This window comes from Myxococcus eversor (genome assembly GCF_010894455.1).
GTDB lineage: Bacteria > Myxococcota > Myxococcia > Myxococcales > Myxococcaceae > Myxococcus > Myxococcus eversor.
Map to the genome: position 1 here is coordinate 53,175 of NZ_JAAIXY010000030.1, position 56,726 is coordinate 109,900.

Consider the following 56,726-nt stretch of genomic DNA (forward strand, 5'->3'; position numbering starts at 1 on the left):
AGGACGATTTGATTGATGGTGCCGAAGTCGTCCTGGAGCAGCAGCATGTCCAGGAGCTGCACGAAGATCTCCTCGAGCAGCGCGCCGTCCTCGACACCGCCTTCCACCACCTGGAACACGGCGCTCACCAGCTTGGGGAACAGCCGCGCGCCTTCCTCTTCCGAGACTTCGCGCTGGAGCTTCGCCTTCAGGTCATCCGACGCGTGCCGGCCGCCGATGACGAGGCCGCGAATCTGCTCCACGCCGTCCAGCTTCGCGTCCAGGTCCTCCGCGGACACGCGGGCGAAGCGCAGGTAGTCGTCCGAGTTCGTCTGGAGGCGCGCGTAGAGGTAGCCCACCACCTTGTCGACTTCGACCTGCACCTCCTCCTCGCTGGCGTTCTCCATGGAGAAGCCTTCCACCACGACGTACTCCACGTGCTCCATGCCCGCGCGCCACAGCTGGGCCAGCACGTCCTCGGCGCCGCGCTCCGGCTCCGACAGGGCAATCATCGTGAAGGTGACCAGCTCCTCCACCGCCAGCCCGGGACGGAAGATGAGCTGCCGGATGCCGTCGCGGAAGAACTTGTACGGAAGCGGCGTGTCCTCGGTGAAGAGCGAGTCGTTGTGCAGCGTCAGGTTCTGCTGCTCGACCTTGAGCGACAGCGGCCCGTACTTCTCCGTGTACTGGGTGATGGACTCCAGGGCCTTGGAGAGGAACTCCGGGAAGCGCGCATCATTGTGGCGGTACATGCCAATCTGCTTGATGCCCTTGAGCAGGTGGAACGCGAACGTGCGCGCCAGCTCCACCTTCTCGCGGATCTCCGGAGTCTGCTCGGGCTCCGTGCTCGCTTCCTGGGTCTTTTGGGGATGGGCCATGCGTTTGCAACTCTCCGCTCGGGCGGTAGCACCAGCCTACCGCGAAATCCTCTGGGGCCCCAGCCGGCGGCGGTTGGAAGTTCGCGGGCTTGGATGACATGGGTCTACCTCGACGCCGTCGGACGGGAATTCCCGGGTATCGTGCGCCCGCCGCCGTACCGTGAGGAGTGTCGAGCGCATGCTGCGAGTCATGGCCTGTGGGGTGTGCCTGTTGGGGCTGACGGGGTGCTTCCGGATGAGCGTGCGGACGGGCGCGCCGCGAGACGGGCTCCCGGAGGCGCGCACGGGGGTGAGCCTGGTGTACGGGCTGTCGACGGCCAACGTGTCGGCGGCGGAGTGTCGCCACGGGGTGTCGCGCGTGGACGTGTATTGGCCCTGGTGGGGCGCGCTCGTCTACGTGGGCACGGTGGGCTTCGTCACGCCGCTGCGCACGGAGTACGTCTGCGCGGAGGGCGCTCCGTCCACGCAGGCGGCGCCCGAGCGGGAGCAGGTGCCGGACTCCATCGCGCCGCTTTGAAGCGGTGTGTCAGAGGCGCTTCGTAGAGTTCTTTTCAAGGGGCCAGGAACACCTGGCCTCCCTTGAGCAAGGACTTCACATGCATGATGTCTTGAAGCACGGAGCCTCGGCTTTCTGTGTCGCGACGCTGTTGGCCGCACCCGCTGCCTTCGCTGGTTACCAGACCGAGTCCGCGAACTGCTACAAGAACGCGGATGGCTCCGGGCGGTGCCATGGCAGTCTCCTGGGCTTTCGCAATCACGCTGGCGCCAACACCCATGCGTCCTTCAACCGGGTGAGCAACGCCGCGCCGTACTTCTCCGCGGCCCTCACCTCGGGCGCGACGACGACGTACTTCAACTGCACGGCCGGTACGGCGACGGCGGCGCAGTGGAGCAAGGCCATGAACCACGGGGGCTTCTTCTCCATCTACTGGTCGGCCGCGGGTGAGTGCTATTCGCTGTTCCTGATCAACGGCAGCCAGTACTCGCATTTCTGATCCACTCCATGACAACCCAGGTGTTGCGTGGCTGGCTTCCAAGCCTGACCACAGCCGTGGGGTGCGCCGTGGGCTGCTGGCTCGCGGTGAGCCAGGCGCAGCAATCCCAGGCGCGGCGAATGGAGCAGCTCACCGACGAAGTGGGTTCGCTGCGCCGGGCGTTGGAGTCCAGCTCCCGCGCGACTGGCGCGAGCCCGGTGGGCACCGCCACCCTCCTGGCTCCGCGGGAGGGTCGTCTCTCCGTCGAGGACCAGGAGGCCATGGCCTTGCGAGTGGCCACCTTGCTCAAGGAGTCGGGAGGGCCCGTCGTGGGCTCCTACGAGCCGGAGGCTCCCGTTCCCACCGCGCCAGAGCCGTCCTCGGAGCAGCGCGAGGCCGTGGCGCGTGCGGGCACGATGGTGGACCGGGTGGTCTCAAGCGGGCGCATGACAGCCGAGGACGTTCTCGAGATTCGACGTGAACTCGTCCACCTCCGAGGTCGCCCCGAGGCGGACGCGCTCCGCAAGCAACTTGTCGTCGCCATCAATCAGGACCGGCTCATCCCCGCGCCGGGTTTCGATGGCTTGCCGTAGGTCTCGCTTCCCTTTGAGCAGTCGAACGTCGCACGGCTCAGGAGTCACGACATGAAACAACTCACTTTTTCCAGGCCCCTTCTCCGCGGGGTCCTGTTCCCTGGGGTCGCGCTCGCTGTCCTGGGGCTCGCTCCCGTCGCGTGGGGAGGACTCCAATCACAGACAGTCTTCTGCCAGAAGAACACGGATGGTTCGGGGCTCTGCTACGGCAACTTCGTCGCCTTCCGTGAGGACGCGACGTCGACCTCGTCCGCGTCCTTCCGTGAAGACCTGATGACCGGCACGCGCAGCTTCGACTCGTGGTCCACCCCGCCGGGCGGCACCAGCCCGGTTGTCTACACCTGCATCCCCAACGCCGCCGTCTCCGCGCTCTGGGAGCAGGCCCTGAGCAACCGGGGCTTCTTCCGGGTGAGCTGGGACGCGAGCGGCACCTGCGACTACCTCAGGCTCGTCAACAGCTCGCAGAGCACGAACTTCTAAGGTCGCGAGCCGCTTCGGATTTCAACGGTGACCGGAGGGACGGCGCTCCCAGCAGGGGAGCGCCGTCACCTCATGGGGCTACTTCCCGCTGGGCGGCGGTGACACCGCGGCGCTGGGGCCCTTGAGGGCGGAGCGCAGCAGGAACAACGTCAGGCCGCCGAAGAAGAGCAGGCCCCACAGGTTGGACCAGAGGGGGTGCGCCAGCTCGCTCTCGCCCACTGCGTTGAGGAAGCCACCGAAGGCGCCCTCGTGGCCGAACACGGCCGGCAGGTTGATGGCGCGCGAGCCCGCGCCGTCCGTGGCGATTTCGAGGAAGGCGATGAGCACGCCGGCAATCGAGCCACCGGCGATGTAGCCGGAGGAGAGCAGGGTACCCGGCGAGAAGTCGGACTCGCTGCCACCGCGCAGGCGGTCCACCAGGTAGCGCACCATGCCGCCGATGAAGAGCGGCGCGCTGCTGCTGATGGGCAGGTACACGCCCACCGCGAAGGGCAGCGAGGACACGCCGCACAACTCCAGCATCAGCGCGATGAAGACGCCCAGCAGCACCAGGTCCCACGGCAGCCGCTGCGTGAGGATGCCGTCGATGATGAGCGCGAAGAGCTGCGCCTTGGGCGCGGCGTAGCGGGTGAGGGCCTGCCCCTCGTAGGTGGTGATGCGGCCGCCGATGCCCGGGTCCACCACGTACTGGATGCTGCCGCTGTCATCGACCAGGTACTTGCCCGCGGGCACCGGGGTGTCCGCGCCGCGCACGTAGCCTTCCTTGAAGGTGCGCTGGGGGCCCTCGGTGATGGCGCCCAGCTCGGACACCTTCACCTGCGAGCCGCCCGTGGGGCTCAGCGTCACGCCGCTCACGTCCTGCGCGCTCACCTGCCGCCAGCTGTGCAGCGCCAGCGCGCCATCCTTGGAGGCCAGGTCATAGCCCTGCGCCCAGGCCGCCTTGCGCAGCGCGGCCTCGTCCAGTCCGCGCGACGTCATCGCCTGCGCGGACACGGCCCACGGGAAGGTGTACTGGGTGCGCGTCTCCTGGGTCATCTCGGTGACCTGCACGCCGGGGTGCGGCTCCGGAATCGTCACGGTGGCGCCCTTGTTCAGCGTCACCAGCACCAGGCCGATGAACATCGCGCTGGTGAGCACGCCGACGAAGAGGGCGATCTGCTGCTTCTTGGGCGTGCCGCCGACGAGGAAGGCTGTCTTCAAGTCCTGCGCGGTGGTGCCGCCGTTGGAAGCCGCGATGCCGACGATGGCCGCCGTGGTGAGGGCCATGAAGCGGTCCTGCGAGCTGGTCCACCCCGCCAGCAGATAGACGAGGCAGGTGACGAGCAGCGTGGCCACCACCATGCCGGAGATGGGGTTGGAGGAGCTGCCAATCTCACCCGTGATTCGCGCGCTCACCGTCACGAAGAAGAAGCCGAAGATGATGATGAGGACGGCGGAGATGAAGTTCACCTCCAGCGGCGGCGCCAGCCAGATGGCGAGCACCAGGGCCGCGCTGCCCACCAGCACCACGGTGATGGGGAGGTCCTGGTCCGTGCGAAGCAGCTGCGGCCCGCCACCGTGGCTGCGCGAGGCCTTGAGCGACTCCACGCCGCGCTTGAACGCGCCGATGATGGTGGGCAGCGAGCGGATGAGGCTGATGAGGCCGCCCGTCGCGACGGCGCCCGCGCCGATGTAGAGCACGTAGGCGTTGCGAATCTGGTCCGGGGACATGTCCCGGATGAGCTGCCCGTTGTGCACCAGGAGCGGCTGCTCCAACCCCGCGCCGAAGAAGGAGATGGCGGGGATGAGGATGAGGTAGCTCAGCACGCCACCGGCGAAGGTGATGGCCGCCACGCGCGGGCCGATGATGTAGCCCACGCCGAGCAGCTCCGGGCTGACCTCGGTGGACAGCGTGGCGCTCTTGAGGCCCTTGAGGGGCGTGCTGAGCACCTCGCGGAACAGCTTCATGCCGGAGTAGGCGAACTTGTAGATGCCGCCCACCAGGAAGCCGATGATGACCGTGCGCGCGTTGGTGCCGCCCTGCTCACCGACGATGAGCACGTCCGCGCTGGCCGTCCCCTCGGGGTAGGGCAGCTTGCCGTGCTCCTGGACGATGAGGCCCTGGCGCAGCGGAATCATCATCAGCACGCCGAGCACACCGCCCAGCGCCGCCACGAGGAAGGCGTGCGTCAGGCTGATGTCGTAGCCCAGGAGGAGCAGCGCGGGCAGCGCCGCGGCGACGCCGAAGGCCAGCGATTCACCCGCCGAGCCCGTCGTCTGGACGATGGTGTTCTCCAGGATGTTCGACTTGCCCACCGCCCGGAAGATGGCGATGGAGAGCACGGCCACCGGAATCGACGCGGACACCGTGAGGCCGACCTTGATGGCCAGGTACACGGACGAGGCGGCGAACACGATGCCCAGGAACGAGCCGAGCAACAGGGCTCGAATCGTCATCTCCGTGGGCGACTGGTCCGGTGGGACGTAGGGCGTGTGCTGGTGGAGCGACTGCATCTGAGCGATCGGGACGCGCTCGTCGACGACCGGCGGGGTACCGTGGGCCAAGCGAAAGGCTCCTTACGAGGGAATCGGGCCCCTTCTAGCAGGGCCCCGCCCGCGACGCGAAGGATGCCCCGCAAATGGCAAGCGCCCCCACCCCGAGTGGGTGGAGGCGCCTTTCGGGCCCGCGCTCCGGCGGGCCCGACCTGTCGCGTCAGGCAGGGGCTACTGCTGCATCGCCGCCGCGTCCGGATCCACCTCGGCCATCAGCGCCGCCAGCTCGGTCTTCAGCTTGTCCTTGGCGCGGATCTCCAGCTGACGGGCGCGCTCGCGGGAGAAGCCGAAGTGCTCGCCCAGCTCCTTGAGCGTCATCGGGCGCTCGTTCATCACGCGCTGTTCGATGATGAAGCGCTCGCGGGGGTCCAGCCGCATCAGCGCGGTGCGGACGCGGGCGTTGATGAGGCCCGCCTCTTCCTTGTCGGCGAACTCGTCATCCTGCGGCGCGGCGGCGCTGACCACGAAGTCCACGTGGCTGTTGCCACCGTCCTCGCCCATGGGCGCGTCCAGGGACAAGTCCCGGCCGCCCATGCGCTGCTCCATCTCCCGGACCTCGCCCGGCTTCACGTGCAGGCGGCGGGCAATCTCCTCCACGTTCACCACGGCCTCGCCGTTGCCAAACTTCTCCAGCTCGCGGCGCGTGCGCGCCAGGCTGAAGAACAGCTTCCGCTGCGCCTGCGTGGTGCCGAGCTTCACCAGCGACCAGCTCTTGAGGATGTAGTTCTGGATGTACGCGCGAATCCACCAGACCGCGTAGGAGATGAGGCGGATGCCCTTGTCCGGGTCGAACTTCTGCACGGCCTTCATCAGGCCGATGTTCCCCTCCTGGATGAGGTCCGACATCTTGATGCCGTAGGAGCGGTACTCGTAGGCGACCTTCACCACGAAGCGCAGGTTGGAGGTGACCAACCGGTGGCCCGCTGCCAGCTCACCGCGGATGAAGCTGCGCGCGAGTGCCTGCTCCTCCTCCACGGTGAGGAGGTTGTAGTGGTTGATCTCCGAGAGGTACATCGCCAGGGAGCCGGAGTTGGACGACTGCTCGGTGGACGCCTGCATGGATGGTTTCTCCCGACGTGGGGCCCCGCTGACGAGGCCGCTAGGTTTTCGGACCGCTTGACGACTGAACGAAGGCTGTCAGAGCAACCCCGGTGCCAGCGCGAGGTCCCACACCTTCCCCAATGTCTGCGGGGGGTTGGCGGACGCGGCGCTCATGTACAAAGAAGGAGGGCTGTAACGGTTACGGCCGACCTGGGAACTCGCCGCGACTTCACGGCTGTAGAATGTGCCCCTCTGTGCACGACATGCCTCCCGCGAGGAGCGTCCGGGTTCTTCACCCGGGACGCGGAGCGAGCATGGGGCCCCCGGCAACCAGGCAAGGGAGCCCCTGGCGACAAGGCCGCGTGGGCCGCTGTCGTCTTCCCGTGGAGAACGGCTAACGACGGCGCGGGATGCTGTCCGGGGGCATTTTCCGCGCGCGCAGGGACGCCCGGGGGGCATCCGGGCACGCGAGCTTCAGGACGCGCGAGCCCGGGGCTCCGACGCCGCGGCGCGCGCCCGCTGGGCCTCGAGCCGCACGTGCGCCGTGACGGCGCGCTGGAGCGCGCGAATCAACTGCTCCGCTTCGCCCTGGCGCAGGGGACGCCCACCGAAGCGGGCCTCCAGATAACGCCGGGTGACGGGAGCCAGCGCGGGTGCCAGGGGATGTCCCTCGCGCGCCAGCCGCGCGTCCAGGTCCTCGAGCGTCTCGCCCTCGGCTCGGAACAATCGCGCGGGGAGGAGTATCGCTTCCACCAGGTCGACGAAGCGCGTGGCCTCATGCGGGCGGGGGCGCCCCGCCAGCCGCGTCACCAGCCGCCACGCGGCGTAGACGACCATGCCCGCGAGCAGGGCGGCGCCCCAGGCGCGCGGCGGAGGCAGGCGGCTTCGCTCCGTGTTCTCGGAGCCCTTCGGTGGCCGCACCAGGGCGCGCGCCACGTCCACCTGGTCGCGGAAGGAGTAGTCGACGACGGAGTTGCGCCACCGCGACTCCAACGCTTCGTACAGACCCAGCAGCCGCTGGAGCAGCCGCGAGCCCTGGCTGGTGCGGTGGGCAGGAGGTGTGGCGTCCACGGTGACGAAGCCCCGCTCGGGCACCAGCACGTGCGTCCACGCGTGCGCGTCGCCAGCCCGCAGGATGTAGCCTTCATTGACGCGCTCGCCGCCGAAGAAGCCCGTGGCCAGCCGGGCGCGGATGCCCTGGGTGCGCAGCATCAGCGTGAGCGCGGTGGCGAAGTGCTCGCAGTGGCCGGCCTTCCGCTCGAAGAGGAAGTCCGCCAGCGGGTCCTCGCGTTCGCCACTCAGCTCCAGCGTGTACGCGTGCTCGCGCTGGAGCCACGCGGCCAGCTTCTGCGCCGCGGCCAGGGGCTCGCGCTCGCCGTTGAGCACGCGCGCCGCCGTCTGGGAGACGCGGGGGTCCAACGCCTCTGGCAGCGCGAGCAGCGCGTCCTGCTCCACCGAGGGCAGGCGCCGGAAGGTGTCGCCGCTGCCGCCCGGCGGGAGGCTGTAGGCCTCGTAGGCATAGGAGAGGCCTGCTTCGAGAAAGCGCGCCTCGCCGCCGGCCAGTTCCTGGAGGAAGGTGCGCCGGCTGCCGGTGCTGCCGTTGGCCACCGCGTTGCCCAGCCGCGACGGCGTCTCCAGGGCGATGAGCGTGCGGCCGCCATAGGCGGGCAACAGCTCCACACGCTGATGGATGAGGTTGTCGCCGCCCGGGCGCAGCGTGAGGAGCGGCTCGCGCTCGCGGCGCACGCCGCCCGCGTTCGTCCACTCAAGTCCGTCGAAGATGTCGTAGGTGCGGCCCACCCAGTAGGAGTTGAGTGCGTCCACCCCGGGGTCCGGGCTCAACGTCGCGCGCAGGACGATGCGAGGGTTGTCCTTGATGGTCCCCGCGCCGCCCAGCCGCACGGTGTTGGAGAAGCCCGTCGTCGCGGGGCCCAGTCCCGGCGCGGCGCGCGGGCCCGTCATGTTCCAATTCAGCCGGGGGAAGAGGATGAAGAAGGCCATGGCCCCGGCCACCGCGAAGGTGACGCCCGTCGCCAGGGGACGGAGCACCGCGCGCACCGGTACGGGCTCGCCCTCCGGCACGGCGGCCTCCACCACGCCCAGCGCCATGGCAACGCTGGCCAGCACGCCGAAGGCCACCAGGAACAGGCCGTAGACGAGCTCGCCCGACAGGGCCGCGCCACCCGCCACCATCAACAGGCCGGACAGGTGCACCTGTCCATCCGTGGCGGCGTCCGGCGCTGACAGGAGCCGGTGCGCGGAGATGAGGCCCGCGAAGGCACACGCGGCGACCACGAGGTTGAGGGCGCCGGAGGTGACATTCACCGCCAGCACCGCCGCCACGCCCAGCAGCAGCAGCGCCGTGAGCTTCGCGCGCCTGGCGAACAGGCGCTTGCCCGCGAGCGCCGCCACCAGCGCGACGCCATAGAGGCCCAGCGTCCACAGCGGGAGCTGACCGGACACGGCCATCGACGCGAAGGCGCAGCCGGAGGCCACGTCCCGCAGCACCAGTCGCAGCCGCGCGCCCTTCGTCATGCCGCCTCCTCTTCTTCCTCGCGAGCGCCCTCGAAGCCCAGCCACGCCAGGGCTCGGAGGATGCGCTTCTCCTGCGCGGAGCCCGCCCCCGAGCGAAGCCGTCGGTCGGAGGTGTTGAGCCCCACCTCATGGCCCTCGTCGAGCAGCCGGTGCGCCAGCGCGGCCACTTCCTCGCATCGCCGCTCCAACGCTTCGTCCGCGAGCCCCGCCTCCACGGTGAGCACCCACGTGCGGCGCTCCTCGCGCTCACGCTCCACGCGCAGGAGCTTCCCCGTCGACGCGCTCTTGAGCCAGTGGATGCGGCGCGCGTCCTCACCCTCGGCCAGCTCCCGGAGGCCCGTCACGTCGCCGCTGCCGTCGTTGCGGCGGGGGTTGCCCGAGTCACCCACGGGCCCGCGCTCCGCGTCCCCGGGTTCCTGACACGCATAGGTGCGCTTGGGATAGATGAGCAGCAGTCCCTCCAGTGGAAGCACGCGCGTCTTGGCGAACAGGCCCAGGGGCCACGTCGTGGTGACACTCACGCCTGTCAGCCGCAGGGGGCCCCGGCGCGGCGCGATGAGGTTGGCCCGCACCACGTGCTCCACGTTCGCCGGCAGGTAGCCCACGCCGCCCCCGCCCGTCAGAGGAGAGTCCGCCTCCGAGAAGGTGAGGGCGAAGGCATGGCCCTGCTTGCGGGACACGGCCCAGCGGAAGGCGAAGGGCTCCCCGGCGAAGGCCGCGTCCGTGCCCACGCGCCGCACGGAGATGTCCCGGATGCACCGCTCCGACAGCACGCCGGACACCACCACCATGCTCAAGAGCAGGCCCAGCAGCAGGTACAGCAGGTTGTTGCCGGTGTTGAGCGCGCCCAGGCCCACGCCAAACGTCACCACCAGATACGTGCGGCCAATGCGCGTCACCTTGAGGGTGCGCGGCGGCCGCAGCCAGGCGCGAAGGCGCGCCCAGCGTTGCTTCAGGCGGGGCTTCACCGCGGCGCCGGCACCTTTCGGGTCAACTCCTCCAGGAGGTGCGCCGCCTCGTCGCGCGCGGCCACGCCCTGCACGGCGCTGCGCAGAAGCACGCGGTGCGCCCAGCACGGCACCAGCACCGCCCGCACGTCCCCGGGCGTCACGAAGTCACGCGCCTCCCACAAGGCCTGCGTCCGGGCCGCCGCGCCCAGCGCCAGCACCGCGCGCGTGGAGGCGCCTCGCTCGATATCGCCGTGCTCTCGCGTCGCCCGAGCCAGCCGCACCACGTAGTCGGCCACCGTGCCGTCCAGCCGCAGCTCCGCGGCGAGCGTCCGCAGCGTGTCCACCTCCTCGGGGCTGGACACCGTCTGCACGGCATCCAGGGGCGGCGCGCGTCCCCGGGTGGCCAAGAGCTTCGCCTCCACGTCTGGAGCGGGGTGCCCCAGGGACAGGCGCAGCATGAAGCGGTCCAGCTGGGAGTCCGGCAGGGGATAGGTGCCGGAGAAGTCCACCGGGTTCTGGGTGGCCACCACGGTGAAGGGCGAGGGCAGCGCGTGCGTGCTCCCGTCCAGCGACACCTGGCCCTGCGCCATGGCCTCCAGCAGCGCGGACTGCGTGCGGGGCGGGGCGCGGTTCAGCTCGTCCGCGAGCACCAACTGGCGGAAGAGGGGCCCGGGACGGAACTGGAAGGTGGCCGTCTGGGCGTGGAATATCTGGGCGCCGAGGATGTCGGCCGGCATCAGGTCCGCGGTGAACTGGACCCGCGCGAAGCTCAGCCCGCACGCCCGGGCCAGGGCCTCCGCCAGCGTCGTCTTGCCGACACCTGGCACGTCCTCCAGCAACAGGTGTCCACCGGCGACCAGGCACGTCGCGACCAGGCGGGCCTGGGCTTCCTTGCCCTGGACGGCGCGGCCGAGCTCGGCGGCGATGCGCTCCATCGCCGTGCGCGCGGTTGCGGGGGAAGGTGCGGCGGTGGAGAGAACGCGGGCGGGCTGGTTCATCTGCCCGCCACTCTAGCCGACTCCCCCGGGGGCCAGCACGCCAGACTCCAGGGCACCCCGCCGAGGCGCCCGCTCCCTCGTCACCTCAGAGGGAGAGCACGTCCTCGGGCGTGTAGTAGGGGCGGTGGGCGACGACGCTGGCGCCCACCCCGAAGTAGCGGAACATCCGCTCGTGATGCGTGGCCAGCCCCTGCAGCTTCACCGAGTTCGCCATGTTCCGCGTCAATACGCCCACCGCGCTGTCCTTGAACTCGCGCAGATGGGTGAAGTCCAGCACCACCTCACAGCCCTTCAAGGCGTCCAGCGACAGCTGGACCTCGTGGGCCGTCTTCCCGTCCAGAACCCCTTCCAAACGCAGGGTGATGTGACCTGCGACGTCCTCGCGGTGGATCTGCAAACCCGCCATTGCTGTGCTCTCCCGTGGATGGTGTGTGCGCGCCGTGCCAAAGTCTTGGGCACGGCGGCAGGAGCACATTCCGGGCCACTGTCACACCCGGAAAACCCATGGAAAATCCATGGGGTGCACTGCCCGGCGCGAACACTGCCTCGGGTGGGGCAGGAATTTCAGCCCCGGATTCGTAACTTTGACGCGACTGTCCTGTGCCGGGCGCCCTGGGTGTCGTCTGGCGATCAACCCTGGCGATCAATCGTCTTCTGTTGGTCGACCAGGGTGAGCTGACGCTCCTGGTAGGCCTTCAGCTTGCGGAACTCCTTCACCACCTTGGTGGGGTAGCCCGCCATGAACTTCGTGCGCGACTCCTTCTTCGCGAGGATTCGCCGGGCCAGTCCGGGACCCGCGTTGTAGGCGACCAGGGCCTTCTCCACGGAGCCGAAGCGCTCGATGAGGTCCGCCAGGTACGCGGTGCCCAGCGCCACGTTCGTCTCCGCGTCGAACAGGTTGGTGCTGCGGCCCAGCCGGTAGCCGGCCTTGTCCGCCAGCCACGTCCCCGTGTCCGGCATCACCTGCATCAGCCCCATGGCGCCCACGTGGGACACCGCGTAGTTGTTGAAGGAGCTCTCGCACTTGATGACCGCCACCACCAGCAGCGGGTCCACGTTGTTGCGCTGGGCCTCGCGGACGATGGCCACCGACAGCCGGCGCTGCTGGTGCACCGGCAGGCCCGATGCCTTCACCAGCTCCACCACGCCCAGCCGCTCCGCCTCCGCGTGCAGCGCCTCGTCCTCGTACGCCTGGAGCTTCGCCAGCGCCGCCCGCAGCTCCAGCTCCCGCTGCTCCAGCCGGGTGCGCAGCTGCGTCACCTCCGCCGGCTCACCCTGGGGACCCGAGGGCACCTGCACCGGAAACGCCTGAGCACCCGCACCCACCAACATCGCAGCCGTCGTCACCGCCACCGTCCAACCCCTCATCCCACCCTCCCCAGTTCGTTCGACTCCGACGGGGAGACACCCAAGCAGGCGCCGTGCCAGCGCCCTCGGCGGGGGTTGCAGGCCTCTATCTCCTTTAGATCTCTTGGAACTCCGACTGACTCATGGGCCGCGCGGCTTCTCACGGGTCGGAAAAAATGCCCGGAGAGGGAACTTTGCTTCCTGTGAAAAGCACATGGGTTGCCTGGGGGCTTTCGCGTTCCTAGCTTGCGCCAGTCCGGCTAGGGGACGAGGGGAGGTGTCGCGTGTACTGGACGATAGGGATGATCCTGATGGTGCTGTGGGGGCTGGGCCTGACGGCGGGTTCCACCGAGGGGTACTGGGTGCACCTGTTCATGGTCTTCGCGCTGTTCGCCTTCGTGATGGGCGTGGTGTCGCGGGGCCGGCGGACGGCGCTGTCATGAGTGGCTCGGGCCTGGAGGCGGAGGGCGTGGAGCTGCCTCGGGACACCGCGGGCTTCACGCGCCGCGAGTGTCCCAGTTGCATGCGCCCCTTCAAGACGCGGCCAGGCCCGCATGACGCCCGCGCGCTGTTGCACAAGCTCCAGGCCTTCTTCGCGCTGGAGAACGCGCACGAAGGCGAGGAGGGGCTGCCCGTGTGGCGCTGCCCCTACTGCGGCCATCGCGCGGAGGCGGACGGCTTCCTCACCCCCGCGCAGCAGACGCATCTGGAGGCGGTGGCGCGCGCGTGGGCGAACCACGTCCGCTACGAGCAGCTCGCGCACGTCTCGCGCACGCTGTCGCTCAACCCCCGGCCGACCTTCGTCGCGGTGGCGCCGGAGTCGCTGCCGGGGCCCATGGAGCCGGAGCCGGACGAGCTGCTGCGCGTGATTCCCATGCTGTGCTGCGGTGAGGACGTGAAGCTGCTCTGGGAGTGGGATCAGCTCATCTTCTGTTCCCGCTGTGGCGCCCGGCATGGGGGCTTGAGCGGTCGGCAGCAGATCCAACTGGAGGTCATCCCGGAATAGCCCTGGGGGGCTGTGGACGCGAGCCGCCCGGGACGGCAGGCTCGCGCGCCATGACGAAGTTCCCCTGGAGAGGACTGCTCGCGGGCCTGTGGCTGCTGTCGAGCGCCGCCTCCGCCCACGACGCCGACATCCTCTACACGCAGGTGCGCCGCGCCGGGCCCGCCGAGGCCGAGGTGCGCCAGGTCGTCACGCTCACCGCCAGCACGCTGGGCCTGCTCGTCCCCGCGGACGCGGACGGGGATGGGACGGTGTCCCAGGCGGATCTCGACGCCCGCCGTCCCGCGCTCGAGGTCGGCGTGTGGGACGCGATGCCGCTCACCGCTGGCGGCCAGCCCTGCACACGCACCTCCCACACCGCGTTGCTCCGCCAGACGTTCGTGGAGCTGTCCGCCACCTTCACCTGTCCGAAGGGGGCGCTCCAGCAGCGCTACACCGTGCTGTCGGTGCTGCCCGCCGGCTATCGCGTCATCCTGGGCAGCGCGGTGGACGGGGAGCTGCCCGGGGCGCTCTTCGCGGACGCCACGCAGCCCTCGCTCGCCATTCCCGGAGCGGGGGAGGGGACGTCGTCGGCCGTGAGCGGCTTCGTCGGCTGGGTGGGGCTGGGCCTGCGCCACATCTTCGAGGGCGTGGATCATCTCGCCTTCCTGCTGGCGGTGCTGTTGGTGGGGGGCGGGCTCAAGCGGGTGCTGCTCCTGGTGACGTCCTTCACGGTGGCGCACTCGCTCACGCTGGGGGCCACCGCGCTTGGCTGGATAGTCCTCGACGAGGGCCGGGTGCGCTGGGTGGAGGCCGCCATCGCCGCGTCCATCATCTACGTGGCGGCGGAGAACCTGGTGCTGAAGGAGCACCGCCACCGCGCGCTCATCACCTTCCTCTTCGGGCTGGTGCACGGCTTCGGCTTCGCGAGCGTGCTGGCGGGCTATGGCCTGGGAGACTCGGTGGTGAAGGGGCTGCTCGGCTTCAACCTGGGCGTGGAGCTGGGGCAGGCGATTGTCGTGGTGGTGTTGCTGCCGCCGCTGCGCATGCTCCAGCGCAGGCCCGGGCTGCACCGGGGGGCGGTGCGAGTGTTGTCCGTGTGCATCCTCGCGGCTGGTGGTTACTGGATGGTCGAGCGCGCACTCGGTTGAATCCGGAGACACCCATCCCTACGTTGGGCTCGAAGTGGGTAGGGATCGGGGGACGTAGATGGGTGCGAGGCATACCCGGCTGGCCGCGGCACTGGCGGCCGCGTGGGAGGCGGAGGTCGTCTCCGCCCGGCGGATGACGATGCTCGCCGAGCGGATCATGGATGCGAGGGTCCGCGCGAGGCTGATGGTGCTCGCCGCCTTCTGCCGAGCGCACGCCTCGCGGTTGCTCGCGCGACTGGCGGCGCTGGGACGGGGGCCCCTGCCGGTGCCCCCAGAGGAGATTGAACTGGACGCGGACACGCTCAAGGAGCTGCGGCGGGAGGGCGCCTTCGCCCGAGCCTCCGCCGCGCGCTACGAGACGACCGCGGAGCTGGCCCGGCAGCAGGCGGACCTGTCCTCCGCGTGGGTCTGCGAGCTCAACCGCACCGAGGAGCAGGATCGCGCCCGGGAGCTGCTCGCCCTGGCCGAAGGACCCCTGGCCGCGACCACCATGGCCAGCTCCACCGCCGCCGCCGCGCCCGCCGACTCCTGAAAACGAGCGTCGGGCGCTCGCTCTCCCGGTGACAGTCCCGGCTTTTTGGGCGTAGAAATCCGCCCATGGCGAAGGAGAGCTACGACGATCTCATCTTTCAGCTCGGCGACCTCGCCCGGGACAGACTCCCGGGCAAGCCGAACTGCCCCCGCTCCATGGACCGCGTCTACAAGGCGGAGGAGGCGGTGGTGGCGCGCCGTGACGAACTGGCGGCGTTCGAGCAGGAGATGAACGACGAGGACGCCACCTATCAGGCGTTCCTCGACGAGCAGGAAGCGGAGAAGGTCGGCCTCCAGGCCTCCGTCCGCAAGTGGAAGAAGGCGGTGGATGCCATCGACGGCAAGGTGAAGGACCTGCGCAAGACGCTCGCCACCAAGCGCGCGGAGCTGCGCTACGCCGCCGATGGCCTCCTCAAGCTGGAGGCGAAGATCTCCGACATGGAGCTGACGCGGCAGGACGTCTCCCGCATCGACGTCGCTCGCACCAACCTCAAGAAGAACCGACTGACGCAGATGCGGCTCGGCCGGGAGGTCGAGGATCTGGACGAGCGGCTGTCCACCGCCCTCACCCCGGAGCCCGGGCAGCCCGGCTCTGCCGGCATCCTGGCCCACAAGCGCCTGCTGGAGATGGAGGACGAGGCCGAGGTCCGGCTGGCCGAGCACGACCGGCGCATGGCGGAAGTGGATCAATCCATCGCCACGTTGGAGGAACAGGTGAAGGCCGCCGAGGATTATCTGGATCAAGCGCTGTTCCTGTTGGGCGAGGACGTGTACGCTCAGCGAATCGCTGACGCGCAGCTCGCCGCCTTCTACCCAAGGCTTGATCGCGCTCAGTGAGGCGCTCCCCCGCCCGTAGTGCTTGACGTGGGGGGTATGTCTGCTACATTGCGCCGCTTCTCGGGGACCGCAGTGTAGTTTGCGGGCCAGATCATTGATTTTATTGGGTTTTTCCGCGCCTACGCGCGCTGGCAGTGTGAGGACGACGTGAAGGGTCTGATTGGCAAGAAAATCGGGATGACCCAGGTGTTCAATGACGAGGGCAACCTCGTTCCCGTGACGGTCATCGACGTGAGCACCTGCCAGGTCGTGGGCAAGCGTACCCCGGAGAAGGATCAGTACTCCGCGGTCACCCTGGGCTTTGGTGAGATTCGCGAGAAGATTCTGAACAAGTGCGAGCGGGGCTTCTTCAAGAAGGCCAACGTCCCGTATCGCCGCCACGTGAAGGAGTTCCGCGTCACGGTGGAGGAGTCCACCTCCTTCAACGTCGGCGACGCCGTCAAGGCGGACCTCTTCTCCAAGGGCCAGCTCGTGGACGTCACGGGCGTGACCAAGGGTCGTGGCTTCTCCGGCGTCATGCGCCGCTGGAGCTTCAAGGGTTCGCAGACCAAGACGCACGGTACGCACGAGTATCAGCGTCACCCGGGCGCCATCGGACAGCGCAAGACGCCGGGCCGCGTCTACCCCAACAAGAAGATGCCGGGTCACTACGGCGTGGAGCAGGTCACCACGCAGAACCTGACCGTCGTCGAAGTGGACCTGGAGAAGGGCCTCGTGCTGGTCAAGGGCGCCGTCCCCGGCCACAACAACGCCATCGTCTTCCTGCGCCCCAGCATCAAGGTGGCGATGCGCGAGCAGCACAAGGCCGCGCGCCGCGGTTGATCCGCTGCTGAGCGTCTTCTCCTGAAGCGCTCCTGACGCCCCGCTTCCGGGCCCGACTCGTCGGGCATCCGGGCGGGGCGTTTTCTTTTGCGGGTTTCGCTGGAGCCGGGGTGGGCACGGGTGTGCCCCCGGTGGGAAGCCGTGGCCCGTGTCGTGCCCGGGCGTGGGCGTTTGGGCGCCCTGAAACGTTGACCGGTGGGCGGCGCGGCTGCCCAGGGGTGAAAATAATTCCGCCTCGTGGCCCGAATGCCTTGTCGTGAGTGGAAGCCGTGCGCACATGGATGCGCCACGAAGGGACCTGGCGTCGGGTGACGCAGGCGCCCTGGATGGGGGAGGCTTTGGACTCCCGCACACGGCGGCCCATCCCCTTGGGCCGGGCAGGAACCATGAACGCACGCACGCTTCGCGTCTTCGCTGCACTGCTGGTCTGGCTGGCGGCCACTGGGGCCGCCGCGCAGGATGACGAGGCCGTCCTCGACAACGTCGTCGTCCGCAATCGGCTGTACGAGCCCGGTGGCCACCTGGAGGTGTCGTTGGGGGTGGGGTTGCCCGTCCAGTCGAACCTGACGGCGCACTACTTCTTCACCGCGGGCGTCGCCTACAACCTCTTCAACACCTTCGCCGTGGAGGCGCGCGCGGGCTATGCGGCCAGCCGCCACACGGGCCTGGCGCGCTCCATCTCCGAGAGCTTCCTGGCGCGCGAGGACAAGCGCGTCACCGACGAGCTCGAGGACCTCTGGGAGATGAACCTCCACGGCGTCGCGGGCATCCGCTGGGCGCCCATCTACGGAAAGCTGAGCCTGGTGTCCGACCTGCCGGCGCACTTCCAGGCGTACGTCTGGGCGGGAGGTGGCGTGGGCAGCTTCCAGCGCAACTCCGTCATCCAGTGCTCGCAGGTGGTGGACCGGGAGCTGGGCGTCTGTGACAACCGCACCTCGCTGGAGGACCGCGGCTCCGCGTCGGAGAACTACTGGGTGCGCGAGACGCGCGTGGCGCCGGTGGTGTCCGCGGCGGTGGGCTTCCGCTTCTTCATCCTCGACAAGCACGGCGTGCGGCTGGAGCTGCGCGACTGGGTGTTCCGCGACAACTACCGCGTGAATCTGGTGCGCGACGACTGGGAGGCGGGGCGGGTGACGGGTGACGTCGCCTCCAGTCCCGGCCTCACGCACCTGGTGCAGTTCGACCTCGGCTACACCTTCTCCTTCTAGGGACTCCTGAAAACCATGCGACCGATTCTGTCCCTCGCGCTCCTCGTCGCGGCGGCGGCCCAGGCCGCCCCACCGCGCTTCCCGCCGTCCGCCGTCGTGCTCGCCCAGGCGGAAGAGGCTCCGTCCGTGCCCGGGCCGGGCGCGGAGACGTCCGTGCCTCCGCCGCCCGCGCGGCCCCCGGAGCCGAAGCCGGAGGTGCCTCGCGCGCCGACGTCGCGTCCGGAGCCCACCGTCCCCACTGAGGCCGCCAAGGCGCCGAGGGTGGAGCCCGCGCTCGCGCCCATGGATGACGCGCAGGACGAGCAGCCCGTGGTGTCCGAGCCCGTGCCCGAGCGCGACGTGGACGCGCCAGTGACGCCGGACGACGCGCCGGTGCTGGCCTCCTCGGACGAGGCGCCGCGCACCACGGACGTGCAGGAGCAGCGATTGGTGAATGGCGCGCCGCTCTACAACCCGAACGTGTCGCTGCACATCGTCCAGAAGAAGCGCTTCGCGGACGAGAGCAAGCACGAGTTGGCGCTGTACCCGGCCGTCGTCCAGGTGAACGGCAAGTACACCAACCACGCGGGCACGGCGCTGCACTACAGCTATCACCTGCAGGAGAACTTCGCGGTCCAGGTGACGGGCCAGTACAACTGGCACACCAACGAGAGCGACTTCAACCTGGAGCTCATCGACAAGGTGCGCGAGCAGGCGCAGGCGGCCTCGTCGCTGCTGCTCGTCTGGGGCGCGCAGGCGGGCGTGGAGGTGACGCCGCTGTACGGGAAGTTCGCGTTCCTCGACGACAAGCTGGCGCAGTTCAGCCTGGTGCTGAGCGGCGGCGCGGGCGTGGGCTCCACGAGGCACCTCATCCGTCCCGAAGTGGCCAACGAAGTCGACGGGCAGCGTTACAACGTCCCGGCGCGCTTCGGTGGCACCGGCAACAAGTTCCTGGGCTCGGTGGGCGGCGGGTTCCGCCTCCAGTTCGGCGAGTCGTACGCGCTGCGCCTGGAGGTGAGGGACCTCATCTACACGGCGCGCGTGGACAAGGTGGACGGCTGCAACCTGGCGGACTTCGAGCAACTGGAGGCCGCGCGCGCCAGCGGCCAGGAGTTCGGCTCGCTGCCACTCAGTAGCAGTTGCAAATACGAGAAGTTCGACGGCGTGGACCCGAAGACGAAGAAGAACTACCGCGAGGACATCATCCTCGGCCGGGATTTGGTGGCCGAGCCGTCCTCCGACGTCCTCAACAACATCAGCTTCTACGCAGGCTTCTCGTTCCTCTTCTGATTGCGCCCATGAAGGCACGACTCGCCATGAAACGACTGCTCCACATCCTCGTCGTCCTGGCGCCGTTCGCGGTGGCCGCCCAGCAGGACTCGGGTGGCTACAACCGCGCGCTGGCGGCCTTCAACGCGGGGGACTACGACACCGCCGCGCCGCTCTTCTTCCAGGCCTCGGAGTCCGGCGGTGACGCGGACACGCAGGGCAAGGCGGAGTTCTACCTCGCGCAGTCCCTTGCGAAGAAGGGCCTGCCCGTCTCCGCGTTCATCTCCTACGCGGCCATCGTCAACGCCGGGCCCTCGCACCCCTCGTACCTCAAGGCGGTGGAGGGGCTGGTGGACATGCAGCAGCAACTGGATGAGCAGAACCTCATCCCCAGCATCCTCAACCAGGCGTACTCGGAGGAGGTGCGGGACAAGTGGGTGACGCTGCCCAAGGAAGTCCTCGCCCGCATCAACTACCTGGTGGGCACGGTGAGCCAGCGCCGCATGCGCTTCGAGGAGGCGCGCTCGCTGCTGGAGGCGGTGCCCAAGGACAGCCGCGTTTACGCGAAGGCGCGCTACCTGCTGGGCGTGGTGCTCGCGGACCCGCGCTTCCCGGGGCGTCCCGGCGAGGGCGAGACGCTGGACAAGGAGGCGCTGGCCGCTTTCAACGCGTCGCTGTCGGCGAACGAGCCGCAGGTGGAGCTGAAGGCGACGCAGCACCTGGCCCTCATCGGCCTGGGCCGGCTGCACTACCGCCGCGGCGAGTACGCGGAGGCCACCGTCGCCTACGAGAAGGTGCCTCGGTATACGCGCTACTGGGACCAGGCCCTCTTCGAGAACGGCTTCGCGCGCTTCCAGAACGAGGACTTCGGTGGATCGCTCGGCAGTCTCCAGGCGCTGCACGCGCCGCAGTTCGCCGGAGCCTTCCAGCCCGAGTCGTGGATCCTCAAGTCGACCGTCTATTACTACTCGTGCCTCTACGACGAGGTGAAGACGACGCTGGCGGCCTTCGACGAGCTGTATGGCCCCATGGCCAAGCAGCTGGAGCCCTTCACCGCCGAGGACAGCGACCTGGTGCAGGCCTACAACCTGGTGGCCGCGGAGAACCGCCGGCTGCCGCGCCCCGTCTACCTGTGGCTGCGCAACAACGAGCGCATCCGCGAGGTGATGCGCGTGCTGGCGAAGCTGGACGAGGAGAAGAAGGAGTTGAGCGGCGGCGCCTGGCGCGGAACGCCCCTGGCGAAACAGACGGTGGCCTCGCTCGAGGACGTGCGCGGCACGCTGCTCCAGGTGGGCGGCACGCTGGCGCGCAGCCGCATCCGCGAGGCGGCGGACAACCTGCGGACCTTCTCCGACCAGGCCGAAATCATCCGCGTGCAGACGGCGCTGGACGAGAAGGACCTGCTCCAGGCGGGCGTGGACCAGAAGGCGCTGCTCACGCGCCAGTCGCTCTACCGGCCGAAGATGCCGGGCGCGGCGTGGAACTACTGGAAGTTCCAGGGCGAGTTCTGGATCGACGAGATTGGTTACTACCAGTACACGCTGAAGCGCGGCTGCCCGGCGAAGACAGCCGAGCAACAAACGCCGTGACGCCATGGGCCACGGCTGCCCAGACATCGTCCACGAGGGGACCTCCTTGGCGCACATCAGGTGCCGAGGTGGTCCCCTTCGTCGTTGTCGGGAGCGTGAACCCTGTCGCAAGAGGCGTTCCACACCACTTCTCATTCGTGGAGTGCGCGTCTACTTTCGTTCGTCCCTCGTGCCCGGGCGAACGGCTGCTCGGTGGTCGGGGCGGCTTCACAGTCGGGAGCTCGCATGAAGGTGGTGCTTCGTTTCGGTGCGCTGGCGGTGGGCGTTGCGCTCGCTACTGGCGGCGGGGTGGGAGAGGCGGCGGAAGCGCCAGCGCGCAAGGCGGTGAAGAAGCCCGCGGCGACGTCGGCGTCGAAGACCTCTGGTGCGGCGGACAAGGGCAAGAAGGGCGCCCAGGCGAAGAAGGCGGAGGCGGCGAAGGAGGCCCCGCCGCCCGGCGTCGCGCCGGAGGACGTGCGGCGCGGGCCGGCGCGCGTGAAGCCCGCCACGGCGAAGTTCGCCGACATCCCCCGCATCGCGGATTCGCGGAAGAATGCGCTGGCGGACAAGAAGCGCGACGAGGCGATTGAGGCCTTCAAGCGCCTCATCCCCAAGCTCCAGGACGGCAACCCGCAGAAGGCGGAGATGCTCTACCGCCTGTCGGAGTTGTACTGGGAGAAGTCCAAGTACCTCTACCAACTGGAGATGGACCGCTTCCTCGCGGAGGAGAAGAAGTTCGACGCGGCGCAGGCGCGGGGCGAGAAGGGCGAGGCCCCCAAGCAGGACCATCGCGAGAGCGAGCGCTACCGCACGGAGACGATGGGCATCTACGAGGACATCCTCCGCGGCTATCCGCAGTACCCGCAGCGCGACGAGGTCCTCTTCTCCATGGGCTACAACCTCTATGAGCTGGGCCGGCGCGACGACGCCGTGGCCCGCTACGAGGAGCTCATCAAGGACTTCCCCCGCTCGCAGTTCGTGCCGGACGCGTACATCCAGCTCGGCAACCACTACTTCGAGTCGAACAAGCTCATCCCCGCCAAGGTCAACTACGAGAAGGCCCGCGACTCCGGGGTGCCCAAGATCTACGGCTACGCCGTCTACAAGCTGTCCTGGTGCGACTACAACACCGGTGACTACGACGCGGGCCTGAAGAAGCTGCACGAGGTGGTGGACTACGCCGCGAAGCAGCCGGAGCTCGGCGACCTGCGCACCGAGGCGCTCAACGACTTGACGGTCTTCTACGTCCAGTTGGATCAGCCCAAGCAGGCCATCTCCTACTTCCGCGAGAAGGCGCCGGCGAAGCGCCAGGGCCGCCTCATCGCGAAGACGGCGGCGGGCCTGGTGGACGCGGGTCACTTCGACAGCGCGATCCTGCTCTATCGCACGCTCGTCGACGACGAGCCCATGGGCGTCAGCGCGCCCGAGTACCAGCAGGCCGTCGTCCGCGCCTTCGAGGGTCTCCGCCAGCGGCAGCAGGTCCGCAAGGAGATGAAGCGGATGGTGGACCTCTACAGCCCGGGTGGCGAGTGGTGGAAGGCCAACGAGGGCAAGGCCCCCGTGCTGCGCAACGCCTTCAACGTCACGGAAGAGGCGATGCGGGTGATGGTGACGGAGTACCACCAGGAGGCGCAGAGGACGCGCCAGGTGGAGACGTACCGGCTCGCGCGCGACATCTACAAGCAGTACGTGGACGCGTTCGCCTCCAGCTCCAACCCGGAGTTCGTGGCGGACTCCGCCTTCAACCTCCGCTTCTTCTACGCGGAGATTCTCTGGGCGCTCGAGGAGTGGCAGGCCGCCGCCGCCGAGTACGACGCGGTGGTGGCGTTCAAGATTCCGGACCGCGACTCCGCGCGCGAGGTCTCCAGCGAGAGCTACCGCAAGAGCGCTTCGTTCAACGCCATCCTCGCCTACGACAAGCTGGTGAAGATCGAGCGCGGTCAGCTCGCGAAGAGCGACCTCAAGGACGGCCAGAAGGTCGACGAGAAGAAGGACAAGGGCGACGTCGCGCGGCAGAAGATCGTCAAGCGCGACGCGAAGGAGAAGGAAGAGGAGTCGCTCACGAAGTTCGAGGAGCGGCTGGTCGCCGCGTGCGACACGTACGTGAAGCTTTATCCGGACACGCAGGACGAAATCGACCTGCGCTACCAGGCGGCCGTCATCCTCTACGACCGCAGCCACTTCGTGGACGCGGCGCGCCGCTTCGGCGAAATCATCGAGAAGTTCCCCGAGGAGCGGCGCTCGCGTGACGCCGCGGACCTCACCATGTACGTGCTGGAGAGCCGCCAGGAGTGGCTGGAGCTGGCCACGCTGTCGCGCAAGTTCCTCGACAACAAGAAGCTGTCCAAGCCCGGCTCCGACTTCGCGATTCGCGTGGGCCGCGTCGTCGAGGGCAGCCACTACAAGTGGGTGGACGAGGTCGTCTACAAGCAGGAGAAGAACCCGAAGAAGGCCGCCGAGGAGTTCCTCAAGTTCGTGAAGGAGTTCCCCAAGTCGGAGAACGCCGACCGCGCGCTCGTCTACGCCATGTCCATCGCCCAGGAGGCGGGCGAGCTGGACCGCGGCATCGAGGCGGGTGAGCGCGTCCTGGCCGAGTACCCGCGCAGCCCCTTCGAGCTGAAGGCGCGCTACACGCTGGCGGGCCTCTACGAGAAGGTCGCCGACTACCGCAAGGCCGCGACGCTGGCCGAGTCCTTCGTCGCCCAGTACGACGCCGCGCTCAAGGCTGGCGAGGCCGAGGGCAAGAAGGCGAAGGACGCGCGCGCGAAGACGACGGCGAAGAAGAGCGACACTCCGGGAGGCGAGGAGGACGCTGACTCGCGTCGCTCGCAGAAGGCCGCCGAGCGCAAGGCGTTGGTGGCCGAAGCGGGGGCCTGGGTGGCGGATGCCCAGTTCAACGCGGGCGTGTGGTGGGAGGGCGCTGGCGAGGCGCAGAAGGCCGTTGCCGCCTACAACGCCTACGTGGCCCGCTTCAAGGAGCGCAAGGACGTGGCGCAGGTGGCCTACTCGGCCGCGCTCGTCTGGGAGAAGGAGCGCAAGTGGAGCGAGGCGGCCCGTGCGTTCGGCACCTTCGCGGACGGCTACGGACGGGACTCGCGTGCGACGCCCGCGCAGCTCTACCTGGCGCGCTACCACGAGCTGCTCGCGTGGCAGCAGCTCAAGAACGCGCGGGAGCAGGAGCGCGTGCAGGCGGAGCTGGTGCGTGCGTATGGTCGGTTGCCCGAGGCGGTGCGCAAGGAGGACGCGACGCTCAACGCGTACGCCCACGCGCGCTTCCTGGCGCTGGAGCCCTCGTGGAAGCGCTACTCGGACATCCGCTTCACGCGGGTGAGCACCATCCGCCGGGATTTGACGGCCAAGCAGCGCGAAATCCAGCGCATCGAGAAGGAGTACCTCGCGGTGCTGTCCACCGGCTCGGGTGAGTGGGGCATCGCCGCACTGACGCGCATCGGCCTGGCGTACGCGGACTTCGCTCGCAACATCATGGACTCGCCGGACCCGACGGGGCTCGACGAGGACCAGCTCGGCATGTACCGCTCGGAGCTGGAGAACCTGGCGCTGCCGCTGGAGGACAAGGCCAACGAGGCGCTGGAGAAGGCGCTGGAGAAGTCCTACGAGCTGGGGCTCTACGGCCCGTGGACACTGGCCGCGCAGGACCAGGTGAACCGCTTCCACCCGGGCGCCTACGCGCAGGTGAAGCAGGTGGGCTACCGCGGCGGCGACTCGCTCGTGGCGGCTGAACTCGCCAAGGAACCGGGAGGTCCCGGGGGCGCCACCGCTACGCCGGCGCCGAACCCGGAGCAGCCCGCCGCGCCCGCCGAGCCCCAGGACGGCGCTCCGAAGCCGCCCGCCTCGGACGACAGAACGCAGGCACCCACGGCCGCGGTGCTGGAGGTGCGGCCATGACTCGCGACACTTCGAAGATCTCCACGGGAAAGATGCCGATGAAATGGTTCCGTTCGTTCGTCGTCGGCTCGCTGGCCTTCACCGCCGGCTGCGCGACGGGTCCTCAGCAGAAACCCTCCGCGATGCCGGAGACGCAGGCGCCCTCCGCGTCCGCGGCCTCGGCGACGCCCTCCAAGCCCGCGCCGACGGAGACCAACGCCACTGACACGTTCGCGCAGGCCATCCAGGCGTATGAAGCTGGAGACCTGGACACCGCTCGTCAGGGCTTCGAGAAGGTGCTGGCGAAGTCGCCGCAGAGCCTCAACTCGCAGTTCAACCTGGGTGTCATCGCCGAGCGCCAGGGCCGCGTGGACGACGCGCGCGGCGCCTACGAGAAGGTGCTGCTGCTGGAGCCGGCGCATACGCCCTCGGTGGTGAACCTGGCCAACGTCTACCGCGCGCAGGAGCGGGGCGATGACGCGATTGCCCTCTTCGAGAAGGCGCTGAAGACGCCGGGCCGCGCGCATGACGCCGCGCTGCTCAATGGCCTGTCCGCGACGTACCGGCAGTTGGGCAAGCTGGACGAGTCCGAGGCCACCGCGCGCAAGGTGCTGGAGCGCAACAAGGACAACCCCGGCGCGTACAAGAACCTGGCCTACGTGGCCTACGCGCGCGAGAAGTACCGTCAGGCGGAGCTGCTGGTGGGCACCGCGCGCAAGCACTCGGAGAAGGACCCGTCCCTCTACAACCTGCTGGGCATGGTCTACCTGAAGCTCGATGAGCGGCCGCGCGCGCTCGCGCAGTTCCAGAAGGCCGTGTCGCTCGACGAGAAGTACGCGCCGGGCTACCTCAACCTCGGCGCGCTGGCGCTCAGCTACCGCGATTATGCCGGTGCCGAGAAGGCCTTCGCCCGCGCGCTCGAACTGGAGCCGGACTCCACCGAGGCGCACCTGTCGCTGGCCTGGGCGCTGGACGGACAGAAGGGGCGCGACTCCAAGAAGGGCATCGCGGCCGGCGAGGCCTTCGAGAAGGTGCTGGCCAAACGCGCGGAGCTGCCCGAGGCCGTGTGTGGCGCGGGCTGGGCCTTCGCCGCGGATCGCGCGGGCTGGGAGCGCGCCGTGGCCTTCCTGGACCGCTGCAAGACGTTGGAGTCCACCACTGAACAAGAGCGGCAGATGATCACCGCCAAGGTCACGGGCCTGCAGAACATGCTCAAGGCCCCACCTCCCGAGGCCGCCACCGCGGGCGCGGAAGGCGAGAAGAAGGACGAAGCCACCGGCGGTGCGGGCTCCATGCTGAACCAACTCCCGCAGGACGCGAACGCGCCGCAGGAGGCCGCCCCCAACGAAGGCGCGCCCGTGGAGGAGGGCTCCGAGTCCGCCGAGGGCACGCCGGCCGAGCCCGCGGGCACCGAGCCCGCCGCACCCGCTGGCACCGTGCCCGCGGAGGCCGCGCAGCCGGGCGGTGAGGGCACGGGTGCGCCTGCTCCGGCGCCGGTGCCTGCTCCCCAGGGGGCGAGCGCTCCGGCGCGGCAGGGCACGGCTCCCGCGCCCACGAAGTAGGACGGCAGGGATGACAGGGCAGGGGGGAAGTTTTTTCCATCCTCCAGGCCCCCACGTGGAAGGCGGCGAGCAAGTTCCATAGGATTCAGGGACTTGGATTTGGATCGCCCCGTGCAAGGACTCGCGGGAACCTCTTCGAGAACCCGCTGTCACACCCGAGGAAGCAACAGGAGGTTGGGTATGAGGCGTCTGGCATCGACGGTGACGGTGGTGGGGCTCTTGTTCATTGCGCCGGCTGCGGTGGCGCAGGACGAGGGCCCATCGAAGGACACGGTGAAAGTCATCCAGGAGGAGGACCGCACGGTCTTCCGGAAGAAGACTGTGATTGATTTCACCGATGTCGCGGTGGAGGGCGAGCTGACGAAGCCTGAAGGCTCATACGTGCTCCACCGCAAGAAGACGGACTTCCAGAGCCTCATCAAGGTCCGGGAGAACTTCGACCCGGAGCTTCAGAAGTCAGTCGACAACCTCTAGCGGCGGCGGTCAGGCGTTTTCGGGAGCGGAAGGGAAGAAGGAAGAATCCTCATGGCGGCGGCGAAGAAAAACGGCTTGACCCTTCGAATCACGGGGCCTGATGGCTCCACGGTGGAAACCGTTTCGGAGGCGGAGAGCGTTATCGTGGGGTCGGGCGCCCAAGCGGCGGTGAAGATTCAGGATCCGCGGGTCTCCAATCTCCATGTGATGCTCAAGGTAGACAAGGATGGCTCGGTAACGGCCATCGACCTCGGGAGCGAGGGTGGCACGGAGGTGAGCGGCCAGAAGCTGGTCATCCCCACGCCACTCAAACCCGGGGACGTGCTTCGCGTGGGCGGCACGCGGGTGGAGGTCCTCTTTGGAGGCGACCCACCCGAGCGCCAGGCTCCCGCGGGGGCCAAGGTATCGGGACCGCGCTTCCAGGGCTCGGTCACCCAGCGGGCGCCGACACCGGTGCCCATGGCGGTGCCTCAGGTGGTGACACCTCCCTCGGCGGGAGGCGGCACCACGCAAGGAGGGTTCGTCTTCACGAGCCCTCGTCCGAACCCGGCCCAGGCCGTGGGCGGACTGCGCACCGAGCGCGTGACACCGCCCGCGGTGAATCGCGTGGGGCCTCCACCTCCGCCTCCGGCGGCTCGCGTGGAACGTCCTGCTCCGGTGCCGCACGCGCCGCCCGTCACCGTGGCGCCCCGGCGCGCGGTGCTTCCTCACCTGCAGGAGCAGCTCCCGCCGGAGGCGATGCCCACGGCTCGGGAGAAGGTGCTCCAGGTGTCGATGCTGTGGGGCGACACGCTGTTGTCGGTGCAGCACTTCAAGGACGGCGTCCCCGTCACCATCGGCGAGGGGAAGAAGAACTTCTTCCACGTCTATGCGCCCTCGGTGGGCAAGCGGTACGAGCTGGCGGTGAGCCGTGGGGACGTGCTGGAAGTGCACGTGCCGGCGGGCTCGGGCGCCATCGTCACCGAGCGTGGGAACGTGAAGTCGAAGGACGCGCTGCGCGCGGCGGGGCAGCTCACCGGGACGGCGGAGGACAAGGAGCAGGTCTTCAAGCTGGGCCTGCATGACCGCGTCGAGGTGTCGTTCGGTACGGTGGCCTTCGTCGCGCGGTACGTGAAGCCGTCGCCGGCCATCGCAGCCAACGCGCTGGTGGAGGCGGACTACACGTTCTTCAAGATCACCACCATCTGCCTGATGGCGGCCGTGGCGGTGGTGCTGGCCATGGCGTTGACGCCGCGCGCGGAGCGGGCGCCGCACGACGACATCTTCGAGTCCCAGCAGCGCGTCGCGAAGTTCCTCGTCACCCCGGAGAAGAAGCTCGAGGCGAAGAAGCTCCAGCTCCAGGGCGTGGAGGAGGGCGCGAAGGCGAAGGACGAGGAGGGCAAGTTCGGCAAGGAGGACGCGAAGCAGGCGGAGGCGGCTCCGTCCAAGCCCGGCACGCCCGTCGTCGACAAGTCGAAGAAGGAGAAGGACCGCCAGGTGGTGGGCAAGGTCGGCCTGCTGGGCGCGTTCAAGGGCATGAAGGGTGGCGCCTCGGACGTGTTCGGTCCCGGCGGCTTCGGCACCGGCCTGAACAACGCGCTGGGTGGCCTCAAGGGTGGCGCGGCCATGGGTGATGCTCAGGGCGTGGGTGGCCTGGGCTCGCGTGGCGCCGGCACCGGCGGTGGTGGCACGGCCATGGGCATCGGCGGCCTGGGCACCAAGGGTGACGGACGCGGCGCGGGCGGCTCGGGTGGCATCGACCTGGGTGGCCGCGGCAAGTCCATCACCAAGGTGATTCCTGGCAAGACGACGGTGGTGGGCGGCCTGGACAAGGACGTCATCGCCAAGGTCATCCGGCGCCACCAGAATGAAATCAAGTACTGCTACGAGTCGGAGCTGAACAAGGAGCCGAGTCTGGCGGGCAAGGTCGCGGTGGCCTTCACCATCGACCCGGCGGGGGCGGTCTCCGACGCCACCATCTCCGAGTCGACGCTGGGCAACTCCAAGGCGGAGCAGTGCATGATTTCCCGCATCCGCCGCTGGAAGTTCCCGGAGCCCAAGGGTGGCGGTGTCGTGGCGGTGACGTATCCGTGGATGTTCTCGCCGGCGGGTTCCGAGGGCGAGGGGTAGCGGACGCGAGCGCTGTAGAGAGTGCCTGACTGTCTCTCAAGTGGCGTGGACGGAACGGTCCACGCCACTTTCATTTCAGCCCCGGATTGCCGAAGTGAGGGGGGCGTCATTAACGTCGTTCGCCACTTCCGGTTGGACCGGGAGGGCGCCGCGTGGGGAGGACCCGTGAAGAAGTCCCAGCTGGTTGCCGCGCTTGTGTTGCTGTCGTCTCCGGCCCTCGCGGCCACGCCCCCGGAAGGGGTGGACTTTCAGCCGCGCCGCGGCTTCTACACGGACACGAACATCGGCGTGTTCTTCACCGTGGGCGGGGAGAACGCCTACTCGAACGCGCAGACCTACCTGCAGCTCGGGGTGGGCTACGACTTGACGGAGCGCATCTCGTTGGGCGCGCACTTCGGCATGGGCTCGTCCGCGCAGAACTGCTTCGCGGGCTACCTGCCCGGCACGGAGACGTGCGCGCTCTCCGACAACTTCACCATGCAGTTCCTGGACGTCACGGCCGCGTACCACGTGCGGCTGATGGACCGGCTGTACCTGACGCCCAAGCTCGTCGCGGGCTACACGCGGATGGACCCGGCGCCGGTGGACCCGGACGAGGGCGACCCGGGCCGCGCCGTCAGCTCGCCCAACGCGGGCGTGGGCGTGGGGCTGGAGTACGCCACGGGCATGGACCACTTCTCCGTGGGCGCGGACCTGCTGGCCCGCTACGTCATCGGCCCCAACATCACCTCCTTCGCCATCTTCCCGAAGGTGAAGTACACGTTCTGAGAAGCACCCCGAGGCAGGAGCCCGCAGGCCGCGAGTGACTCGGACCCGCCCGTCCCCTTGAGCCCGGACGCACGAAGGGCCCGCTCCCAGATGAAGGGGAACGGGCCCTCGGTGTTTTCTACACCGGCCTGAAGCCGGCGTCGGGACTACTCGGCGTCGGCAGCGCGCTCTTCACGCTTGCGGTCGCGCTCGGCGCGGTAGCGCTCGCCCACGGCCAGCGCCTTCTTGCGCATGCGCACGGACTTGGGCGTCACCTCGACGAGCTCGTCGTCGGCGATCCACTCCAGGGCCTTCTCCAGCCCCATCTCGCGGGGCGGGACGAGGATGACGTTCTCGTCGCGGCCGGCGGCGCGGATGTTGGTGAGCTTCTTCTCGCGGCAGCAGTTGACGTTCAGCTCGGACGGGTGAGCGTGCTCGCCGATGATCATCCCCTCGTACACGGTGATGCCGGCGGGGACGAACAGGTAGCCGCGCTCCTGGATGCTGAACAGCGCGTAGGGCACGGTGTCGCCCAGGCGGTCCGACACGATGGCGCCGTTCTGCCGCTTCGGGATGTAGCCGAACCACGGCTCGAAGCCGTCGAACTGGCTGCTCATGATGCCCTCACCGCGCGTAATCGTGAGGAACTCCGAGCGGAACCCGATGAGGCCACGAGCGGGGATGCGGAACTGGAGGCGGGTACGCCCCGAGCCCAGCGGCGCCATGTCCGACATGCGGCCCTTGCGAGGCCCCATGCGCTCCGTCACGACGCCGACGCTGGTTTCCGGCACGTCGCAGAACACCAGCTCCATGGGCTCGTGCAGCACGCCGTCGATGTGCTTGGTGATCGGCTCCGGGTTGGAGGCGGTCAGCTCGTAGCCCTCGCGGCGCATGTTCTCGATGATGACGGCCAGCGCGAGCTCGCCACGGCCGACGACGCGGAACGCGTCAGGCGTTTCGGTGTCCTCCACGCGCACGGCCACGTTGCGGTAGGCCTCGCGGTACAGGCGCTCACGCAGGTTGCGGGAGGTGACGAACTTGCCTTCCTTGCCCGCCAGCGGCCCGTCGTTGACCTTGAAGATCATCATCATCGTGGGCTCATCCACGGTGATGCGCGGCAGCGCCACGGGCTTCTCCGGGTCGCCGAACGTGTCGCCGATGGACACGTCCTCGATGCCGGCGATGGAGACGATTTCTCCGGGGCCCGCGTCCTGGATTTCGACGCGCTTCAGGCCGGAGAAGCCGAACAGCTTGACGATCTTCCCCTGCTCGACCTTGCCACCCTCGCGCACGACGGCGACGGGCATGTTCGGCGTGAAGCGACCGGCCTGCACGCGACCCACCGCGAGACGGCCGACGTAGTCGTCGTAGTCCAGGTTCGCCACCAGCAACTGCGGCGTCTTCTCCTCCGACGCGGCCGGGGGCGGGATGTGCTTGATGATGGCGTCGTACAGCGGCTCCAGCGTCTTGCCGGGCACGTCGAGCGACGTCGACGCCTGACCCTGACGGGCCACGGTGTACAGGACGGGCATCTCCAGCTGCTTATCGTCCGCGCCCAGGTCGATGTAGAGGGAGTAGACCAGATCCAGCACTTCGGGAGCGCGCGCGTCCTGACGGTCGATCTTGTTGATGACCAGCACCGTCTTCAGGCCCATGGCGAGCGCCTTGGTGAGCACGAAGCGCGTCTGGGGCAGGGGACCTTCAGCGGCGTCCACCAGCAGGATGACGCCATCGACGAGGCGCAGACCGCGCTCCACCTCACCACCGAAGTCGGCGTGGCCCGGGGTGTCGATGATGTTGATCTGCATGCCCTTGTAGCTGACCGCGGTGTTCTTCGCGAGGATGGTGATGCCCTTCTCGCGCTCGAGGTCGTTGGAGTCCATCACCCGTTCGGCGACGTGCTCGTTGCTACGGAAAGTGCCCGCCTGCCGCAGCAGGTGATCGACGAGCGTGGTCTTGCCATGGTCGACGTGGGCGACGATGGCGACGTTACGGATGTTTTCGCGAGGAATCATACGAACCAAACTGAGGTGAATGGCGGGGGGGAAGCCGCGTTGTGGACAGGTCTCCCGATCCCCACCGGAACCCGGAAGGCGGGGGCTTATATGCCGTGAGTGCGGCTCCTGCAATGAGCGCGGACGCTCCCCGGACGTTCAGTCAGGGGGTACATCCCTCCCGACGGGCTAAAGGCCGGGTATCCGGGGCATCTCGTCACCCCGGTGTCACTCTCAGGAACGGGCCGTGGAGGAATTCCGTGCCCGTGAGTCCCCAGAGCTGGCGGTGGAGGGCATGCCCAGCCGCTCGCGGAGGAAGCGTTCGACCCGGACCTCGATGAGTCCCGGGGCCTCCAGGGGGGCGGTGTGGGTGCCGTCGGGGATGAGGACCAGCTCCGCGTCGGGAATCCGGGAGGCCATCTTCCGGGACAGCCAGCCCGGGGTGAACTTGTCGCGCTCACCGGCGACCACGAGCGACGGGACGTCCACGTGGAGCAGGTGGTCCCAGGCGGAGTGCTCGGACAGCGAGTCGAGTGTCCGCACGAATACGACGGGGTCCATGCGGGCCAGGTGCTCGAAGTAGGGCGCTAAATCATTGCGGGCAATGCGCTCGCGGTTCATCTCCAGGGTGATGGCGAGCTGCACCGCCAGCTCCGTGCGCAGCGCCGCGTGGATGAGCCGGGCGGACTGCTCGGGAAAGCGCTCCACCACCCTGCGGAGGGTGGGGAACATCTTCTTGAGCACGGTGGAGTCGTGGAAGGTGTCCAGTGGGTTGCCGTAGCTGCCACACAGCAGCACCAGGCCCTGCACGCGGCTGGCGTAGCGGCGGTGGAACTCCAGCGCCACCTGCACGCCCATGGAGTGGCCGAAGAGGACCGCGCGCTCCATGCCCGCCGCGTCCATCACCCGCTGAAGGTCATCGCAGGTATACAGCATCCCGATTCGCTCGCGGTCCTCGGGGATGCCGGAGCGGCCATGGCCCCGGTAGTGCCAGCGCAGCACGCGGTGGTGCCGGGAGAGGTAGGGCGCCAGGTACTTCCACGCGAAGCCGTCGCAGCCCAGGCCGTCGCACAGCACCACGCCCGGCTCGCCGTCGCCGGTGACCTGGTAGTACAGCTCCGCGCCGTCCGGGACGTGCAGGTAGTCCTGGTGGAAGTAGACGGCCTCCGCCTTCATGCCTCGGCCTCCGCCTCTTCGTCCTCGGGCAGGCCCCGGTCCAGCCCGTAGCGGGCGATCTTGAGGATGAGGTTGGAGCGGCTGATGCCCAGCTCCCGCGCCAGCCGGCTCTTGTTGTTGCGCGTGCGCACGAGGCCCTGGTGGATCATCTCCCGCTCCAGCGCCTCCACCGCCTCGTGCAGCCGGCCGTGCGCGCGCGGAGGGATGAACGGGCCGCCGCCGGGGATGACCGCGTCGCGGATGCGGCTGGACAAGAGCTCCGCGGGCAACATCTCCAACTCACCACCGAGCACCAGCAGCCGCTCGATTTCGTTCTCCAGCTCGCGGATGTTCCCCGGCCACGCGTAGGCGCCGAGGATGGCCAGGGCCTCGGAGGCCAGGCCCCGCGTGCGCTGGCCCTCGCGGTGGTGCTTGCGCAGGAAGTGGTCGATGAGGACGGGCAAATCATCCCGGCGCTCACGCAGCGGAGGGAGCTGCAGGCGGATGACGTTGATGCGGTAGAAGAGGTCCTCGCGGAACTCGCCCCGCTTCACCATCTCCCCCAGGTCCTTGTGCGTGGCGGCGACCACGCGGACGTTGACCTCCTTGTGGTGCGTGCCGCCCACGGGCAGGAAGGTTCCCTCCTGGAGCACGCGGAGCAGCTTCACCTGGAGGGCGGGGGACATGTCGCCCACCTCGTCCAGGAAGAAGGTGCCGCCGTCGGCCACCTCGAACAGGCCTTTCTTGTCGCGCAGCGCGCCGGTGAAGGACCCGCGCGTGTGGCCGAAGAGGGCGCTCTCCAGCAGGTTGTCGTTGAAGGCGGAGCAGTTCTGAACCACGAAGGGCTGGTCCTTGCGCGGCCCGTTGTGATGGATGGCGCGCGCCACCAGCTCCTTGCCCGTGCCCGACTCGCCGTTGATGAGCACGGTGGAGTCGGAGTTGGCCACCTTCTCCATCAGCCGGAAGATCTCCATCATCGGCCCGGAGCGGCCGATGATCTTCTCGAAGCGGTAGCGCTCCAGCGCCTCCTGGGACGGGGGTGGAGGCAGCTCATCGCGCCGCGCCATCTCCGACTCGTGGGTGGCGATCTCCTGCGCCGCGAACTCCAGCAGGTCGGACAGCTTCGCCAGCTCCGCGCCGTCCAGCACGGGCACGCGCTCGTCGGCGCGGTCCAAATCCGAGAAGGGCGGGGCGAACTGGAGCAGCCGCGAGCGCAGCACCTCCACGTCGCGCGCGTTGAGCAACTGGCGGGCGAAGCCCTCGACGAAGAGACAGCCCGCGTACTCGTTGTCCACGTAGAGCGGCGCGCCCACGATGCTGAAGTTGAGGTGGCAGTCGTGGAAGAGCGAGCGGCGCATCTTCTTGTTCCCGCGGAACTTCTCGTGCAGCACGCGGACCGACTGGCTGCAGCGCCGCAGTCCTTCCTTCGAGAAGAGCGAGATGCGGCAGAACGGATTGGGGGGCGGGGCAATGTCCCCACGCTGCCACTCGTGCACCACGCCGTGTCGGTCCGCGAAGAAGAGCTCCATCTGCCACCACTTGCGGATGACATCTCTCAGCATGATGATGGTGTGCAGGCTCTGGTGCTTTTCGAAGTCCATCCCTACCTCCGTCCGGCCCGCGCACCGGGGAGGGAACCGGGCCGTCGGAATCGTGTTTCACGCTTCTCATACCTCAGGAACGGCCTGTATCCGCACTCCTCTCTCCCGTGACTACCTCCACTCACACTCGCGGGGCAGGACATGGGCATGACCACGACCACGGGCATGACCACGGCCACCATCATCACGGGCACGGGCATGGGCATGGTCCTCGGAAGGGCGGGTTGGCGGAGGAGCGACGGAAAGACCGCAGTCGGCTCATTTTCGCGCTCGTTCTGACAGCGACCATCGCCCTGGCGGAGGCTGTGGGAGGTTGGCTGACACAGTCGCTGGCCCTGATGTCCGACGCGGGCCACATGCTGACGGACGTGTCGGCGCTGGGCCTGAGCCTGGTCGCCCTGTGGTTCGCGGGCAAGCCGGCGGACGTGAAGAAGACGTACGGCTACTACCGGATGGAGATTTTGAGCGCGCTGCTCAACGGGGTGCTGCTGCTGGGCATCACCGGCTTCATCCTCTACGAGGCCTGGGAGCGCTTCCATACGCCCATGCCGGTGAAGCTGGGGCCCATGGCCATCGTCGCCACGGTGGGCCTGGTCGCCAACCTGGGCGCGCTGGGCTTCCTGCACAGCACGCACTCGATGAACGTCCGGGGCGCGTTCCTGCATGTGCTCGGGGACACGCTGTCCTCGGTGGGCGTGCTGATTGGCGCGGGCATCATGGCGCTGACCGGCTGGTTCGTGGTGGACGCCATCATCTCCGCGGTCATCTCGGTGGTCATCGTCGTGGGCGCGGTGCGGCTGGTGCGCGACGCGGTGGACGTGCTGATGGAGGCGGTGCCCTCGCACGTGGACATGCCGCAGGTGAAGGAGCTGATGCTGCGCGTGCCCGGGGTGACGGCGGTGCATGACCTGCACGTGTGGACCATCTCCAGCGGCGTGTACGCGCTCTCCGCGCACCTGGTGGTGCTGGACCCCATGGTCTGCAACAACGACGAGATTCTCTCGGCGGTGAAGCATGACCTGTTCGACCGGTTCGGCATCGACCACACCACCATCCAGATCGAGAGCGAGACCTACGCCCACCTGGGCGAGGTCCACTGAGCGGGCGCCTGGCCGACCTGCCCTCGCGGGTGGGGGCCGCGTAGCGCAACGGACGCTCCCTCAAGCTTCACCTTGCACTGGGACGCGTGCGCGGACGATTCTCCGCGCCCCATGAGCGTGCTGGACAAGGTGCTGTCATTGCGACCCGGCAACACGGTGGCCCGAGTGGGTCCGGGCTCGCGCATTCCGCTGCTCAACCCCCGTGAGCCGCTGCGCGCGCTGGAGCGCGTCCCGGTGGCGCTGCCCTGCCTGCCCGTCCAGGCCAAGGGCGCGCTGCCCGGGCTGCTGCGCGCGGCGCGCTCCGAGGACACCGTCCTGGGCCTGGCGTGTCCGCACCCCACCGCGGACCGGGGCGCGGCGGAGCGCTTCGTCGCGGCGGTGCACGAGGCCGCCGTGGAGGCCGAGCACTCCCGGCCGCTGTTCCTCCAGGCCGGGCCCGTGCGCGTAGTGAAGGCGGACGAGGACTCGCTCGGTCCACTGCGCGAGGGCATCTTCCGCGTGGTGGACGCGGGCTTCTCGCTGGTGTCGTTGGACCTGTCGCGGCTGGACTCCTACGCCGCGGTGGAGGCCGTCAACGCGCTGGCGGGCCCCGTGACGGAGCGGGAGCTGTCCCTGGAGCTGAGCGCCCCGGCGCCGGGCCACGGCGGCCTGCTGGACGCGTACCGCTCGCTCCTGGAGGGCCTCAAGCAGTGGAAGGTGCCGGTGCGCTTCGTGCGCGTCTCGGAGCGGGACCTGGGCGGCGGCGAGCCGGACGTGGGCATGCTGCGCTCCGTGGTGGACCTGGCCGCCGAATACGGCGCGGTGGTGTGCGTGGGCGACGTGCGCGAGGGCTTTCCCCGGACGCTGCCCACCTACGTCGCGGCGGGCGCTCGCAAGGTGGACTGCATCGGCCCCTTCGAGCGGCTCGCGCTGGGCTCCTGGTCCGCGGACCTCCGCGCGAGCGTGGAGGAGAAGGCGGCCGCCTCTGGTGTGGCGGCGGGGGAACTCTTGAGCGTGCTGGAGGACAGCCTGCCACCCCTGGAGCCCAAGGCGCGGGAGCGGCTGGAGGCGCTGTCGTTCGCGGAGGCCTCGGAGGTCTTCGCCGCGCTGGGCGCGGTGGGCACGGGCGGCTCGGTGATGCGCTTCCTCGCGGAGAACCGGGGCGAGTAGCCGCCGCGCGGTGTAGAAGGGCCGCCTATGCGAATCGTCTCAGGCTCCGCGAAGGGCAGGGCCATCGCCGGTCCCAAGTCCACGTCGCTCCACATCCGCCCCACGGCGGACCGCGTCCGGGAGACCATCTTCAACGTGCTGGGCCAGTTCCTGGACGGCCAGAAGGTCCTCGACTTGTACGCGGGCACCGGCGCGCTGGGCCTGGAGGCCCTGTCCCGAGGCGCGGGGAGCGTGGTGCTGGTGGACCAGGACCGGGAGGCCCAGGCCCTGTGCCGGCAGAACACGGACGCGCTGGGCTTCGCCAGCCAGGTGGAGCTGCTCGCCCAGCCCGTCGTCCGAGCGCTCGAGTCCCTGCGCCGCCGCAACGAGCGCTTCGAGCTCATCTTCGCGGACCCGCCCTATGCCGCGCGCGTCGTGGAGACGGTGCTGGAGGGGGTGACGGGGGCGACGCTGCTGGCGCCGAGCGGGATGCTGGTGGTGGAGCACGACAAGAGGGAGAGCGCTCCGGATGCCCATGCGGGGCTGACGCTGGAGGACCAGCGCCGGTTCGGCGACACCCTGGTGAGCTTCTACCGGGCGCCCTGACCATTGCTTGACCGGCATCCGGGGCCGTTCGAGACTCCCTGGCACATGCCGGTCGCCATCTACCCAGGTTCGTTCGATCCGCTCACCAACGGGCACCTGAGCCTCATTCAGCGCAGCCTGAAGATGTTCGACAAAGTCATCGTCGCCATCGCGGTGAACCCGAAGAAGACGCCGCTCTTCACCGAGGACGAGCGGCGCGACTTGATTCGCGACGCCGTGAAGGACCCGAGGGTGGAGGTCGACGCCTTCCACGGTCTGCTGGTGGACTACGTCAAGCGCCGAGGGGTGAGCGTCATCGTCCGCGGGCTCCGGGCGGTGTCGGACTTCGAATACGAGTTCCAGCTCGCCAACATGAACCGCAAGCTGGCGCCCACGGTGGAGACCGTCTTCATGATGACGGGGGAGGACTACTTCTACATCTCCTCTCAGCTCGTTCGGGAGGTCGCTTCGTTCAACGGCGACGTCACGGGGCTGGTGCCGCCCAACGTGCACGACGCGCTCAAGGCGAAGTTCGCGCGGAAGACGTAGCCCGCTTCGAGGCACTTGTCGGGCCGGCGCCGCCGCGCTACGCATTCGCGCATGAAACTCGCCCGTCGGCTCCAGGCCATCAAGCCGTCTCCCACGCTCGCTCTCAACTCCCGCGCCAAGGCGCTCGCGGCCCAAGGCGTGGACGTGGTGGCCCTGGCGGCCGGCGAGCCGGACTTCGACACGCCGGACTACATCAAGCAGGCGGCCATCGACGCGCTGAAGGCCGGCTTCACCAAGTACACGGCCACGGCGGGAATCCCCGAGCTGCGCGAGGCCATCTGCCGCAAGCTGGAGCGCGACAACGGGCTGCGCTTCACGCCGGAGCAGGTGCTCGTCACGTCCGGTGGCAAGCAGGCGCTCTACAACTTCTGCCAGGCGGTGCTGGACGAGGGGGACGAGGTCCTCATCTTCTCTCCGTACTGGGTCAGCTACCCGGACATGGTGCGGCTCGCGGGGGCCACGCCCGTCATCGTCGCCACGCGTGAGGAGGACGGCTTCGCGCCGGACCCGGACGCCATCCGCCGGGCCCTCACCCCGCGCACGCGCGCCGTCTTCATCAACAGCCCGGGCAACCCGACGGGCGCGGTGTACTCGCGCGCCGCGCTGGAGGGCATCGCCGACGCCGTGCGCGGCCATGACTGCCTCATCGTCACGGACGACATCTACGAGAAGCTCCTCTACACGGGCGAGCGGCTGGGCATCAGCGACGTGGCGCCGGACCTGGTGCCCCGGCTCGTCGTCGTCAACGGCATGAGCAAGGCGTACTCCATGACGGGCTGGCGCATGGGCTATGCGGCGGGGCCTCGGCCGGTGCTGTCCGCGATGCAGTTGGTGCAGGACCAGTCCACCTCCAACGCGTCATCCATCGGCCAGAAGGCCGCGTTGGCGGCGCTCCAGGGACCGCCGGACACGATTGCCGCCATGGTGACGGAGTACCGCGCGCGAAGGGACTACTTCGTGGGCGGCCTCAACGCGCTGGACGGCGTGCGCTGCCGGATGCCGGAGGGGGCCTTCTACGCGCTCGCGGATGTCCGGGGGCTCTACGGTCGGCCCTACAAGGGCAAGGCGGTGACGGGCTCCATTCAGTTGTCGGAGATCCTCCTCGACGACTTCCGCGTCGCCGCCGTGCCGGGAGACCCGTTCGGCGCGGAGGGGTACATCCGCATGAGCTTCGCCACGTCGCGCGAGGTGCTCGGCAAGGGGCTCGCGCGGCTGGGCGAACTGGTCCAGGCGCTGCGCTGAAGCCCCGGCCCGTTTCTCCCCGGCGGGCCCGAGAGGGTGTCGCCGGGGTGGGGCTCAGTCCGTGTAGGCGAAGGCGCGGTACTCGCCGCCGTACGGCTTGTAGAGGAAGACACCGGCGCGGCCGGAGAGGTTGCCCACGGCGACCCAGATGTCCTTCATGTTGCGCAGGTCCAACCCGAGCCGGGCGGGGGCCTTGCCGTACTTCTTCTCCATCTCCTCCAGCGTCATCACTTCCACGTCGTAGAGGTTGACCAGGTCCGTTCGCTTGAGGCGCAGCTGCTTCACCCACGCGGCCACCAGCTCCTCGGGCGTGGCGAAGCGCTTCTCCTCGAGCTGGAACGGGTAGAACAGCTCGTTGGCGGTGCTGCGCACATCACCCGTCAAGAGGCACTGGAAGAGGAAGCGCGCGCTCGTCTTGATGTCGCTCAGCTTCACCTCCGTCGCCGACATCGGCGGCGCGTCCGAGATGACGGGCGGGGGCACCACCATGTCGGCGGGCTTGATTGCCGGGGGCGGAGCGGGTGTCGGCGCCGTGGCTGTCGTGGGCGCGGCCGTCGTGGGCGCGGCCGTCGGAGCCGCGGCCGTCGTGGGCGCGGCGGGCTTGGGCGCGGAAGGCGGCGTCTCGGCGGGCTTGGCCGGCGCGGGGGCCTTCTCGGCGGTGGGCTTCGGCGTGGGCGCCGGAGTCTCGGCGGTGGCGGGCTTGGGGGCCGGAGGCGCCTCGGCGGGCCTGGCCTGGGCGGGGGCGCTCTCGGTGGGCTTGGGCGCGGGAAGCGGGTCGGCCTTCACGGGCGCCTGGGCGGCGGGGGCCTGGGCGGCGGGCTCAGGAGCGGGCGAGGGCGCGGCGGCGGGCTCGGGCGTCTCCGGCGCCTGGGCGAGCGCGGGGGCGGAGAGGGAGAGGATGAGGGCCAGGGACCAGCGACGCATGCGACCTCCGAGGACGGGCGGAGCGTAGCAGAGCCTGGGCACCGGGCGTCTGGGAGTCGGCTGGGAGAACCGGGCGTCCGGGCGTCCGGACGTCACGTGCCACATAACATCCGTGCATGCGGAGTCAGACGTTGGTATTGGGGCGCCCCGATGCCTAAGCGTACCGATATCCGCAAGGTTCTGGTGATTGGCTCGGGCCCGATTGTCATCGGCCAGGCCGTCGAGTTCGACTACTCCGGTACTCAAGCCATCAAGGCTCTCCGGGATGAAGGCGTGGAGGTGGTGCTGCTCAACAGCAACCCCGCCACGGTGATGACGGACCCAGAATTCGCCTTTCGCACCTACATCGAGCCCATCACCGTGGACGCGGCGGAGCGAATCATCGCCGCCGAGCGGCCGGACTCGCTACTGCCGACGATGGGAGGGCAGACGGCGCTGAACCTGGCCAAGGCCCTGGCCGAGCAGGGCATCCTGGAGAAGTACGGGGTGCGCTTGATTGGTGCCTCGCTGGAGGCCATCAACAAGGCCGAGGACCGGAAGCTCTTCAAGGCGGCCATGCAGAAGATTGGCGTGGCGCTGCCGAAGAGCGGCTACGCGACGACGCTGGCGGAGGCGATGGCGCTGGTGGAGGAGATTGGCTTCCCGTCCATCATCCGCCCCTCGTTCACGCTCGGCGGCACCGGCGGTGGCATCGCGTACAACCGCGACGAGTTCGAGAGCATCTGCCGCTCGGGCCTGAAGGCGAGCCCCAACTCCACCATCCTCGTGGAGGAGAGCGTGCTCGGCTGGAAGGAGTACGAGCTGGAGGTGGTCCGCGACACGGCGGACAACGTCATCATCGTCTGCTCGATTGAGAACCTGGACCCCATGGGGGTTCACACGGGTGACTCGATCACGGTGGCGCCGGCGCAGACGCTGACGGACCGCGAGTACCAGCGGATGCGGCAGGCGTCGCTGGCCATCATCCGGGAGATTGGCGTCGACACGGGTGGCTCGAACATCCAGTTCGGCATCCACCCGAAAGATGGCCGCATGGTGGTCATCGAGATGAACCCGCGCGTGTCGCGCTCCAGCGCGCTGGCGTCGAAGGCGACGGGGTATCCCATCGCGAAGATCGCCGCGAAGCTGGCGCTGGGCTACACGCTGGACGAACTGCGCAACGACATCACCCGTGACACGCCGGCCTCGTTCGAGCCGACGCTGGACTACGTGGTGGTGAAGATTCCGCGCTTCAACTTCGAGAAGTTCCCGCACGCGGACCGGACGCTGACCACGAGCATGCGCTCGGTGGGCGAGGTGATGGCCATTGGCCGCACCTTCCCCGAGGCGTACATGAAGGCGCTGCGCTCCATGGAGTTGGGGCGTGTGGGGCTGGAGCCGCCCGAGCTGCCCGCGGAGAAGGAGGAGCGCGAGAAGGTGCTGCGCGAGGCGCTGCGGATTCCGCGCCCCGAGCGGCCCTGGTTCGTGGCCCAGGCGTTCCGCGAGGGCCTGACGGTGGACGACGTGCACGCGCTGTCGCACATCGACCCGTGGTTCCTGCGCTACATCGAGATGTTGGTGCGCGAGGGCCAGTCCATCCAGGAGTACGGCCGGTTGGACCAGCTTCCGGACGAGGTGCTCCGGCAGGCGAAGGCGCACGGCTTCTCCGACAGCTACCTGGGCAAGCTGCTCGGGTATCCGGAGGAGGAGGTGCGGGCGCACCGGCACGCGCGCAACATCCGTCCCGTGTTCAAGCGGGTGGACACGTGCGCCGCGGAGTTCGAGGCCTTCACGCCGTACCTGTACTCGACCTACGAGGAAGAGGACGAGGCGCCGCCGACGGACCGCCAGAAGGTGCTCATCCTGGGCAGCGGGCCCATCCGAATCGGCCAGGGCATCGAGTTCGACTACGCGTGCGTGCACGCGGCCTTCGCGCTGCGCGAGGCCGGGTACGAGACGGTGATGGTCAACTGCAACCCGGAGACGGTGTCCACGGACTACGACACGTCGGACCGGCTCTACTTCGAGCCGCTGACGATTGAAGACGTGCTGGAGGTGTCTCAGCGCGAGAAGCCGGTGGGCGCGATTGTCCAGTTCGGCGGCCAGACGCCGCTGCGAATCTCGGTGCCGCTGGAGAAGGCGGGCCTGCCGATTCTGGGCACGTCGCCGGACGCCATCGACCGGGCGGAGGACCGCGAGCGGTTCAGCAAGCTGATTGAAAAGCTGGGGCTGACGCAGCCGGAGAACGGGGTGGCGCGCAGCCACGCGGAGGCGTTCAAGGTGGCCGAGCGCATCGGCTATCCGGTGATGGTGCGTCCCTCGTACGTGCTGGGTGGGCGCGCGATGGAGACGGTGTACGACGCGTCCAGCCTGGAGCGGTACATGCGCGAGGCGGTGAGCGCGTCGCCTGAGCACCCGGTGTTGATCGATCGCTTCCTGAAGGACGCGATTGAGGTGGACCTGGACCTGGTCGCGGACCGGACGGGCGCGGTGATGATTGGTGGGGTGCTGGAGCACATCCAGGAGGCGGGTGTGCACTCGGGTGATGCCGCGGCGACGCTGCCGCCGCACTCGCTGCCGCCGGACCTGGTGGAGCGGATGAAGGACCAGGCGATTGCGCTCGCGCGGGAGTTGGGCGTGGTGGGCCTGATGAATGTGCAGTTCGCCATCCAGGGGAAGACCATCTACATCCTGGAAGTGAACCCGCGTGCGAGCCGCACGGTGCCGTTCATCTCGAAGGCCACGGGTGTGGCGATGGCGAAGATCGCCGCGCTGTGCATGGTGGGCAAGACGCTGAAGGAGCTCAACGCGACGTCGGAGCCGGAGATGAAGCACGTCGCGGTGAAGGAGAGCGTGTTCCCCTTCGCGCGCTTCGCGGGCGTGGACGTGATTCTCGGGCCGGAGATGAAGTCGACGGGCGAGGTGATGGGCCTGGCGCAGGACTACGCGTCGGCCTTCGCCAAGAGCCAGCTGGCGGCGGGGGTGAAGCTGCCGAAGAGCGGCAAGGTCTTCATCTCGGTGAAGGATGACGACAAGCCGGCGGTGGTGGACCTGGCGCGGCGGCTGAGGTCCATGGGGTTCTCGCTCATCGTGACGGCGGGGACGCACAAGTACCTGGCGACGAAGGGAATCGACGCGCAGGTGGTGCAGAAGGTGAAGGAGGGCCGGCCGAACATCGTCGACAAGATTGTCGATGGGGAGATTGTGTTGGTCATCAACACGACCTTCGGCAAGCAGGAGATCTCCGACAGCTTCTCCATCCGTCGTGAGGCGTTGATGCACTCGGTGCCGTACTACACGACGGTGCAGGCGGCGCGCATGGCGGTGGGCGCGCTGGAGGCGCTCAAGCGCACGGACCTGGAGGTGAAGCCGCTGCAGGAGTACCTGGGCATCACCAGCACGGTGCCGGGCAAGCCCCGGCGGTAGGACGCGCTTCGGGATGTTCCGAACGGCCCCGTTCCCTGGGTGGGAGCGGGGCCGTTTGCGTTTGGGCCCGTGTCAGCTTGACGAGGACACGCGGTGGTCAACGCTACTTCGCGGCGCGGTTCATCATGTCCCAATAGCTGTGCAGGCCACGGATGTGATTGCCACCATCGACGCAGATGGTCTCCCCGGTAATCCAGGCGGCATCCTCGCCGCACAGGAAGGAGACGACGCCCGCGACGTCCGCCGGCATGCCGCAGGCCTTGCCCAACGGTGTCCGGGCGAGGAACTCCTGTCCCATGACCTCGATGAGCCCCACGCTTTCCGCCAGTGGCGTGCGAATGACTCCAGGCGCCACCACGTTCACCCGGATTCCATGACGCCCGAGCTCCGACGCGGCGACCTTCGAGAGGTTGGCGAGTCCGGCCTTGGAGGCGCAGTAGTGCGCCAGGCCATCCGTTACCGCGATCTGGTTCAGGGAGGAGATGTTGACCATCACCCCGGGCTTCTGAGCCTGGACGAGCGCCCGCCCGAAAGCCTTCATGAAGAGGAAGGGCCCCCTCAGGTTGGTGGCAATCACCTGGTCGAAGTCTTCGTCAGGGAGCTCGAGCAATGGAGCCAGCGTCGCAGTCCCGGCGTTGTTCACCAGAATCCCCGGCAAGCCCAACTCGCGCGTGGCGACGTCGATTCCCCGGGCGACATCCTCCGCCCGGCTCACGTCACCCTCGAAGGGCACGGCTCGCGCACGGCCCTCGAGAATGCGATTGAGCTCCCTGGCGGTTTCCTCCACCTTCGCGCCAGTCCGACCAAAGAGGAGCACATTGGCTCCATCTCGCATCAAGCGCTCGGCGATGCCTCGGCCAATGCCCTGTGCGGCTCCGGTTACGATCGCGCTGTTCGATATGAGCTTCACGTTGTCCCCTGCCTGGTTGTTGAACTTCCAGTCTAGGCTGGAAGTCGAGATTCGCGACCCGTGAGAGGAATAAGCGGAGTGGTACGGAACGCGGACGCTAACGGGGCGCACCCCTGATTCCCAAACGCCAGGCCTCTACAATGTCTGGCGTCAAGGTCGGCATTGGCACTGCATCGTGGCTTGATTCTCCAGGGCAAGGGATTGCGCTGGGACCCGAGGACTCCAGCCTTCTGGCCGTGGGGCCGGGCCCCACACGGTAGGTACAGGCCTCAGCGGCGTGGTCGGAAACGCTTCCCGATGTACCCTCTGGCGGCTACCGTTGACGCGTTGCTCCGTCCCCCGTCCGACGCCTCGTCCGAGGAGCCCGCCGCATGTCGTCGTCCTTGCCCCCCGCCTTCAACCCCGCGTCCGTGGACGTGGAGGGTTTCCATCGAGAGCTGAAGGCGTTGCGGCAGGAGATCGACGCGAACCTGGGGGAAGCGGACGCGAAGCACCTCCGTAAAATCGAGCGCTGGGGCCGTGTAGGCACGCTGCTGGGCATCGCCACCTGCTGGCTGGCCCCCAACCCGTTCAGCGCCGCCGCGCTCAGCCTGGGCCGCTCGACGCGCTGGCTCCTGATGCATCATGTGGGACACCGGGGCTATGACCGTGTCCCGGGCCTTCCCGCGTCACGGACGGGCAAGGGCTTCGCCAAGGGCGGCCGGCGCTACCTCGACTGGCTCGACTGGATGCTGCCCGAGGCGTGGGTCTTCGAGCACAACGTCCTGCACCACTCGCACACCGGCGAAGACGCGGACCCGGACCTCCTGGAGCGCAACGCGGAAGGCACGCTGCGCAACCCGTCCCGGCCGCTCGCGCTGCGCTACCTCCAGCTCACGCTGCTGGCGCTCACCTGGCGCGCCTCGTACTACGCGCCCGAGACGCTGAGCGCCGTGCGCCGCAAGGGCCGCCGTGACGGTGGAGCCCTCACGGGGGCCGAGTGGAAGGAGCTGCTCCTCCAATGCTACCTGCCGTACGCCGCCGTGCAGTTCGTGCTCTTCCCCGCGCTGTTCCTCGTCATCGGCCCGTGGGCGGCGTTCAGCGCGTTCTGCAACTCGTTGATGGCGGACGTGCTCACGAGCGTCCACACCTTCCTCGTCGTGGGTCCCAACCACACGGGCGAGGACCTGTACCGCTTCGACGACAAGCCCGCGAACAAGGGCGAGCGTTACATCCAGCAGGTCATTGGCAGCGCGAACTACCGGACGGGTGGAGACCTGAACGACTTCGCGCACCTCTGGCTGAACTATCAGATTGAACACCACATCTGGCCCGACCTGCCGATGCTCAAGTACCGCGAGGTCCAGCCGAAGGTCCGCGCCCTGTGCGAGAAGTACGGCGTCCCCTACGTGCAGGAGAGCGTCTGGACGCGCGTGCGGAAGATGGTCGACGTGGTGGTGGGGAAGCGGTCCATGCGGAAGCTCGCGCCCCGTGAGCGCTCGGAAGCGCCCGTGGCCGCCGAGGCGGAGCTCCAGGCCCACGTGGCTTGAACGGGCTGTTGCTCGTGAGGGGCGTCGACTCCCGTGGGATTCGACGCCCTGGCCTTCCTGGCTTCAGCTCAGGGACGGCTGGCGCCCTCGAGGATGTGGAGCACGGTGTCGTACAGAGCCCCGGGGGAGGAGTCGTTCCTCAGGACAACGTCGAACGAGGATCGATCTCGCTCCTTGAGTTCCATCTCGGTGCTGTGTCGAGCCAACGCCCCAGGAGCTCCAGCCCCTGGGCGCTCGATGAGCCAGATGGAGGCGCCCAGCTCTCGTGCCATCCGCCATTCCGCCTGGGTCCGCAAGTCGGTGCAGACGACACGTCCTCCTGAACGCAGGATGGCTTCGACTCGAAGCCGGAAGGGGCGCAGCCAGACTTCGGAGTCCAGCTCCACGCAGGCCTGTCCGAATCGTTGATACAGCTCCCGAGGCATCCTCCCGAACCGAGGGTCGACTTCATTGCGCCGCTCACCCCAAAGCTGTGCGGGGTCGAGCTGGAGCAGGCCCATCAACGTCCACTTGATCGGGTCCGCGAGGGCCACTCGCTCGTAGCCATGCTTCGTCGCGAGAAAACCACCCAATGTGTCCTTGCCCGATCCGGAGACACCCGAGAGGCAGATGAGGCTGGGAGGCGTGCTCATGACTCACCTCGGAAGTCATAGGCGCCGTTCCGGCCCTCGAAGCGCTCTGGGTAGAAGCGAACCTGAGCCCATGCGGCGTCGAGTCCTCGATGGAGGATGGGCTCGCTGTAGTGATGTCCGCCGTCGACGTTGTCGAAGAAGCGACCCGCGGGGTCGACCATCGCGTAGCTGCCACGCATGTCCTCGTTGTCTTCCGGGACCAGGAAGATGCCGTCGTGCTCCAGTGAGCGGTGACGGTCGACGAAGGCGTTGAAGTCCTCGAGGTCGCAGCGAAGTTCCTCCACCTTGCCCGAGTTCTGTCCCGCGACGCTGAGCACACGCAACAGCTTCCAGCGCTCGGGCTTCAGCTTTCGGAGGAAGGCCACCTGGTCTTCGCCCGCGTTCAGGTTCGTGACGACCGTGTTGACCTTGAGGCGCATTCCCGCGCCACGGACTCGTTCGGCGATCAACTGGTACTCTGCGGGCGTCAGCGCCTTCCTATCGACGGCGCGCCCCATGGCTGCATGAGTGTCGGGCGACACGCTGTCGATGCTCAGCGTCACCCAGTCGACGACACCCCGCAGGCGTTCAACGGTGGCGGCGTCCAATTTGCTGCCGTTCGTCACCAGATTCGTGGTCGCGCCTCGTGCCTTGGCGGTGGCCGCGAGCTCTGGCAACCAGCGGCAGAGCAACGGCTCGCCTCCCGCGAAGGTGATCTTCTCGAAGCGGCTGGCCAACAACTCCACCACTCGCAGCGCGGCGTCCTCTGGGAGATGTCCCTTGGGAACCACGTCCCTGCGGACGTCCTCGAAGGTGGCGAAGCAGAACCTGCAACGCATGTTGCACGGCTGCCACAGGTGGAAGTTGACGGTCGGCGGCATCGCCTTGGGGGCGGCCGTCAGCGCGAGGGACTGTGTTGCGGAAGTCTGCGGGTCCATGAAGCCTCCAGATGCCGCCCGCGTTGGGCGGGTCATCTGGTGCTCCACTTCCTTCACCGAATTAAGTGTGACCCAAAATCGTAAACTACTGACATCTCTGGAGAAATTCGGTCCTTAATTGGTCCCGGGCGCGCTGGACGCGTTTGCGCGCCGCCGCGGGCTGGATTTCCAGTTTGCGACCCAGCTCGGCCTCGTCCATTCCTTCGAAGTAGCGCATGCGGAGGACCTCCTGCTGTTCCCCCGGGAGGGCACACAGTGCCGCCCGCAGCGCGTGATGTGACTCCAACTCCACATACTGGTCGTCCGGTCGGATGTTGCAGGCGGGCTCGGGCAGTGACTCCAGTGCGCAGGCCTTGCTCACCTGGCTGAACCGTCTCCGCGCCCCGTAGTCGACCGCGCGGAGGAAGTAGGGCTCGAAATCCAGGGGCGGCTCCCTCCTCATGCAGATGTTCAAGAGGATGGCCTGGACGAGGTCCTCCGCGTCGGCGCTGTTCGTGACGATGCTCCGCGCGATTCGATGGGCCTTGGCCATCATCTCCTGTTGCTGGAATTGCGTTTCCAGACAGGCGTGCATGTTGCTCGAGGGCGCGGCCCCCAGGGCCCCCAGGTGGGCAACGGATACTTCGCCTGGGCTGTTGTAGGTGGCTGGGAGCGCGCCGGTCCTGCGGGCTCCCGCGCCCAGGAGCGCCTGTCTCGAGCATTCCCAGGAGGCCGAGTCGCAGGGCGCGGGCTGGGCGTTCGCGATGGTTCGGGAACTGGACGCGAGGGCTTTGGCGAGAGGAACCACGACCAGCACCAAGGCCGTCGCCGCGAGCGCCCCCAGGGTCAGCACTCCGGCGCCGAATGGCGAGGCCTTCGCGAGGCGCCAGGAGAGACGAAGGACTCCCACGCTCATCCGAATGAGCAGCACGCTGATGGAGAGGACAGCCCAGACGGAGAATGCGATGACCAACGCGCCAGGCAGCACGGGCAGGGCGCTGCGTTCGTTTCCGTCTGGAAGGGTCCACTGGCACGCGAGGAACAGAAGCAGTCCCAGCAGGAGCCAGGGCCACCGGAGCAGCAAGCGAGGACGACCGGCTTGCCCCGTCATCCGCTGGTATCCATTCCAGGCGGTGACGGCCGTGAATGCAATCAAGGCCATCGAGAGGAAGATGACGGACAACTGGGCCGCGCCTTCGAACACGCCTGAGGTGAGCGCACCCATCCGTTGCAGGACCGTGGCTGCGCCCGTGAGCCCCATGAGGCCCGTGAATCCAATGCCAACGATGGCGCCGGGCACGAGGACGTTGGTCGCGAAGATGGCAAGAGCCAGCGCGACCAGCGCCAGTTGCCAACCCGAGGTACGCCGTGGCTGCGGTCCTGGCTCCCCCACCTTTGCCATGCGGCCTTCCTTCTCAGACCTGCCCGGCATCGTACGGGCTTGTCTGGTGAAGGGGAATCCGCCAACTCGGGACGGCCAGTTCGCTTGGTTCTATTTCGTGGAGACCCGGTCCTGCGTTGGGTGGACGGGTGTCGCTACGATGGATGCCCCCCTGCTTTGGGCGCGGGACTACGTAACGGCGCTTGCCGCCGGATGGGCCCCAGGCGTGGAGCTTTCAGCCAGGTGACGCGCGGCGCTGCCTGGGCAGCGTGCGGCGCACCAGGGTCTTCTCCGGCACGCTCTCCTTGTCCTCACGGCTGAGGACCTCGACGTCCACCACCCGGGCGCCATCGGCGGAAGCGGGCGGGCCGAGCGTCACCACGAGCACCCGGTAGGCCTCCTCCAGCCGCTTGTGCAGCTTGATGAAGTTCACCTGCGCGGTGCCGGGCATGTCCTCGGTGTAGGTGAAGTACCAGCGCAGCTCGTCCAGGTTGCTGTAGTACCGGTCCACCACGGCCTGTTCCTGCTCCGGCAGGTGGATGAGGTTCTCGAACGCGCCGTCGGCGTAGCGCGAGGCGATGGTGTCGAGCAACGGCTCTCGACTGCGCAGGCGCGAGAAGAGGGCGAACATCTCGTCACGTCGAGCTTCCAGCCGGCGCATGATGCCGGCGGCGTCCATTGCAATCAGATTGCGGACGCGAGCGGCCATCTCATCGGCCTTCTTGCGGCGAGCCATGGCGGCCAGCCTAGCCCCCCAACCCGAGCCGAGCCAATGGGGGGCCGGTGGGTCAGTAGACCCTCAGGAGCCTGGGCTGACAGACGAAGCGCGGGTTGCGGAAGTCGACGACCTCGATTTCGCCCGTGGTCTCCTCGAAGCGGCCCGCGAGCATTCCCGCGGCCACCGCCGTCGCGACGTAGAGGCTGTCCTGCCCCTTGAGCTCCTTGAGCTTGCGGAAGTAGACGACGCGCCCCTCCACGGACCAGAGCGTGTGGATGCCCGTGGCCTGCACGCCTCGCGCCCCATCAGGGGGTGCGCCGAGCTTCGCGAGCGAGGACGGCACGGCGTTCAGCACAAAGGCGTCGTATGCTGGATTGCCGCTCAACGTCACGAGCTTCGCGTCGCGCAGCGTGCCATCCGTGTCCTGGTGCAACTCCAAGGTGACGATGAGCTTCGCCCCTCCACCGCCCGCGAGCTTCTGCAACTCGTCGCCCGCCTGGACGCGACCCCTCAACTGATTCATGGAGTAGTCGCCGGAGCCGTCGCCCGAGCGGTTCTGGAGGGCTTGGAGTTGCTCGGAGCCGGTGGGCGCATTGGGGATGGGGCCTCCCGGGCTGCCCGTGGCGCCGTAGTTCTTCGACTGCGCGGCCCAGGACGTCTTGACCTGATTGAGCAGGCTCGTGCCTGGGAACACCGGCGCGTCCTCGAGGCCCTTCTCGAGCGCCTCGCGCAGCCGGCTGAAGTACGGGTCGATCAACCCATTGGCCACGCGCAGGCTGGCCTTCTGGTCGTCGATGACGCCTTGCACGCGTTCCCCGACGCGACCGCGCTCCTCGGCCATGAGGGCTTCCCGGGATGGGCCCACGTCTCCTGGGCGCAGCGTGCGTCCGCTCTGGATGGGGAGGCCAGAAGGCCGGGAGTCTCCTCGGGGAGTGAGCGCGGAGGGCAGGGGGAAGAGGTGGTCTCGCGGTTGGCGAGGCCCGAGTGGCGTGGCCTCCCCCGCGAGCAGGCCCATGGGAGTGTCCGCGTGTCGCGGGTCGGGCTCCGTGGGTGCAGTCGAGGCCACGGCGTCTGGCGCGGGCGGGGTCGCGGGTTCCGTAGGGGGCTGGGCCGCCGGCACTCGCGGGGCTGGTTCGGTTCGTCGAGGAGGAGGCGGCCTCGCCAGCGGAACGGAGGGCCGCTGCGGTGGTGTGGGAGGTGGTGGCTGTGTCGTGGGCCGTGGGGCCGAGGAAGGTTCGGACCGTGGCGAAGTGACGACCTCCACGAACAAGGGGGCGGGTCGAGGGAGCGCAGGTCGCGGACGCACCGCCGGCGTCCCGTCCCAGAGCAGGACGAGAAGGGCCGCATGGATGGCGAGTGAGGCCAGCGCGGCCCACCCGAAGCGTCGAAACCGCCGCATTGCGACTCCACGAACGCGTGGAAGGCCCACCCATGCCGCGGTGGATGACTCCAGAGCCGGCCCTCTGGCCTCGAAAGTCTACCTGTCTTCCAACCCGAGGTCGTGAGCCCCTACGAAAGGGAGGCCGCGGGATTGCCCCCTCCTTCCTCCAAGTCTGGCGAAAGGCGTGCGGTGCAGAACGCTTCGATGCGTGACGCGGGGCGCCTTGGGTGCCTGGGAATGCGGTGGGTTGATGGGCGACAGGTTGCTCTTTCGCGCGGCGTTGGCGCGAGGGGCCCTGATACGCTTGCGGCATGGTGCTCAAGATCGTCCAGGCAGGAGAACCCGTGCTTCGGCAGAAGGCGCGAGACCTGACGCCGGAGGAGATTGGCGGTCCCGAGATTCAGCGGCTCATTGTGTTGATGCGCGACACGATGCGGGACGCGCCGGGTGTGGGGCTCGCTGCGCCACAGGTGGGAGTGGGCCTGCGGTTGGTGGTCATCGAGGACCGGGCCGAATACCAGGCAGGGGTGTCGCCCGAGGACTTGTCGGCGAGAGAGCGGACGCCGGTTCCGTTCCACGTGCTCATCAATCCGAAGCTGACGGTGGAGGACGCGACGCCCGCCGAGTTCCATGAGGGCTGCTTGAGTGTCACGGGCTTCGCGGCGCTCGTGGCCCGGGCGCGCGGTGTGCGGGTGGACGCCCTGGACGAGCAGGGCAATCCGGTGACGATTCGGGCGACGGGGTGGTACGCGCGCATTCTCCAGCATGAGCTGGACCACCTGGACGGGACGCTCTACGTGGACCGGATGGAGACGCGCAGCTTCGCGACGGCGGAGAACCACCGTCGGTATTGGGCGGGGCGTACCACCGCCGAGGTGCGGGCTGTCCTCGGGTTGCCGGTGCGTGGCACGTCGTCGACCTGAACGGAGGAACACGCAATGTCTGTCGCACGCGAAGACGTCACCACGCCTGTCATCGTGGGTCGCTCGAGTTCTCACTTCACCCGCATCGCGCGGATCTTCGCCGCGGAGCTGCGCGTCGACTACTCCTTCCGCGTCCTGCGAGACCTCCTGTCCTCGAACCCAGAGGACTACGGTGGCAACCCCGCGCTGCGGATTCCAGTCTTGCAGACGCCCAAAGGTGTCTGGTTCGGGGTGCTCAATGTTTGTCGTGAGCTCCGCCGGATGTCGAGCCTCTCGCCCCACGTGGTCTGGCCCGAGGACCTGGAGGCGCCGGTGCTCGCGAATGCGCAGGAACTCGTCCTTCAGGCCATGTCGACGGAGGTGACGTTGATCATGTCCAAGCTGGGGGGCACGGGAGAGAGTGCCCATCAGTCGAAGATGCGAACGGCGCTGACCAACATGATGTCGTGGCTGGAGCAGAACGCGACGACGGTGCTCGCCACGCTTCCGTCGAATCGGGACCTGAGCTTCCTGGAGGTCACGCTCTTCTGCCTCGTGAGGCACTTGGAGTTCCGGGAGGTCCTGCCGATGACCTCCTACGAGGAGCTCAACGCGTTCTGCCAGAAGTTCGAGACGCGAGCCTCCGCCATGGAGACGACCTTCCGTTTCGACACGTGAGTTCGGCGTGCCTCAATCGAGGAAGCGACGCTCCCAGCGAAGCAATTCCTCCTCGGAGAGTCCGAGGCTGTAGGCATGCTGTTCGCGAAAGAGCACGGGCTCCAGGACGCGGGCCAGCTCGCGGTAGGAGGGCAGGGTGTTGCCGCTCACGGTGTCACCGGCCTCGGGCCAGGAGCCCAGGGTGATGACGGCGCTGTCTCCAGGAAGGGCCTCGACGGTGGTGCCTGGAGAGTGGAGCTTCTCTCGGAGTGCTGACACACCGCCGAGGCCCGCGAGTGCCGGCTGTCCGAGGAAGGTGAGCCATGCGGGTCCTCGCACGCGGGTGCCAATCTCCCAGGAGACGTGCTCCAGTTCGAGGAGGTCCAACCCTGGGTAGCGAAAGCACACCTTGCGGACCTCGGCCATCATCCCGACGACGTCCAGTTCGCCATTGAAGGCGAGGCCTACGTGCCCCGAGCAGAATGGCAGGAGGCTCGCGATCTTGAGTGCCAGTTCACGCACCTCGGTGGGGCCGTGCTGCTCCAGGTATTCTGTCGGAAGCCAGCAGCGCACCGCGCAGACAGGGTCTCGTCGTTTGGGGGATATCGCTGCATCGTGCGCTTTGCCGAAATACTCAAACCGATACTGATAGCGAGAGTCTTCAGCATCGTGCAGCAGGAGTAGCGGCGATTTTTGTTCGAGAAGCTCCGCGCGGATGCCCGACCGCTCCTGTTCTGTCAGGTCGATCCATTCGCCATCCTCGCTGGCATACCTTCCGATGGCGCCAGGACCGACTGCGTGCAGATACGTCTCCATTGCCGTGACGACCGCTTGAGCGACTTCCTGGTGAGGGCGGTCCATGAAGAATACGAAGCTCAACCCTTCGCGCACCAGAAGGAGCTCGCCATACGTGAGGCGAATCCGAGGGTAGTGATCGCTCATGGCAGGACTCCCCATCGTGGAAGGACTCGTAACGCAGGAGCACCAAGCGCTTCCCGATAGATCGCCTTCTGGGTCATGCCTCCGTAGGCATGGCCCGCCGGGTACTTGCGCCATGGTGTCACGTCCGTTGCGATGCATGGAAACTTGAAGTCGTAGATGACGTGGGCGTCAAGCGGATTTCCATTGTGGATGACGAGATCGGGAACCAGTGTTCCTTTCAGCTCCTCGCCACAGCCCGACTTGAGGAGGCCTCGGGTCTCTTCCTCGCTGACCATTGAGAGAGTTCCTCGCGAACTGTCGCAACGGTAGCGCTGCTCGCGGCTGAAGCCCCCAGGGATGATTTTCTCAAGGGCCGCTTCACTACAGTCGAGTGCCACGCGATGCATGAGGCACCCGAGCTGCATCGCCAGGGTCATCCTGCGGTTGGACGCGTCATCGATGCGCGACTCATTGCACTCTCCACGGGTCGGTACCCGTCCACCCAGGTGTTCGATCAGCACGGAGGAGCGAGCCTGGTCGGCGCACTCCTTGAGGCGCTCCTCGATGATCGCCTGGGTGGCGGAGTCCAGAACCCGAAGCGCAGCAACTGCGGTCCGAGTAGCGGACGCCATGGCTTGAATCGGCCGGACCGTGGGGACGACGGCTTCCTCCCCTGCGGCGCGTACGCACAGCTCCGGCCTGTGTCGGCAACTATTGGACGCCGAGTCGAACGCATAGCGCCCCGTCGACGCACGCTCCGGTGTCCCCGCGCAGGCCGCGAGGAACACCGTCCATCCCGTCACCCACAGCCGACGCCAGATTCGCTCCATCCTCGACCCTCGTTCTTCTCGCCATGGTGTCGCGGATGGAATCCAGGTCCCACTCTGGGTCTCAAATATTGGAGTTTGCGTGTCGAGTGAAATGGTCACCCTTCGTGCCTCAATCGAGGAAGCGGCGCTCCCAGCGAAGCAGTTCGTCCTCGGAGAGGACCTCGATATAGGGGTGTTGCTCGCGAAAGAGCCACGGTTCCAGGACGCGGGCCAGCTCGCGGTAGGATGGGAGGGCGTCGCCTAGGAGGGTGTCACCGGCTTCGGGCCAAGGGCCCAGGGTGATGACGGCGCGATCTCCGGGCAAGGCCTCGGCGGTGGTGCCTGGGGCACGGAGTTGTTCTCGGAGTGCTGATACGCCGCCGAGCCCCGCGAGTGCCGGCTGTCCGAGGAAGGTGAGCCATGCGGGTCCTCGCACGCGGAGGCCGATATCCCAGGAGACATGATTCAGTGAGAGCAGGTCCAGGCCTGGATAGCGAAAGCAGAGGGCCCGGACCTCGGGAGCGACACCCACGACGTCGAACTCACCATCGAAAGCGAGTCCTGCGTGTCCGGAAGAGAAGGGCAGGTTTGTCGCCAGGTCCAAAGCGAGCTTTCGCATTGACTCGGGCCCATGCGCATCGAGGAATTCAGTCGGTAGCAAGAACCGAATCGCGCTCATGGCGTCCTGCGAACGCGTGAAAGGTGTCGGCGCCTCAGGCTTGCCGAGGAAGTCGAAACCGTAACCGTCCTCGGGCGATTGGCTCCTCAGTTGAATCATGGGGCAACTGGCTTGCAGAAGCCCCGCTCGGACATGGTCCCACCCGGCGGAATCGAGAGGGCACCATTCACCCTCTGAAGATGCGTACAGCCCGAGTGCCTCGGGACCGACAGCCTCGACGAAGTGCTTCATTGCAAGAAGCACCCGCTGACGGAGGTCCAAGTGCCCACCTGGAATGTAGAGGCAGACGCTCAGGCTCTCGCGGAGCAGTAGCGCACCGTTCGCGGCCTGCTGGCGAATCCGTGGGTAGTGCTCAGTCACCGGACGACTCCAATTCGCGGGACGACGCGCCGGACCACGCGAGTGCCCAGGGCGCGTTCATAGAGCAACTGTTGATCGAGTCCTTGATGAGGCCCTTCCTCGTACCGCCTCCATGAAGGAGCGCGGTCGGTGTTGACGCACGGAAACTTGAAGTCGTAGACGGCCGAGGCCACCAGCGGATCTCCCTCATGGATGATCACATCAGGGACCAGCGTACCCTTCAGTTCCTCCCCACAGCCAAGGCGCAGGAGGAGTCGTGCATCCCCTTCACTGATCTGCTGGAGGATGCCCGTATCGCCATCGAACCGAAAGCGTTGCTCCAGGCTGAATCGCCCGGGTCTGAGTTCTTCAAGGGCTTCGTGGGTACAGACCAGGGCTGCTCGGTGTATGAGACATCCGAGGTGCATGGCGAGTGTGAGTCGGCGCCCTGAGCTGGCATCCGTCACGATAGCGCTGCATTCCACAGGCGTGGGGCTTCGACCAGCCCATTTGTCGATCAGCACGGAGGAGCGAGCCTGGTCGGCGCACTCCTTGAGGCGCTCCTCGATGATCGCCTGGGTGGCGGAGTCCAGAACCCGAAGCGCAGCAACTGCGGTCCGAGTAGCGGACACCATGGCTTGAATCGGCCGGACAGGAGGGATGACGGCTTCCTCCCCTGCGGCGCGTACGCACAGCTCCGGCCTGTGTCGGCAACTATTGGACGCCGAATCGAACGCGTAGCGCCCCGTCGATGCGCGCTCCGGTGTCCCCGCGCAGGCAGCGAGGAACATCGCCCATCCCGTCACCCACAGGCGCCGCCAGTCTCGTTCCATCCGGAGTCCTCGTTCCACGCGCATCATGCATGCAGCTGGCACTCGTACCCCACGGTGGGTTGCGACCAGGGCCCCAGTCACGCCATAAACACGGCGATGCTCACCGAGGTCCAGGCAGGCCCCTATACCGTCCGAGGCATCTCCGTCGGCGGCGTCTACACCTCCCTCCAGGTCCCCGAATTGGACGTGGTGCTCGACGCGGGTATCCCCATCCGCTCGTTCGCGGGCTCCGACCGCATCTTCCTCAGTCACGCCCATCCCGACCACGCCAGCGGCCTCGGCTCATTGCTCGGCATCCGTCGCCTCCTGGGGAAGGGCGCTCCCACCGTCTACCTCCCAGCGGAAATCGAGGCCCCCGTCCACGAGGCCCTCGGCGTGCTCACCCGCCTCCATCACACGGACATGGATGTGCGGACCGTCCCCATGCTCCCCGGGGATATCCAGCCGCTCGGGCAAGGCCTTCACGTTCGCGCCTTCCGCACGCACCATCCCGTCCCTTCGCTCGGCTACCAGTTCATCCGCCGCGTCTCCAAGCTGCGCCCCGAGTTCCTCGGTCTGCCGCCCCAGGAGATCGCCCAGCGCCGCAGGGCCGGCGAGAACCTCCTCACCGAGGTCGACCACCTGGAGCTGGCCTATGCCACCGACACACTCGCTCGCGTGCTGGAGACCGAGCCGTCCCTGTTCGACTCACGCGTCCTCATCATCGAGGCCACCTTCGTCGACCCGAAGCGCCCCGTGCAGGACGCCAGAGACCGCGCCCATCTCCACCTCGACGAGCTCATCGCGCAGGCCGACCGCTTCCACAACGAAGCCCTCGTCCTCATGCACTTCAGCCAGTCCCTCGGCCCGCAGGAAGTGCATGCCCTGATTCGCGAGCGCCTCCCATCCACGCTCGCCGAGCGCGTCCACGTCTTCGCCCCCGAGTCCGGTCGCTGGTTCGGCTGAACCTCTCGCCACCGACTCAGTCGGGCCTCAGCGCCTCCAACTCCGCGAGCACCGCGCGCAGCTCCGGGGCATCCAGCGCC

51 protein-coding genes (2 of these 51 cut by a window edge) are annotated in these 56,726 nt (G+C 68.1%); 28 read left to right on the plus strand and 23 right to left on the minus strand.

The genetic code is table 11. The annotated features are described in order from the left end of the window. Window positions 1-857, minus strand: the 5' portion of a protein-coding gene (locus tag G4D83_RS41310) for a HEAT repeat domain-containing protein (protein ID WP_163870444.1). It extends 907 nt beyond the left edge of the window; the window shows 857 of its 1,764 coding nt (coding positions 1-857); the start codon lies at window positions 855-857; its stop codon lies off the left edge, out of view. 178 nt (window positions 858-1,035) lie between these two features. Between G4D83_RS41310 and G4D83_RS41315 the strand changes: the two genes are divergently transcribed. From G4D83_RS41315 to G4D83_RS41330, 4 genes are all read left to right on the plus strand, one after another. Then, window positions 1,036-1,374, plus strand: a complete 339-nt coding sequence (locus G4D83_RS41315) for a hypothetical protein (RefSeq protein WP_163870445.1) — start codon at window positions 1,036-1,038, stop codon at window positions 1,372-1,374. A gap of 79 nt (window positions 1,375-1,453) precedes the next feature. Next, window positions 1,454-1,852, plus strand: coding sequence for a hypothetical protein (locus tag G4D83_RS41320; protein WP_163870446.1), 399 nt, complete (start codon window positions 1,454-1,456; stop codon window positions 1,850-1,852). A 68-nt stretch (window positions 1,853-1,920) separates the two neighbouring features. Further along, window positions 1,921-2,424, plus strand: coding sequence for a hypothetical protein (locus tag G4D83_RS41325; RefSeq protein WP_163870447.1), 504 nt, complete (start codon window positions 1,921-1,923; stop codon window positions 2,422-2,424). A gap of 51 nt (window positions 2,425-2,475) precedes the next feature. Beyond that, on the plus strand, window positions 2,476-2,904 hold the full coding sequence (locus G4D83_RS41330; protein WP_163870448.1) for a hypothetical protein: 429 nt from the start codon (window positions 2,476-2,478) through the stop codon (window positions 2,902-2,904). Window positions 2,905-2,982: 78 nt separating this feature from the next. On the opposite strand, the gene G4D83_RS41335 is transcribed toward G4D83_RS41330, so the two are convergent. The 7 genes from G4D83_RS41335 to G4D83_RS41365 form a co-directional block, all read right to left on the minus strand. Then, window positions 2,983-5,448, minus strand: coding sequence for an OPT family oligopeptide transporter (locus tag G4D83_RS41335; RefSeq protein WP_163870449.1), 2,466 nt, complete (start codon window positions 5,446-5,448; stop codon window positions 2,983-2,985). 159 nt (window positions 5,449-5,607) lie between these two features. Then, entirely contained in the window at window positions 5,608-6,495 is an 888-nt protein-coding gene (locus G4D83_RS41340; RefSeq protein ID WP_163870450.1) for an RNA polymerase factor sigma-32, read from the minus strand. Window positions 6,496-6,951: 456 nt separating this feature from the next. After that, window positions 6,952-9,012, minus strand: coding sequence for a transglutaminase TgpA family protein (locus G4D83_RS41345; RefSeq protein ID WP_176435875.1), 2,061 nt, complete (start codon window positions 9,010-9,012; stop codon window positions 6,952-6,954). Continuing rightward, complete coding sequence (locus tag G4D83_RS41350; RefSeq protein WP_163870452.1) at window positions 9,009-9,980, minus strand: DUF58 domain-containing protein; 972 nt, start codon at window positions 9,978-9,980, stop codon at window positions 9,009-9,011. The genes G4D83_RS41345 and G4D83_RS41350 overlap by 4 nt, the downstream gene beginning before the upstream one ends. Next, on the minus strand, window positions 9,977-10,960 hold the full coding sequence (locus G4D83_RS41355) for an AAA family ATPase (RefSeq protein WP_163870453.1): 984 nt from the start codon (window positions 10,958-10,960) through the stop codon (window positions 9,977-9,979). The genes G4D83_RS41350 and G4D83_RS41355 overlap by 4 nt, the downstream gene beginning before the upstream one ends. 85 nt (window positions 10,961-11,045) lie before the next feature. Next, a complete protein-coding gene (locus G4D83_RS41360; RefSeq protein ID WP_163870454.1) occupies window positions 11,046-11,366 on the minus strand; it encodes an STAS domain-containing protein in 321 nt (106 codons plus the stop codon). Window positions 11,367-11,590: 224 nt separating this feature from the next. Then, window positions 11,591-12,328 (minus strand): lytic transglycosylase domain-containing protein, encoded by a 738-nt coding sequence (locus G4D83_RS41365; RefSeq protein ID WP_163870455.1) that lies wholly within the window; start codon window positions 12,326-12,328, stop codon window positions 11,591-11,593. 263 nt (window positions 12,329-12,591) lie between these two features. Here G4D83_RS41365 and G4D83_RS41370 point away from each other — a divergent pair, with 263 nt between their 5' ends. The 14 genes from G4D83_RS41370 to cglE all read left to right on the plus strand — a co-directional run bounded on the left by G4D83_RS41370 (window position 12,592) and on the right by cglE (window position 29,452). Further along, window positions 12,592-12,750: a lmo0937 family membrane protein gene (locus G4D83_RS41370; protein ID WP_163870456.1), complete on the plus strand. Its 159-nt coding sequence runs from the start codon at window positions 12,592-12,594 to the stop codon at window positions 12,748-12,750. After that, the gene (locus G4D83_RS41375) at window positions 12,747-13,313 is read left to right on the plus strand and encodes a hypothetical protein (protein ID WP_163870457.1); all 567 of its coding nucleotides are present in this window, start codon (window positions 12,747-12,749) and stop codon (window positions 13,311-13,313) included. Before G4D83_RS41370 ends, G4D83_RS41375 begins: the two co-directional genes overlap by 4 nt. A 50-nt stretch (window positions 13,314-13,363) precedes the next feature. Beyond that, the gene (locus tag G4D83_RS41380) at window positions 13,364-14,440 is read left to right on the plus strand and encodes a HupE/UreJ family protein (RefSeq protein ID WP_163870458.1); all 1,077 of its coding nucleotides are present in this window, start codon (window positions 13,364-13,366) and stop codon (window positions 14,438-14,440) included. Window positions 14,441-14,498: 58 nt separating this feature from the next. After that, a complete protein-coding gene (locus tag G4D83_RS41385; RefSeq protein ID WP_163870459.1) occupies window positions 14,499-14,972 on the plus strand; it encodes a hypothetical protein in 474 nt (157 codons plus the stop codon). Between the two features lie 65 nt (window positions 14,973-15,037). After that, window positions 15,038-15,808, plus strand: a complete 771-nt coding sequence (locus G4D83_RS41390) for a hypothetical protein (RefSeq protein ID WP_163870460.1) — start codon at window positions 15,038-15,040, stop codon at window positions 15,806-15,808. A 147-nt stretch (window positions 15,809-15,955) separates the two neighbouring features. Next, window positions 15,956-16,630, plus strand: a complete 675-nt coding sequence (gene rplC, locus G4D83_RS41395; protein WP_163870461.1) for a 50S ribosomal protein L3 — start codon at window positions 15,956-15,958, stop codon at window positions 16,628-16,630. A gap of 386 nt (window positions 16,631-17,016) precedes the next feature. Continuing rightward, window positions 17,017-17,838: an outer membrane beta-barrel domain-containing protein gene (locus tag G4D83_RS41400; RefSeq protein WP_163870462.1), complete on the plus strand. Its 822-nt coding sequence runs from the start codon at window positions 17,017-17,019 to the stop codon at window positions 17,836-17,838. Window positions 17,839-17,853: 15 nt separating this feature from the next. Continuing rightward, entirely contained in the window at window positions 17,854-19,107 is a 1,254-nt protein-coding gene (locus G4D83_RS41405; protein ID WP_163870463.1) for an outer membrane beta-barrel domain-containing protein, read from the plus strand. A 26-nt stretch (window positions 19,108-19,133) separates the two neighbouring features. Then, window positions 19,134-20,675 carry a tetratricopeptide repeat protein gene (locus tag G4D83_RS41410; RefSeq protein ID WP_163870464.1) on the plus strand — a complete coding sequence of 514 codons (1,542 nt, stop codon included), beginning with the start codon at window positions 19,134-19,136 and terminating at the stop codon, window positions 20,673-20,675. Window positions 20,676-20,900: 225 nt separating this feature from the next. After that, a complete protein-coding gene (locus tag G4D83_RS41415; RefSeq protein ID WP_163870465.1) occupies window positions 20,901-24,560 on the plus strand; it encodes a tetratricopeptide repeat protein in 3,660 nt (1,219 codons plus the stop codon). Further along, window positions 24,557-26,101, plus strand: coding sequence for a tetratricopeptide repeat protein (locus tag G4D83_RS41420; RefSeq protein WP_163870466.1), 1,545 nt, complete (start codon window positions 24,557-24,559; stop codon window positions 26,099-26,101). The genes G4D83_RS41415 and G4D83_RS41420 overlap by 4 nt, the downstream gene beginning before the upstream one ends. Window positions 26,102-26,281: 180 nt before the next feature. Continuing rightward, window positions 26,282-26,575: a hypothetical protein gene (locus G4D83_RS41425; RefSeq protein WP_163870467.1), complete on the plus strand. Its 294-nt coding sequence runs from the start codon at window positions 26,282-26,284 to the stop codon at window positions 26,573-26,575. Window positions 26,576-26,626: 51 nt separating this feature from the next. Then, on the plus strand, window positions 26,627-28,684 hold the full coding sequence (locus tag G4D83_RS41430; RefSeq protein WP_163870468.1) for a TonB family protein: 2,058 nt from the start codon (window positions 26,627-26,629) through the stop codon (window positions 28,682-28,684). 165 nt (window positions 28,685-28,849) lie between these two features. After that, window positions 28,850-29,452, plus strand: a complete 603-nt coding sequence (gene cglE, locus G4D83_RS41435) for an adventurous gliding motility protein CglE (RefSeq protein WP_163870469.1) — start codon at window positions 28,850-28,852, stop codon at window positions 29,450-29,452. 146 nt (window positions 29,453-29,598) lie between these two features. On the opposite strand, the gene typA is transcribed toward cglE, so the two are convergent. The 3 genes from typA to G4D83_RS41450 form a co-directional block, all read right to left on the minus strand. Continuing rightward, window positions 29,599-31,446, minus strand: a complete 1,848-nt coding sequence (gene typA / locus G4D83_RS41440; RefSeq protein WP_163870470.1) for a translational GTPase TypA — start codon at window positions 31,444-31,446, stop codon at window positions 29,599-29,601. Between the two features lie 213 nt (window positions 31,447-31,659). Beyond that, on the minus strand, window positions 31,660-32,601 hold the full coding sequence (locus G4D83_RS41445) for an alpha/beta fold hydrolase (RefSeq protein WP_163870471.1): 942 nt from the start codon (window positions 32,599-32,601) through the stop codon (window positions 31,660-31,662). Beyond that, the gene (locus G4D83_RS41450) at window positions 32,598-34,181 is read right to left on the minus strand and encodes a sigma 54-interacting transcriptional regulator (protein WP_163870472.1); all 1,584 of its coding nucleotides are present in this window, start codon (window positions 34,179-34,181) and stop codon (window positions 32,598-32,600) included. The genes G4D83_RS41445 and G4D83_RS41450 overlap by 4 nt, the downstream gene beginning before the upstream one ends. Before the next feature lie 107 nt (window positions 34,182-34,288). Between G4D83_RS41450 and G4D83_RS41455 the strand changes: the two genes are divergently transcribed. The 5 genes from G4D83_RS41455 (at window position 34,289) to G4D83_RS41475 (ending at window position 38,785) form a co-directional block, all read left to right on the plus strand. Then, window positions 34,289-35,281: a cation diffusion facilitator family transporter gene (locus G4D83_RS41455; RefSeq protein WP_163870473.1), complete on the plus strand. Its 993-nt coding sequence runs from the start codon at window positions 34,289-34,291 to the stop codon at window positions 35,279-35,281. Between the two features lie 111 nt (window positions 35,282-35,392). Next, window positions 35,393-36,430: a hypothetical protein gene (locus G4D83_RS41460; RefSeq protein ID WP_163870474.1), complete on the plus strand. Its 1,038-nt coding sequence runs from the start codon at window positions 35,393-35,395 to the stop codon at window positions 36,428-36,430. Window positions 36,431-36,457: 27 nt separating this feature from the next. Next, on the plus strand, window positions 36,458-37,015 hold the full coding sequence (rsmD, locus tag G4D83_RS41465; protein ID WP_163870475.1) for a 16S rRNA (guanine(966)-N(2))-methyltransferase RsmD: 558 nt from the start codon (window positions 36,458-36,460) through the stop codon (window positions 37,013-37,015). Window positions 37,016-37,060: 45 nt separating this feature from the next. Then, entirely contained in the window at window positions 37,061-37,543 is a 483-nt protein-coding gene (coaD, locus tag G4D83_RS41470) for a pantetheine-phosphate adenylyltransferase (RefSeq protein WP_163870476.1), read from the plus strand. Between the two features lie 51 nt (window positions 37,544-37,594). Continuing rightward, window positions 37,595-38,785, plus strand: a complete 1,191-nt coding sequence (locus tag G4D83_RS41475; protein WP_163870477.1) for a pyridoxal phosphate-dependent aminotransferase — start codon at window positions 37,595-37,597, stop codon at window positions 38,783-38,785. Between the two features lie 54 nt (window positions 38,786-38,839). On the opposite strand, the gene G4D83_RS41480 is transcribed toward G4D83_RS41475, so the two are convergent. Further along, window positions 38,840-39,709 (minus strand): hypothetical protein, encoded by an 870-nt coding sequence (locus G4D83_RS41480; RefSeq protein WP_163870478.1) that lies wholly within the window; start codon window positions 39,707-39,709, stop codon window positions 38,840-38,842. Between the two features lie 150 nt (window positions 39,710-39,859). On the opposite strand from G4D83_RS41480, the gene carB reads away from it, so the two are divergent. Further along, a complete protein-coding gene (gene carB, locus G4D83_RS41485; protein WP_163870479.1) occupies window positions 39,860-43,114 on the plus strand; it encodes a carbamoyl-phosphate synthase large subunit in 3,255 nt (1,084 codons plus the stop codon). A gap of 103 nt (window positions 43,115-43,217) precedes the next feature. Here carB and G4D83_RS41490 read toward each other — a convergent pair whose 3' ends face one another. After that, window positions 43,218-44,135, minus strand: coding sequence for an SDR family NAD(P)-dependent oxidoreductase (locus tag G4D83_RS41490; RefSeq protein ID WP_240357108.1), 918 nt, complete (start codon window positions 44,133-44,135; stop codon window positions 43,218-43,220). A gap of 260 nt (window positions 44,136-44,395) precedes the next feature. Here G4D83_RS41490 and G4D83_RS41495 point away from each other — a divergent pair, with 260 nt between their 5' ends. Continuing rightward, window positions 44,396-45,553, plus strand: a complete 1,158-nt coding sequence (locus tag G4D83_RS41495; RefSeq protein WP_163870480.1) for a fatty acid desaturase family protein — start codon at window positions 44,396-44,398, stop codon at window positions 45,551-45,553. A gap of 68 nt (window positions 45,554-45,621) precedes the next feature. On the opposite strand, the gene G4D83_RS41500 is transcribed toward G4D83_RS41495, so the two are convergent. The 5 genes from G4D83_RS41500 to tolA all read right to left on the minus strand — a co-directional run bounded on the left by G4D83_RS41500 (window position 45,622) and on the right by tolA (window position 50,021). Then, window positions 45,622-46,185 (minus strand): deoxynucleotide monophosphate kinase family protein, encoded by a 564-nt coding sequence (locus G4D83_RS41500; protein ID WP_163870481.1) that lies wholly within the window; start codon window positions 46,183-46,185, stop codon window positions 45,622-45,624. Next, complete coding sequence (locus tag G4D83_RS41505) at window positions 46,182-47,102, minus strand: viperin family antiviral radical SAM protein (RefSeq protein ID WP_205522847.1); 921 nt, start codon at window positions 47,100-47,102, stop codon at window positions 46,182-46,184. The genes G4D83_RS41500 and G4D83_RS41505 overlap by 4 nt, the downstream gene beginning before the upstream one ends. 85 nt (window positions 47,103-47,187) lie before the next feature. Then, a complete protein-coding gene (locus G4D83_RS41510; protein WP_163870482.1) occupies window positions 47,188-48,483 on the minus strand; it encodes an RNA polymerase sigma factor in 1,296 nt (431 codons plus the stop codon). 214 nt (window positions 48,484-48,697) lie between these two features. Then, window positions 48,698-49,198, minus strand: coding sequence for a hypothetical protein (locus tag G4D83_RS41515; protein WP_163870483.1), 501 nt, complete (start codon window positions 49,196-49,198; stop codon window positions 48,698-48,700). 52 nt (window positions 49,199-49,250) lie between these two features. Further along, a complete protein-coding gene (gene tolA / locus G4D83_RS41520) occupies window positions 49,251-50,021 on the minus strand; it encodes a cell envelope integrity protein TolA (RefSeq protein WP_240357109.1) in 771 nt (256 codons plus the stop codon). An 851-nt stretch (window positions 50,022-50,872) separates the two neighbouring features. Here tolA and def point away from each other — a divergent pair. Next, window positions 50,873-51,484 (plus strand): peptide deformylase, encoded by a 612-nt coding sequence (gene def, locus G4D83_RS41525; RefSeq protein WP_163870484.1) that lies wholly within the window; start codon window positions 50,873-50,875, stop codon window positions 51,482-51,484. A gap of 15 nt (window positions 51,485-51,499) precedes the next feature. Then, complete coding sequence (locus G4D83_RS41530) at window positions 51,500-52,141, plus strand: glutathione S-transferase N-terminal domain-containing protein (RefSeq protein WP_163870485.1); 642 nt, start codon at window positions 51,500-51,502, stop codon at window positions 52,139-52,141. Between the two features lie 12 nt (window positions 52,142-52,153). Here G4D83_RS41530 and G4D83_RS41535 read toward each other — a convergent pair whose 3' ends face one another. The 4 genes from G4D83_RS41535 to G4D83_RS41550 form a co-directional block, all read right to left on the minus strand. Further along, entirely contained in the window at window positions 52,154-53,062 is a 909-nt protein-coding gene (locus tag G4D83_RS41535) for a DUF3396 domain-containing protein (RefSeq protein ID WP_163870486.1), read from the minus strand. Beyond that, window positions 53,059-53,871: a hypothetical protein gene (locus G4D83_RS41540; protein ID WP_163870487.1), complete on the minus strand. Its 813-nt coding sequence runs from the start codon at window positions 53,869-53,871 to the stop codon at window positions 53,059-53,061. Before G4D83_RS41540 ends, G4D83_RS41535 begins: the two co-directional genes overlap by 4 nt. Window positions 53,872-53,980: 109 nt before the next feature. Further along, the gene (locus G4D83_RS41545; RefSeq protein WP_163870488.1) at window positions 53,981-54,889 is read right to left on the minus strand and encodes a DUF3396 domain-containing protein; all 909 of its coding nucleotides are present in this window, start codon (window positions 54,887-54,889) and stop codon (window positions 53,981-53,983) included. Beyond that, on the minus strand, window positions 54,886-55,701 hold the full coding sequence (locus G4D83_RS41550) for a hypothetical protein (protein WP_163870489.1): 816 nt from the start codon (window positions 55,699-55,701) through the stop codon (window positions 54,886-54,888). The genes G4D83_RS41545 and G4D83_RS41550 overlap by 4 nt, the downstream gene beginning before the upstream one ends. 96 nt (window positions 55,702-55,797) lie before the next feature. On the opposite strand from G4D83_RS41550, the gene G4D83_RS41555 reads away from it, so the two are divergent. Further along, the gene (locus G4D83_RS41555) at window positions 55,798-56,646 is read left to right on the plus strand and encodes an MBL fold metallo-hydrolase (protein WP_163870490.1); all 849 of its coding nucleotides are present in this window, start codon (window positions 55,798-55,800) and stop codon (window positions 56,644-56,646) included. 16 nt (window positions 56,647-56,662) lie between these two features. Here the strand turns inward: G4D83_RS41555 and G4D83_RS41560 are convergent, their stop codons facing one another. Beyond that, window positions 56,663-56,726 carry the end of an HD domain-containing protein gene (locus G4D83_RS41560; RefSeq protein WP_163870491.1) on the minus strand. Its footprint extends 530 nt past the window's final position, so only the last 64 of its 594 coding nucleotides appear in the window; its start codon lies beyond the right edge, outside the window; it ends in the stop codon at window positions 56,663-56,665.

Excerpts from the sequence above, each read along its gene's own strand:
- G4D83_RS41315 (WP_163870445.1), top strand. The coding sequence starts at position 1,036 with ATGCTGCGAGTCATGGCCTGTGGGGTGTGCCTGTTGGGGCTGACGGGG.
- G4D83_RS41320 (WP_163870446.1), top strand. The coding sequence starts at position 1,454 with ATGCATGATGTCTTGAAGCACGGAGCCTCGGCTTTCTGTGTCGCGACG.
- G4D83_RS41330 (WP_163870448.1), top strand. The coding sequence starts at position 2,476 with ATGAAACAACTCACTTTTTCCAGGCCCCTTCTCCGCGGGGTCCTGTTC.
- G4D83_RS41340 (WP_163870450.1), bottom strand. The coding sequence starts at position 6,495 with ATGCAGGCGTCCACCGAGCAGTCGTCCAACTCCGGCTCCCTGGCGATG.
- G4D83_RS41345 (WP_176435875.1), bottom strand. The coding sequence starts at position 9,012 with ATGACGAAGGGCGCGCGGCTGCGACTGGTGCTGCGGGACGTGGCCTCC.
- G4D83_RS41355 (WP_163870453.1), bottom strand. The coding sequence starts at position 10,960 with ATGAACCAGCCCGCCCGCGTTCTCTCCACCGCCGCACCTTCCCCCGCA.
- G4D83_RS41360 (WP_163870454.1), bottom strand. The coding sequence starts at position 11,366 with ATGGCGGGTTTGCAGATCCACCGCGAGGACGTCGCAGGTCACATCACC.
- G4D83_RS41365 (WP_163870455.1), bottom strand. The coding sequence starts at position 12,328 with ATGAGGGGTTGGACGGTGGCGGTGACGACGGCTGCGATGTTGGTGGGT.
- G4D83_RS41375 (WP_163870457.1), top strand. The coding sequence starts at position 12,747 with ATGAGTGGCTCGGGCCTGGAGGCGGAGGGCGTGGAGCTGCCTCGGGAC.
- G4D83_RS41380 (WP_163870458.1), top strand. The coding sequence starts at position 13,364 with ATGACGAAGTTCCCCTGGAGAGGACTGCTCGCGGGCCTGTGGCTGCTG.
- G4D83_RS41385 (WP_163870459.1), top strand. The coding sequence starts at position 14,499 with ATGGGTGCGAGGCATACCCGGCTGGCCGCGGCACTGGCGGCCGCGTGG.
- G4D83_RS41390 (WP_163870460.1), top strand. The coding sequence starts at position 15,038 with ATGGCGAAGGAGAGCTACGACGATCTCATCTTTCAGCTCGGCGACCTC.
- G4D83_RS41400 (WP_163870462.1), top strand. The coding sequence starts at position 17,017 with ATGAACGCACGCACGCTTCGCGTCTTCGCTGCACTGCTGGTCTGGCTG.
- G4D83_RS41405 (WP_163870463.1), top strand. The coding sequence starts at position 17,854 with ATGCGACCGATTCTGTCCCTCGCGCTCCTCGTCGCGGCGGCGGCCCAG.
- G4D83_RS41410 (WP_163870464.1), top strand. The coding sequence starts at position 19,134 with ATGAAACGACTGCTCCACATCCTCGTCGTCCTGGCGCCGTTCGCGGTG.
- G4D83_RS41415 (WP_163870465.1), top strand. The coding sequence starts at position 20,901 with ATGAAGGTGGTGCTTCGTTTCGGTGCGCTGGCGGTGGGCGTTGCGCTC.
- G4D83_RS41420 (WP_163870466.1), top strand. The coding sequence starts at position 24,557 with ATGACTCGCGACACTTCGAAGATCTCCACGGGAAAGATGCCGATGAAA.
- G4D83_RS41425 (WP_163870467.1), top strand. The coding sequence starts at position 26,282 with ATGAGGCGTCTGGCATCGACGGTGACGGTGGTGGGGCTCTTGTTCATT.
- G4D83_RS41430 (WP_163870468.1), top strand. The coding sequence starts at position 26,627 with ATGGCGGCGGCGAAGAAAAACGGCTTGACCCTTCGAATCACGGGGCCT.
- typA (WP_163870470.1), bottom strand. The coding sequence starts at position 31,446 with ATGATTCCTCGCGAAAACATCCGTAACGTCGCCATCGTCGCCCACGTC.
- G4D83_RS41445 (WP_163870471.1), bottom strand. The coding sequence starts at position 32,601 with ATGAAGGCGGAGGCCGTCTACTTCCACCAGGACTACCTGCACGTCCCG.
- G4D83_RS41450 (WP_163870472.1), bottom strand. The coding sequence starts at position 34,181 with ATGGACTTCGAAAAGCACCAGAGCCTGCACACCATCATCATGCTGAGA.
- G4D83_RS41460 (WP_163870474.1), top strand. The coding sequence starts at position 35,393 with ATGAGCGTGCTGGACAAGGTGCTGTCATTGCGACCCGGCAACACGGTG.
- rsmD (WP_163870475.1), top strand. The coding sequence starts at position 36,458 with ATGCGAATCGTCTCAGGCTCCGCGAAGGGCAGGGCCATCGCCGGTCCC.
- coaD (WP_163870476.1), top strand. The coding sequence starts at position 37,061 with ATGCCGGTCGCCATCTACCCAGGTTCGTTCGATCCGCTCACCAACGGG.
- G4D83_RS41475 (WP_163870477.1), top strand. The coding sequence starts at position 37,595 with ATGAAACTCGCCCGTCGGCTCCAGGCCATCAAGCCGTCTCCCACGCTC.
- G4D83_RS41480 (WP_163870478.1), bottom strand. The coding sequence starts at position 39,709 with ATGCGTCGCTGGTCCCTGGCCCTCATCCTCTCCCTCTCCGCCCCCGCG.
- carB (WP_163870479.1), top strand. The coding sequence starts at position 39,860 with ATGCCTAAGCGTACCGATATCCGCAAGGTTCTGGTGATTGGCTCGGGC.
- G4D83_RS41495 (WP_163870480.1), top strand. The coding sequence starts at position 44,396 with ATGTCGTCGTCCTTGCCCCCCGCCTTCAACCCCGCGTCCGTGGACGTG.
- G4D83_RS41500 (WP_163870481.1), bottom strand. The coding sequence starts at position 46,185 with ATGAGCACGCCTCCCAGCCTCATCTGCCTCTCGGGTGTCTCCGGATCG.
- G4D83_RS41505 (WP_205522847.1), bottom strand. The coding sequence starts at position 47,102 with ATGGACCCGCAGACTTCCGCAACACAGTCCCTCGCGCTGACGGCCGCC.
- G4D83_RS41510 (WP_163870482.1), bottom strand. The coding sequence starts at position 48,483 with ATGGCAAAGGTGGGGGAGCCAGGACCGCAGCCACGGCGTACCTCGGGT.
- G4D83_RS41515 (WP_163870483.1), bottom strand. The coding sequence starts at position 49,198 with ATGGCTCGCCGCAAGAAGGCCGATGAGATGGCCGCTCGCGTCCGCAAT.
- tolA (WP_240357109.1), bottom strand. The coding sequence starts at position 50,021 with ATGGCCGAGGAGCGCGGTCGCGTCGGGGAACGCGTGCAAGGCGTCATC.
- def (WP_163870484.1), top strand. The coding sequence starts at position 50,873 with ATGGTGCTCAAGATCGTCCAGGCAGGAGAACCCGTGCTTCGGCAGAAG.
- G4D83_RS41530 (WP_163870485.1), top strand. The coding sequence starts at position 51,500 with ATGTCTGTCGCACGCGAAGACGTCACCACGCCTGTCATCGTGGGTCGC.
- G4D83_RS41535 (WP_163870486.1), bottom strand. The coding sequence starts at position 53,062 with ATGAGCGATCACTACCCTCGGATTCGCCTCACGTATGGCGAGCTCCTT.
- G4D83_RS41540 (WP_163870487.1), bottom strand. The coding sequence starts at position 53,871 with ATGGAGCGAATCTGGCGTCGGCTGTGGGTGACGGGATGGACGGTGTTC.
- G4D83_RS41550 (WP_163870489.1), bottom strand. The coding sequence starts at position 55,701 with ATGGAACGAGACTGGCGGCGCCTGTGGGTGACGGGATGGGCGATGTTC.
- G4D83_RS41555 (WP_163870490.1), top strand. The coding sequence starts at position 55,798 with ATGCTCACCGAGGTCCAGGCAGGCCCCTATACCGTCCGAGGCATCTCC.